The sequence below is a fragment of the Ensifer sp. Root954 genome, assembly GCF_001429005.1.
Taxonomy (GTDB): domain Bacteria; phylum Pseudomonadota; class Alphaproteobacteria; order Rhizobiales; family Rhizobiaceae; genus Ensifer; species Ensifer adhaerens.
Window position 1 is genome coordinate 81,038 of sequence record NZ_LMJM01000001.1, and the last position, 57,671, is coordinate 138,708.

Annotated in this window: 48 protein-coding genes and 1 riboswitch (1 of these 49 cut by a window edge); of the genes, 23 read left to right on the top strand and 25 right to left on the bottom strand. The window is 64.2% G+C overall.

The features are described 5' to 3' along the window. The 3 genes from urtC to urtA form a co-directional block, all read right to left on the bottom strand. Positions 1-1,009 (bottom strand): urea ABC transporter permease subunit UrtC (gene urtC, locus ASE71_RS00345; protein WP_060634936.1); only part of this gene is annotated, 1,009 nt, incomplete at its 3' end. Further along, complete coding sequence (gene urtB / locus ASE71_RS00350) at positions 1,006-2,622, bottom strand: urea ABC transporter permease subunit UrtB (RefSeq protein ID WP_060522007.1); 1,617 nt, start codon at positions 2,620-2,622, stop codon at positions 1,006-1,008. The genes urtC and urtB, both read right to left, overlap by 4 nt. 170 nt (positions 2,623-2,792) lie before the next feature. Beyond that, positions 2,793-4,085 (bottom strand): urea ABC transporter substrate-binding protein, encoded by a 1,293-nt coding sequence (gene urtA, locus ASE71_RS00355; RefSeq protein WP_060522006.1) that lies wholly within the window; start codon positions 4,083-4,085, stop codon positions 2,793-2,795. Between the two features lie 326 nt (positions 4,086-4,411). On the opposite strand from urtA, the gene ASE71_RS00360 reads away from it, so the two are divergent. After that, positions 4,412-5,722, top strand: a complete 1,311-nt coding sequence (locus ASE71_RS00360; protein ID WP_060522005.1) for an adenylate/guanylate cyclase domain-containing protein — start codon at positions 4,412-4,414, stop codon at positions 5,720-5,722. Here ASE71_RS00360 and ASE71_RS00365 read toward each other — a convergent pair. Together ASE71_RS00365 and ASE71_RS00370 are read right to left on the bottom strand one after the other, a co-directional pair. Beyond that, a complete protein-coding gene (locus tag ASE71_RS00365; RefSeq protein ID WP_060522004.1) occupies positions 5,709-7,643 on the bottom strand; it encodes a DUF5054 domain-containing protein in 1,935 nt (644 codons plus the stop codon). The genes ASE71_RS00360 and ASE71_RS00365 overlap by 14 nt on opposite strands. A gap of 11 nt (positions 7,644-7,654) precedes the next feature. After that, entirely contained in the window at positions 7,655-8,695 is a 1,041-nt protein-coding gene (locus tag ASE71_RS00370) for a LacI family DNA-binding transcriptional regulator (protein ID WP_060522003.1), read from the bottom strand. Positions 8,696-8,927: 232 nt separating this feature from the next. Between ASE71_RS00370 and ASE71_RS00375 the strand changes: the two genes are divergently transcribed. The 7 genes from ASE71_RS00375 to ASE71_RS00405 all read left to right on the top strand — a co-directional run bounded on the left by ASE71_RS00375 (position 8,928) and on the right by ASE71_RS00405 (position 19,147). After that, positions 8,928-10,289 (top strand): extracellular solute-binding protein, encoded by a 1,362-nt coding sequence (locus tag ASE71_RS00375; RefSeq protein ID WP_029742799.1) that lies wholly within the window; start codon positions 8,928-8,930, stop codon positions 10,287-10,289. A 116-nt stretch (positions 10,290-10,405) separates the two neighbouring features. Beyond that, positions 10,406-11,314, top strand: a complete 909-nt coding sequence (locus tag ASE71_RS00380; protein ID WP_057251755.1) for a carbohydrate ABC transporter permease — start codon at positions 10,406-10,408, stop codon at positions 11,312-11,314. After that, complete coding sequence (locus ASE71_RS00385; protein WP_060522002.1) at positions 11,314-12,144, top strand: carbohydrate ABC transporter permease; 831 nt, start codon at positions 11,314-11,316, stop codon at positions 12,142-12,144. The genes ASE71_RS00380 and ASE71_RS00385 overlap by 1 nt, the downstream gene beginning before the upstream one ends. Before the next feature lie 13 nt (positions 12,145-12,157). Beyond that, complete coding sequence (locus tag ASE71_RS00390) at positions 12,158-13,261, top strand: ABC transporter ATP-binding protein (protein ID WP_060522001.1); 1,104 nt, start codon at positions 12,158-12,160, stop codon at positions 13,259-13,261. 7 nt (positions 13,262-13,268) lie between these two features. Continuing rightward, positions 13,269-14,672, top strand: coding sequence for a CehA/McbA family metallohydrolase (locus tag ASE71_RS00395; protein ID WP_060522000.1), 1,404 nt, complete (start codon positions 13,269-13,271; stop codon positions 14,670-14,672). Positions 14,673-14,844: 172 nt separating this feature from the next. Next, positions 14,845-18,231, top strand: a complete 3,387-nt coding sequence (locus tag ASE71_RS00400; RefSeq protein WP_060521999.1) for an ATP-binding protein — start codon at positions 14,845-14,847, stop codon at positions 18,229-18,231. After that, positions 18,224-19,147 (top strand): response regulator transcription factor, encoded by a 924-nt coding sequence (locus ASE71_RS00405; RefSeq protein ID WP_060521998.1) that lies wholly within the window; start codon positions 18,224-18,226, stop codon positions 19,145-19,147. Before ASE71_RS00400 ends, ASE71_RS00405 begins: the two co-directional genes overlap by 8 nt. A 141-nt stretch (positions 19,148-19,288) precedes the next feature. Here ASE71_RS00405 and ASE71_RS00410 read toward each other — a convergent pair whose 3' ends face one another. Continuing rightward, on the bottom strand, positions 19,289-20,191 hold the full coding sequence (locus tag ASE71_RS00410) for a hypothetical protein (RefSeq protein ID WP_060521997.1): 903 nt from the start codon (positions 20,189-20,191) through the stop codon (positions 19,289-19,291). A gap of 264 nt (positions 20,192-20,455) precedes the next feature. Then, positions 20,456-20,626, bottom strand: a complete 171-nt coding sequence (locus ASE71_RS36330; RefSeq protein WP_156400773.1) for a hypothetical protein — start codon at positions 20,624-20,626, stop codon at positions 20,456-20,458. 68 nt (positions 20,627-20,694) lie between these two features. On the opposite strand from ASE71_RS36330, the gene ASE71_RS00415 reads away from it, so the two are divergent. Continuing rightward, the gene (locus ASE71_RS00415; protein ID WP_034805724.1) at positions 20,695-21,195 is read left to right on the top strand and encodes a hypothetical protein; all 501 of its coding nucleotides are present in this window, start codon (positions 20,695-20,697) and stop codon (positions 21,193-21,195) included. A 63-nt stretch (positions 21,196-21,258) separates the two neighbouring features. On the opposite strand, the gene ASE71_RS00420 is transcribed toward ASE71_RS00415, so the two are convergent. After that, the gene (locus ASE71_RS00420; protein ID WP_060521996.1) at positions 21,259-21,870 is read right to left on the bottom strand and encodes a glutathione S-transferase family protein; all 612 of its coding nucleotides are present in this window, start codon (positions 21,868-21,870) and stop codon (positions 21,259-21,261) included. A gap of 92 nt (positions 21,871-21,962) precedes the next feature. Between ASE71_RS00420 and ASE71_RS00425 the strand changes: the two genes are divergently transcribed. Continuing rightward, positions 21,963-22,682, top strand: coding sequence for a helix-turn-helix transcriptional regulator (locus ASE71_RS00425; protein ID WP_060521995.1), 720 nt, complete (start codon positions 21,963-21,965; stop codon positions 22,680-22,682). A gap of 79 nt (positions 22,683-22,761) precedes the next feature. Here the strand turns inward: ASE71_RS00425 and ASE71_RS00430 are convergent, their stop codons facing one another. Next, positions 22,762-24,087, bottom strand: coding sequence for a dicarboxylate/amino acid:cation symporter (locus ASE71_RS00430; protein ID WP_034805703.1), 1,326 nt, complete (start codon positions 24,085-24,087; stop codon positions 22,762-22,764). 228 nt (positions 24,088-24,315) lie between these two features. Between ASE71_RS00430 and ASE71_RS00435 the strand changes: the two genes are divergently transcribed. The 4 genes from ASE71_RS00435 (at position 24,316) to ASE71_RS36655 (ending at position 30,622) form a co-directional block, all read left to right on the top strand. Then, the gene (locus ASE71_RS00435) at positions 24,316-26,184 is read left to right on the top strand and encodes an ATP-binding protein (protein ID WP_082566586.1); all 1,869 of its coding nucleotides are present in this window, start codon (positions 24,316-24,318) and stop codon (positions 26,182-26,184) included. Between the two features lie 3 nt (positions 26,185-26,187). Next, positions 26,188-27,552 carry a sigma-54-dependent transcriptional regulator gene (locus ASE71_RS00440; protein WP_060521994.1) on the top strand — a complete coding sequence of 455 codons (1,365 nt, stop codon included), beginning with the start codon at positions 26,188-26,190 and terminating at the stop codon, positions 27,550-27,552. A gap of 97 nt (positions 27,553-27,649) precedes the next feature. Then, positions 27,650-27,778: riboswitch (TPP riboswitch) on the top strand. A 90-nt stretch (positions 27,779-27,868) separates the two neighbouring features. Further along, complete coding sequence (thiC, locus tag ASE71_RS00445) at positions 27,869-29,692, top strand: phosphomethylpyrimidine synthase ThiC (RefSeq protein WP_034805694.1); 1,824 nt, start codon at positions 27,869-27,871, stop codon at positions 29,690-29,692. A 396-nt stretch (positions 29,693-30,088) separates the two neighbouring features. Continuing rightward, a complete protein-coding gene (locus ASE71_RS36655) occupies positions 30,089-30,622 on the top strand; it encodes a hypothetical protein (RefSeq protein ID WP_060521993.1) in 534 nt (177 codons plus the stop codon). A 172-nt stretch (positions 30,623-30,794) separates the two neighbouring features. Here ASE71_RS36655 and ASE71_RS00455 read toward each other — a convergent pair whose 3' ends face one another. The 3 genes from ASE71_RS00455 to ASE71_RS00465 are packed head-to-tail and all read right to left on the bottom strand — an operon-like array spanning position 30,795 to position 34,446. After that, on the bottom strand, positions 30,795-32,033 hold the full coding sequence (locus ASE71_RS00455) for a Zn-dependent hydrolase (protein WP_060521992.1): 1,239 nt from the start codon (positions 32,031-32,033) through the stop codon (positions 30,795-30,797). Positions 32,034-32,062: 29 nt separating this feature from the next. Next, positions 32,063-33,238: a M20 aminoacylase family protein gene (locus ASE71_RS00460; RefSeq protein ID WP_060521991.1), complete on the bottom strand. Its 1,176-nt coding sequence runs from the start codon at positions 33,236-33,238 to the stop codon at positions 32,063-32,065. 2 nt (positions 33,239-33,240) lie between these two features. Then, positions 33,241-34,446: a diaminopropionate ammonia-lyase gene (locus ASE71_RS00465; RefSeq protein ID WP_060521990.1), complete on the bottom strand. Its 1,206-nt coding sequence runs from the start codon at positions 34,444-34,446 to the stop codon at positions 33,241-33,243. Between the two features lie 155 nt (positions 34,447-34,601). Between ASE71_RS00465 and ASE71_RS00470 the strand changes: the two genes are divergently transcribed. Next, positions 34,602-35,084 (top strand): Lrp/AsnC family transcriptional regulator, encoded by a 483-nt coding sequence (locus ASE71_RS00470; RefSeq protein WP_060521989.1) that lies wholly within the window; start codon positions 34,602-34,604, stop codon positions 35,082-35,084. Between the two features lie 52 nt (positions 35,085-35,136). On the opposite strand, the gene ASE71_RS00475 is transcribed toward ASE71_RS00470, so the two are convergent. Then, complete coding sequence (locus tag ASE71_RS00475; protein WP_060521988.1) at positions 35,137-35,949, bottom strand: anti-sigma factor family protein; 813 nt, start codon at positions 35,947-35,949, stop codon at positions 35,137-35,139. After that, complete coding sequence (locus ASE71_RS00480) at positions 35,946-36,488, bottom strand: RNA polymerase sigma factor (protein ID WP_034805673.1); 543 nt, start codon at positions 36,486-36,488, stop codon at positions 35,946-35,948. The genes ASE71_RS00475 and ASE71_RS00480 overlap by 4 nt, the downstream gene beginning before the upstream one ends. 157 nt (positions 36,489-36,645) lie before the next feature. On the opposite strand from ASE71_RS00480, the gene ASE71_RS00485 reads away from it, so the two are divergent. Beyond that, positions 36,646-38,028, top strand: a complete 1,383-nt coding sequence (locus tag ASE71_RS00485) for a S8 family serine peptidase (protein ID WP_244496970.1) — start codon at positions 36,646-36,648, stop codon at positions 38,026-38,028. A gap of 24 nt (positions 38,029-38,052) precedes the next feature. On the opposite strand, the gene ASE71_RS00490 is transcribed toward ASE71_RS00485, so the two are convergent. The 3 genes from ASE71_RS00490 to ASE71_RS00500 all read right to left on the bottom strand — a co-directional run bounded on the left by ASE71_RS00490 (position 38,053) and on the right by ASE71_RS00500 (position 41,723). Then, a complete protein-coding gene (locus tag ASE71_RS00490) occupies positions 38,053-38,874 on the bottom strand; it encodes a class I SAM-dependent methyltransferase (RefSeq protein ID WP_320410574.1) in 822 nt (273 codons plus the stop codon). A 25-nt stretch (positions 38,875-38,899) separates the two neighbouring features. Next, positions 38,900-40,072 carry a glycerate kinase gene (locus ASE71_RS00495; protein WP_060521986.1) on the bottom strand — a complete coding sequence of 391 codons (1,173 nt, stop codon included), beginning with the start codon at positions 40,070-40,072 and terminating at the stop codon, positions 38,900-38,902. A gap of 172 nt (positions 40,073-40,244) precedes the next feature. Beyond that, positions 40,245-41,723, bottom strand: coding sequence for an SLC13 family permease (locus ASE71_RS00500; RefSeq protein ID WP_244496969.1), 1,479 nt, complete (start codon positions 41,721-41,723; stop codon positions 40,245-40,247). A 228-nt stretch (positions 41,724-41,951) separates the two neighbouring features. On the opposite strand from ASE71_RS00500, the gene ASE71_RS00505 reads away from it, so the two are divergent. Continuing rightward, the gene (locus ASE71_RS00505; protein ID WP_060521985.1) at positions 41,952-42,401 is read left to right on the top strand and encodes a pyridoxamine 5'-phosphate oxidase family protein; all 450 of its coding nucleotides are present in this window, start codon (positions 41,952-41,954) and stop codon (positions 42,399-42,401) included. Between the two features lie 46 nt (positions 42,402-42,447). On the opposite strand, the gene ASE71_RS00510 is transcribed toward ASE71_RS00505, so the two are convergent. The 7 genes from ASE71_RS00510 to ASE71_RS00540 form a co-directional block, all read right to left on the bottom strand. Beyond that, entirely contained in the window at positions 42,448-43,284 is an 837-nt protein-coding gene (locus ASE71_RS00510) for a universal stress protein (protein WP_060521984.1), read from the bottom strand. 249 nt (positions 43,285-43,533) lie between these two features. Next, positions 43,534-44,778 carry a Gfo/Idh/MocA family protein gene (locus tag ASE71_RS00515; RefSeq protein WP_060521983.1) on the bottom strand — a complete coding sequence of 415 codons (1,245 nt, stop codon included), beginning with the start codon at positions 44,776-44,778 and terminating at the stop codon, positions 43,534-43,536. Between the two features lie 81 nt (positions 44,779-44,859). Next, positions 44,860-45,879 (bottom strand): LacI family DNA-binding transcriptional regulator, encoded by a 1,020-nt coding sequence (locus ASE71_RS00520; protein WP_060521982.1) that lies wholly within the window; start codon positions 45,877-45,879, stop codon positions 44,860-44,862. Further along, a complete protein-coding gene (locus ASE71_RS00525) occupies positions 45,876-46,832 on the bottom strand; it encodes an ABC transporter permease (RefSeq protein WP_060521981.1) in 957 nt (318 codons plus the stop codon). Before ASE71_RS00525 ends, ASE71_RS00520 begins: the two co-directional genes overlap by 4 nt. Then, the gene (locus ASE71_RS00530) at positions 46,829-47,821 is read right to left on the bottom strand and encodes an ABC transporter permease (RefSeq protein ID WP_034805955.1); all 993 of its coding nucleotides are present in this window, start codon (positions 47,819-47,821) and stop codon (positions 46,829-46,831) included. Before ASE71_RS00530 ends, ASE71_RS00525 begins: the two co-directional genes overlap by 4 nt. Next, positions 47,821-49,326 (bottom strand): sugar ABC transporter ATP-binding protein, encoded by a 1,506-nt coding sequence (locus tag ASE71_RS00535; RefSeq protein WP_060521980.1) that lies wholly within the window; start codon positions 49,324-49,326, stop codon positions 47,821-47,823. Before ASE71_RS00535 ends, ASE71_RS00530 begins: the two co-directional genes overlap by 1 nt. Positions 49,327-49,490: 164 nt before the next feature. Then, positions 49,491-50,516 carry an ABC transporter substrate-binding protein gene (locus tag ASE71_RS00540; RefSeq protein WP_060522074.1) on the bottom strand — a complete coding sequence of 342 codons (1,026 nt, stop codon included), beginning with the start codon at positions 50,514-50,516 and terminating at the stop codon, positions 49,491-49,493. Positions 50,517-50,967: 451 nt separating this feature from the next. Here ASE71_RS00540 and ASE71_RS00545 point away from each other — a divergent pair, with 451 nt between their 5' ends. The 6 genes from ASE71_RS00545 (at position 50,968) to ASE71_RS00570 (ending at position 57,143) form a co-directional block, all read left to right on the top strand. Next, the gene (locus tag ASE71_RS00545) at positions 50,968-51,786 is read left to right on the top strand and encodes a DUF3100 domain-containing protein (RefSeq protein WP_060521979.1); all 819 of its coding nucleotides are present in this window, start codon (positions 50,968-50,970) and stop codon (positions 51,784-51,786) included. A 15-nt stretch (positions 51,787-51,801) separates the two neighbouring features. Then, positions 51,802-52,314 (top strand): hypothetical protein, encoded by a 513-nt coding sequence (locus tag ASE71_RS00550; RefSeq protein ID WP_034805654.1) that lies wholly within the window; start codon positions 51,802-51,804, stop codon positions 52,312-52,314. 105 nt (positions 52,315-52,419) lie between these two features. Continuing rightward, entirely contained in the window at positions 52,420-53,577 is a 1,158-nt protein-coding gene (locus tag ASE71_RS00555; protein WP_060521978.1) for a M20 aminoacylase family protein, read from the top strand. A 24-nt stretch (positions 53,578-53,601) separates the two neighbouring features. After that, positions 53,602-54,519, top strand: a complete 918-nt coding sequence (locus ASE71_RS00560) for a LysR family transcriptional regulator (protein WP_244496968.1) — start codon at positions 53,602-53,604, stop codon at positions 54,517-54,519. A gap of 179 nt (positions 54,520-54,698) precedes the next feature. Then, positions 54,699-55,583, top strand: a complete 885-nt coding sequence (locus ASE71_RS00565; protein WP_060521977.1) for an NAD(P)-dependent oxidoreductase — start codon at positions 54,699-54,701, stop codon at positions 55,581-55,583. Between the two features lie 18 nt (positions 55,584-55,601). Further along, a complete protein-coding gene (locus ASE71_RS00570) occupies positions 55,602-57,143 on the top strand; it encodes an aldehyde dehydrogenase family protein (protein ID WP_060521976.1) in 1,542 nt (513 codons plus the stop codon). 75 nt (positions 57,144-57,218) lie between these two features. On the opposite strand, the gene ASE71_RS00575 is transcribed toward ASE71_RS00570, so the two are convergent. Further along, positions 57,219-57,671, bottom strand: the final stretch of a protein-coding gene (locus ASE71_RS00575; RefSeq protein WP_413814623.1) for a TonB-dependent receptor. The gene runs 1,830 nt beyond the window's last position; 453 of the gene's 2,283 nt are visible here — the last part of the coding sequence; its start codon lies beyond the right edge, outside the window; the stop codon is at positions 57,219-57,221.

Genomic DNA, 57,671 nt, shown 5'->3' on the forward strand with positions numbered 1-57,671 from the left:
GCGCAAAGAGCCAGAATTCCGGGAACGCTGCCGTGAAGATGCTCTTGCCGCCATTGACGAGAATGGCGCCGACGATCGGGCCGATCAGCGTGCCGCGCCCGCCGACCGCCGTCCAGATCACCACTTCGATCGAATTGCCGGGCTCGAACTCACCGGGATTGATGATGCCGACCTGGGGCACATAGAGTGCGCCGGCAATGCCGGCCATCATCGCCGATAGGGTGAAGGCAAAGAGCTTGATGTGCTCGACCCGGTAGCCGAGGAAGCGCGTCCGGCTTTCCGCGTCGCGGACTGCCACGAGCACCTTGCCGTACTTGGAACGCACGATCGCCGACGTCAGGATCAGGCAGAGCGCCAGCATCAGCGCCGAGGCAGCGAACAAGGCGGCGCGCGTGCCGTTAGCCTGGATGTTGAAGCCGAGGATGTCCTTGAAGTCGGTGAGGCCGTTGTTGCCGCCGAAGCCCATGTCGTTGCGGAAGAACGCAAGCAGCAGCGCGTAGGTCATCGCCTGAGTGATGATCGAGAGATAGACGCCGTTGACCCGCGAGCGGAAGGCGAACCAGCCGAAGACGAAGGCGAGCAGCCCCGGGACAAGTACCACCATGAGCGCGGCAAACCAGAACATGTCGAAGCCATGCCAGAACCACGGCAGCTCCTTCCAGTTGAGGAACACCATGAAATCCGGCAGCAGCGGGTTACCATAGGAGCCGCGCGCCCCGATCTGGCGCATCAGGTACATGCCCATGGCGTAACCGCCGAGCGCGAAGAAAGCCGCATGCCCGAGAGAAAGGATGCCGCAGAAACCCCAGACGAGATCGAGCGCCAGCGCCAGCAGCGCATAGGTCAGGTACTTGCCGAACAGCGACACAAGATAGGTCGGCACGTGCAGTGGATGATCGGGCGCGGTCAAAAGGTTGAGCGCCGGGACAAGCATGGCGAGGCCGACAAGGATCGCAACGGCGATCAGAATGCTGCGGTCGAACGACCGCATCAGAAATGACGTGATCATGCTTCCACCGCCCTTCCCTTGAGCGCGAAGAGGCCGCGCGGTTTCTTCTGGATGAAGAGGATGATCAGCACCAGCACGAGGATTTTGCCGAGCACCGCGCCGGCATAGGGTTCCAGGAACTTGTTGAGGATGCCGAGCGAGAAGGCGCCGACGAGCGTGCCCCAGAGATTGCCGACGCCGCCGAAGACGACGACCATGAAGCTGTCGATGATGTAGCCCTGGCCGAGATTGGGCGAGACGTTGTCGATCTGCGAGAGCGCCACGCCCGCCATGCCGGCGATGCCGGAGCCGAGCGCGAAGGTGAGCGCGTCCACCCAGGGGGTGCGGATGCCCATCGACGACGCCATGCGCCGGTTCTGGGTTACGGCCCGCATCTTAAGGCCCATCGACGTCCTCTTGAGCAGGAACAGCAGCGCCGCAAATACCGCCAGCGCGAAAACGATGATCCACAGGCGGTTCCAGGTGATGGTCAGCCCGCCAAACTCGAAGGCGCCGGACATCCACGAGGGATTGCCGACCTCTCGATTGGTCGGCCCGAAGATCGAGCGCACCGCCTGCTGCAGGATCAGCGAGATGCCCCAGGTGGCAAGCAGCGTTTCGAGCGGTCGCCCGTAGAGAAAGCGGATGACGCCGCGCTCGATTGCAAGGCCAACCGCGCCGGTCACGAGAAAGGCGAGCGGCAGCGCGATCGCCAGCGACCAGTCGAAGAGGTCAGGATAGGAATTGCGCACCACCTCCTGCACCAGGAAGGTCGTGTAGGCGCCGAGCATGACCATCTCGCCATGGGCCATGTTGATGATGCCCATGACGCCGAAGGTGATGGCAAGGCCGATCGCCGCCAGCAAGAGGACCGAGCCGAGCGACAGGCCGTACCAAATGTTCTGGCCGGCGCTCCAGAAGGCCTGGGTCTGCTCGATCCGGGCGATCGCCGCCGCGATATCGGGTTTAAGGGAAGCATCGGCTGTGGCCAGAGCGGAGGTCAGAACGGCAAGGCCGTTTCGCCCGTTACCTTCGGCAAGCAGCGCGATCGCCTGACGCTTCTGATCGTCCGGGCGATCCGAGACGAGCAGCGTCACCGCGCGGGCCTCATCGAGAACCTTGCGCACGGTCCCGTCTTTCTCGGCCGCGATCGCCGTTTCGATCGCCTCGAGCGCATCGGCATTCGGCGTCTGCAGCATGGATTGCGCCGCCTTTATGCGCGCACTGGTATCGTCGCTGAAGAGCGTGAGACCTCCGAGCGCGCTGCGAACCGCGCGACGCACCGCATTGTTGACCTTGACCTTCTGCATCGCCGCCTTCGGTGCCGCTCCGGCGTCAGCCCCGGTCACGGGATCGACGAGCAGCAGGTCTGCGCCCTGCGCCTTGACCAGAAAGACCTTGCCGTCGGACTTGCGCTGATAAAGTTCCCCCTCGCCCAGCGCCTCAAGCACCGGAATGACCTTCGCGTCGCCGGTCTTGGCCAGCGCCGTTATGTGGTCGTCCATTTCGGAAAGCTTAGCGCTGCCCAGCTGATCGATCAGCGGGCCGAGGTCTTCGGCTGCGCGAGAACCGACCACATGGGCCGATATCACCAGACACAGCGCAACGAACAGGATCTGCAGAATTCGGTACATGGCCCCCTCATCCGGGTCGGTCATGCGGCGCATGCACAAACCCGTCATAGCCCAAGCAAGCTCCCTTCGCTCGTGCGCGCCGCCGAACGAAGGGCATGCTTGCCTCAAGTTTTCGTCATGCAATCACTGTCCGGGCGGCAAGCCGCCCGGTCTATGACTAGGTGATGAAATCAGGAACCCTTGCCGCCGCACTTGCCGGTGGCGACGTTGAAGTTGCCGCAGGACATCGGCGCGCGCCAATCGGAGATCAGGTCCTTGGAGTCCGGCAGATAATCGGACCATTCGTCGCCGACGACGAGGCCGGGTGTTTCCCAGACGGTCTCGAACTGGCCGTCGCCCTGGATCTCGCCGATCAGCACCGGCTTGGTAATGTGGTGGTTCGGCATCATCGTCGAGTAGCCGCCCGAAAGATTGGGGACGGAGACGCCGATCATCGCGTCGAGAACGGCGTCCGTATCGGTCGTGCCGGCCTTTTCGACCGCCTTCAGCCACATGTTGAAGCCGATGTAATGCGCTTCCATCGGATCGTTGGTCACGCGCTTGTCGTTCTTGGTATAGGCCTTCCAGGTCTTGATGAACTCGGCATTGGCGGGTGTGTCGACCGACTGGAAATAGTTCCAGGCCGCCAGATGCCCCACGAGCGGCGTGGTATCGAGCCCGGCGAGTTCCTCTTCGCCGACCGAGAAGGCGACGACCGGAATATCCTCCGCCTTGACGCCCTGGTTCGCCAGTTCCTTGTAGAACGGCACGTTGGCGTCGCCATTGATGGTCGAGACCACGGCGGTCTTCTTGCCGGCCGAGCCGAACTTCTTGATGTCAGAAACGATGGTCTGCCAATCGGAATGACCGAAGGGCGTGTAGTTGATCATGATGTCCTCGGGCTTCACGCCCTTGGAGATCAGATAAGCTTCGAGGATCTTGTTGGTCGTGCGCGGATAGACATAGTCGGTGCCCGCGAGCACCCAACGCTCGACGCTCTCGTTTTCCATCAGATAGTCGACGGCCGGGATCGCCTGCTGGTTCGGCGCCGCCCCGGTGTAGAAGACGTTGCGCTGGCTTTCCTCGCCCTCATACTGGACGGGATAGAAAAGGATCGAGTTCAACTCCTCGAACACCGGCAGAACCGACTTGCGCGATACCGAGGTCCAGCAGCCGAAGACCGCCGAGACTTTGTCGACCGAAACCAGTTCGCGCGCCTTTTCAGCAAAGAGCGGCCAGTCGGACGCGGGATCGACGACGACGGCCTCGAGCTTCTTGCCGAGCAGGCCGCCCTTCTTGTTCTGCTCGTCGATCAGCATCAGCATGGCGTCCTTCAGCGTCGTCTCGGAGATCGCCATGGTGCCGGAAAGCGAATGCAGGATGCCGACCTTGATCGTGTCGTCAGCGGCGAAAGCGCCGCTGAAAGCCGTCGTCGACAGGATGGCGGCTAGGAATGCGCCGGTCACGCTTGTCTTGATAGTCATCTGATGGAACCCCTCTCGTTCTGGAGCAACTGGCCTTTCGGTGCTTCTGGCCGCTGCTTAAGGGGATCATCGGACAGCCACGCTGCACTGCACATACGTCATTCTACGTAGGCGCCGGGGGCAAAGAGGAACGCGATTGATGACCTGGTCGCGGGCGGCTGCAGCGCAGCGATGGTATCTTTCTTGACCTTCCCATCGTTGGAAGCCCTAGAACCTAATCTGGCCGCAGGTCAGCGGGCTTGCGGCCACGCCACATATTCGACGCGAATCGACTGGTAGCAGAGCGGCTATCGCCGGCCGTCGACGCAGGGGGAATGCCGAAAGACATGACGTCCTCACTTCATCCGCATTGGGATACGGCCCGGGAGAAGCGTTCGCTCACCCTGCGCTTCGTTGCTTTCGCAATCCTGCTGGCAAGTCTGCTGCTCGGCGGCAACGCGGGCGCGGAACGCATGCACGCGGTCGTTGTCGTCAGCTATCTCGCCATCAGCGTGGCGTCGGTGGCAACGGCGCGCTATCTGCCCGGCCGCTCCTGGCTGACGACCCTCTTCGTCGTTCTCGATGCGCTCTTGGTCGCGCTGCTGCTCTACGCCCATATTCTGGCCGGCCCGGTGACAGCGAACCACAATCTGACGACGACCAGCCTCGTCGTCGCCTTCATCCTGCTCGTCCATGTCGGACTCAAGCTGGAGCGACGCCTGGTCCTCCTCTTTTCCGCCATCGTGCTCATAGCCTGGGTGACGATGTTGGCGATGACGGCTGCAAGGCATGATGCCTCCGGACCGCTTTCGCTGCTCGGGGCATTCTTCAATCAGGATCTCGGCCTGACCGTGAGCTTCGGCTTCACCGCCTTTGCCATCTATCTTCTTGCGCGCGACCACGACCGGACGCGCAAGGAAGCCTTGAAGGCCGACCAGCGGCGACAAAATCTCTCGCGCTTCTTCTCGCCGCTAGTCGTTTCCGCCCTGCAGGAGAAAGGCGATGTGCTCGGGCTGGAGCGACGCAGCGCCGCGATCATGTTCGTGGACCTGCGTGATTTCACCCGTTTTGCCGAGGCGGCACCGGCGCCTGAGCTCGCCTTCGTGCTCGCCGAATATCGCCAACTCGTCTCGCAGACGATCTTCGAACACGGCGGCACCGTCGACAAGTTCATCGGCGATGGGGTGATGGCGGTCTTCGGCCAGCCGAGACCGAAGGAAGACGACGCCGACAGGGCACTTGCCTGCGCGCTCGATCTCGTCGACATCCTCACGGACTGGAAGAACCACAACGCGCGCAACAACCACCCGGCCCTCGATGCCGGCATCGGCCTGCACTATGGCACGGTCGTCGGCGGCGTTCTCGACAGCGGCTGCCACAGCGAGTTCACCGTCATCGGCGACGCCGTCAACGTGGCCCAGCGCCTGGAATCCATGACCAAGACGCTGCAGGTGCCGCTCGTCGTCTCCGCCTCGTTGATGTGCCGGCTTCAAGCTCCAGCACCTGAAGCCGCATGGATATCGCACGAGGCGGTCGTGCTGCCAGGTCGTCGCCTTCCGGTCGACATCTGGTGTCTTCACCGGGAGACCGGCTCAGCCCACCCGAACGAGGACGAGCCTTCCGTCGCTCCGCAGCCGCTGACGATCACCGACCGCTGAAGCTAAGCTTGAAGCGCGTGGTGAAATCACCGCCCCACCACATGGGGAAGTTGGTGCCCCATTTGTTGTTGTGGATGTTGAAGCGGACACCGGCGGAATAGTCAGGCAGGTCCTTGCAGAAGGCCATGAACGGCCAGGACTGCGGCGCCACCAGCGGCGTGTCGAGGTTTTCGACCATCAGCTCGACGCCCGGTTCCGAGCGCCCCCTCACCGCCGTGACCGCCTGCAGCTGTGCACCGCCCGCGCGGGCGAAATTGTCGGTGGCGTGCCAGTGCCCCATCTTGCACACATCCCAGGCGGAACGTCCCTCGGGCGTGAACGACAGAAAACTCGCTTCCGGCATACGGTTGGCGTTCTTGCCATAGAGGGACAGCCGGACATCGAGCCCGTCCTTGCCGGCGGAAAATTCGATGGCGATTTCGGCAGGCGCGCCCAATTGCTCCACCGCTTCTGCCGGCATGACTGCAAGGACGGATGTTGCGGTCGTGCCGTAGAGCTTGGGCGCGTAGGCCTGCGAGCGCGCTTCCGCAACCTTCGCAAGCCCGGGCTTGTCGTGGTCGAGCACCGCCCAATCCATCCAATGTGTAAGGTACGTATCCATGTGGCGGCAAACGTCGCCGGCGTCATAGCTTTCGTAGCGATAGGCGATCAGCGAACCGTTGGCGCCACGGACCGTCCGACCGTCGGGCGCAGTCAGCGCGGAAACGTCGCCGGTTACCGGATCAAGCTCGATGATCCAGCCGCCGACATCGAGCCGCGTAGCAGCCTCGGTCGCCTCGGGCCGTGATGGAACGGCAATCTCGGCAAGGGCCGCCTCGGCGCGGACCGCATCCTCGCCGTCCAGCTCTGCAACCGCCTGGTCGAGATAGGCCCGCTGCTCCGCCCAGGACGCTTCGGTATAGTGGAAGCGAGGATCAGTCTTTCGCGCCGCCTCGAAGGCGGGGCGTGCCCAGGCCTTCTCGTCGCGCAGGAAGGATTTGATGTCGACGCCGCAGGTGTGTTCGGCGACCAGCGCCAGCTTGCGGCCGAAGGCCTGGCGGCTTGTGGTCATCCGCTCGCCGGCAAATTGGTCGTAAAGCCGCTGCAGCGCCAGATAGCGGGCGATCTTTTCCGGATCGGTGCCGCTGCCGTGGATCCAGCTGTCGCCGAGTTCCTTTTCCACCACCGGGAAACGCTCGCGCGCCTCCCAAATAAGCTTGCCGTAGTCCTCCAGTGTCGCCGCGCGCACGGCGGCACCTGGCTCGTGTTTCAGGATCTCGCGATAGGCTTCGGCCGTCTGCGACACGCTCTGCGGGCCGATGTTGTCGCTGGTATGGGCGAAGCTCAAGCCGTCGGAGAGACCCTCGGGGAAATAGGTCTCGCCATAGGAGCGCTGGTACATGACGACGATTTCCTCGCCGCCCGCCGCTCGCCAGCGAAAAATATCCGGGATTTCCGGCGGCGGCGAAGCGGAGTTCACGCCGATATGCAGGAAGCGCACGCCGGCTTCGGCCAGCAGCGGCACCATGCCGAGCGTATGGCCGGGCACATCGGTCATCTTGGCGGCGATCGTCTTCAGACCGAAGCGATGGTCCAGCTCCTGCGCATAGGAAAGCCCCGCCTTGAAAAGATCCGGCGACATCAGCTCCGTATGGGTGGTGAAGGGCAGCGCGTGCCAGCGGATCAGGCCGCGCTCGATCGCCTGCTCAAGGCGGGCGACCTCTTCCTTCGAGCGAGAATTCAGGTGATCCCAGATCAGCCAGGCGCCCGTCGTCCAGACGAACAGCGGCTCGTGCGGGTTCTCGTTGTAGAAGTGCGCGCCGGTCTCGATCGCCTGCGGGATGAAGCGCTCGTGATACTGCTTTCGGATCTTCTCGGCGTGATCGGTAAAGCCGATGTCGAGATGGGTCTTGAAGACGACGTGGATGCGTTTTTCGGTCATGTTCGCTACCTTCAGCCGACGGTGCCCCGCACGATCAGGCGGGTGTTGAGTGTCTCGGTAAACGGCTCGGCATCGGGCGCACGAAGCCGCATCAGGATGAGGCGGACGAGCGCACGCACGCGCTCTTCGAGGTCGATGCGCACGGTGGTGAGGTTGTAGCTCTTCCAGTGCGCCTGCGGGATGTCGTCGAAACCGACGACCTTGACGTCCTCAGGCACGGAAAGCCCGAGATCGTGGCGCAGCGCGTCGATCGCGCCGAAGGCGCCGACGTCATTGGCCGCAAAGATTGCATCGGCACCTTCGCCGATGCGGAACAGATCGAGCGTCGCCTGGTAGGCGGTGTCGTAGGTGTAATCGCCGGCAAGCACGATCGGCGCATCCATGCCGCGCTCCGCGAGCGTCTCCTTCAGTGTGCGCTCGCGCTCGGCATTGGCGAGCGACTGCGCCTTGCCGCCGAGATAGGCGATGCGGCGCGCGCCATAGCCCTGAAGCAGGGCCACCGCCTGCTCGATGCCGTTTTTCTGCCGGACGAGCAGGCGGTCATAGAGCGTACCGGATGCGGCGCCTGCAAACTGCTTCACGTCGTCGTAGATCACGTAGATCGGCACCGCGCGGTCGAGAAAGCCGCAGAGCACATCGGGCAGGATGTTCTCGGTAAAGGCGATCACGGAATCCGGATTGAAGCCGCGCATGTAGGTGAGCAGGCGCGGATCCATGCTGAAATCAGCCTTGGCCTTGAAGAGCAGCGTCGCGAAGCCCTCCGCCTGCAGCGCCGTCGTCAACGCGTCGATCTCCTGGCTCTCCCAGGGGCTGCAAACGTCGGGCACGATCATGCCGACGAGATGCGAGCGACCGGTCACCAGCGAGCGTGCCGCCATGTCGGGCGTGTAGTTCAGCTCCCGCGCCACCTGCAGGATGCGGTCGCGCTTTTCCGGCTTCAGCGACGCATTCGGATTGAAGGCCCGCGAGACCGCCACACGGGAAACATTGGCCTCGCGCGCCACCTGGTCTGCGGTGGCTCGGGCAGCTTTCTTGTCGGCGCGCTCGTTCATCTATCCGTCACAAAATGAAAACGTGTTCATTCACAAAAGAGAGCAACGCGACGATTTCGTCAAGCGGAATAGGTATTCCGCCGATTTTTACCAACGGAACACATGATCCATGTTGACAAAGATGAAAGCGTGTTCATTCTTGACCGTCGTCGAGACGCCGGACCTGGAGGAGGGACGGACTGTCGCAGCCAGACACATAGGTCCTTGAGTGGATCGACCGGGAGGAGAAAACATGCGTACCAGGTTTCATTCCCTATTGCTCGGCGCAGCCGCGGCCATCGCCTTTGCAGCACCAGTGAGCGCCACCGAACTCAACATCACCTGCCGCTGCATCATCGGCGGCGTAAACAGCGGCATGGCCGAGTGGATCGAAAAGAAGGTCATTCCGGCCTTTACCGAGAAGATGAAGGCCGAAGGCAAGGACGTCACCGTCAAGCTCACCCAGTTCGGCGGCGAAGACGAGCAGCTGACGCAGCAGCTCGCGCTCGATTTCTCCACCGGCGCCGGCCCTGACGTCTCCGGCTTCGACGGCTTCCTGATCCCGAGCTTCGTCCAGGGCAATCTCCTGAAGTCGCTCGAGGAAGTGGCCGGCCCAGACGTTCCGAAGTGGGAGGGCTGGCAGCATATCTCCGACGGCACCAAGGCGCTGATGAGCTACCAGGGCAAGCCCTATGGCATCGCGCTCGGCACCGACGCCCGCATGATCTTCGTGCGCAAGGACCTCTTCAAATCGGCTGGGCTCGATGCCGACAGCTGGCAGCCGAAGTCCTGGGATGAGTTGCTCGACGCCGCCCGCAAGATCAAGGCGGCCGCCCCCGACAGCTTCCCGTTGCAGCTCAACGCCGGCGTCTCCATGGGCGAGGCGACCACGATGCAGGGCTACTGGATGGCGCTGCTCGGCACCGGCGAACAGGTCACCGACGACAGCGGCAAATATATCGTTTCGAGCCAGGGCATCCTCGACACGCTGAAGCTCTACAAGACCATCTATGTCGACGACAAGCTCGGCGACCAGCGCGCGCAGCTGCTTGCCGACGGCCGCAACCGCACCTTCGCCAATTTCCGCGATGGCAAGACGGCGATGCTCGTCGAGGGCGACTGGTTCTATCGCTCGGTCACAGCGCCCGGCGCCGAATTCGCCGTCGCCGATCGCGACAACACCATGACCTGGAAGAAGATGCCCGCCGCCGCACCCGGAAAGGGCTTACGCGGCCAGGATTTCGTCACGATGTCCGGCGGCACCGGCTTCGTCATCAATCCGCATACGGACGCGCCTGCCGAATCCTGGGCGCTGCTCTCTTTCATGAACAGCAAGGAGCAGCTCGACGCGTTCCAGGAAATCCAGCCCGCCATCCGCATCCGCGACGACGTGGCGATCCCGAACTCGCCGTTCCTGACGGAAACGGCGACGACCTTGCTGCCGATCACCACGGCCCGTCCGAACGACGCCAATTACAACAAGGTCTCGACCGAGATCCAGCGCATGACCGAAAGCGTCGTTTCCGGCGAGCTCTCGCCTGAGGACGCGATGGCCCAGTACAAGGCGGCCGTCATCGCCATCGTCGGCGAAGAAAACACCGTCAGCACGCTCTAAAGCCAATGCGGGATGTGGCCGCAACGGTGCCCTCATCCCGCTTCGATCCAACGACAGAGCGCCCGGCTGCCATCCGTGGCCGGGCTCCCGATCCAGGATATGGGCATGAAACGCGCATGAAGAAATTCTCCCTGCTTTCGACGCGCGCAGGCGCGCTTTTTCTGGCACCGGCCACGGCCCTCGTCGGGGTCTTCGTCATCGTTCCCTTCTTCTGGGTGATTTTCGTTTCCTTCACCAACCGCACACTGCTCGGCCGCACGGCCGTCGACCCCGATTTCGTCGGCCTGCAGAACTATTTCGCGCTCTTCAATCCGGCGACCTTCTTTACCCGCGGCCAGTTCGGCTTTTCGCTGATCCTGACGATCCAGTTCGTGCTGCTTTCGGCGCTGATCGGCCAGGCGCTGCTCGGGCTGTTGCTCGCCTGGCTCAGCCAGACGGTCACGCCGACGCTCAAATCCTTCCTGCAGACCGCGGTCATCGCCGCCTGGATCTTGCCGGAGGTGGTGATCGGCTTTGCCTGGTTCGCCTTCCTCGACTATGACAACGGCACGCTCAACATGATCCTGCGCGGCCTCGGCTTGCCTCCGGGCGACTGGCTGCTGCAGCAACCGTTCTGGGTGATCGTGTTTTTCAACACCTGGCGGGGCGCCGCCTTCTCTATGATGCTGTTCAACTCGGCCTTCCAGTCGATCCCGCCGAGTTATTTCCAGGCAGCTGATGTCGCGGGCGCCACCTCGTGGCAGAAGCTGCGCGACATTGCGCTGCCGCTGATCCGCGGACATGTCGTCACCGACCTCATCCTCATCACCATGTGGACCTTCAACGTCTTCACGCCGTTCCTGCTCACCCATGGCGGGCCGTCCTATCGCACCGAGATCCTGTCGATCTACACCTACCGCATCGCGTTCAAGGATTTCGAGTTCGGCAAGGGCGCTGCCGTCGGCGTGGTCATCATGCTGATCAATCTCGCCTTCGCGCTCGTCTATCTTCGCCTTGCCCACAAGAAGCCGGTGGAGGCGGAATGATGCAGAAGACTCAGAACATCTTCGTGCGGCGCGCGATCTTTGCCGCCGCCGCCACCTTCCTCGGCACGATCTTCGCACTGCCGCTCGTCTGGTTCATCTTTGCGCCCTTCAATGCCCGTGCCGAACTCGGCCTTGCCATCCCCTCGCCCTTCACGCTTTCGAATTTCGCCACCGTCTTCCAGAACACCTTCGCGATGCAGGCGCTGCTGAACAGCCTCATCCAGGCGGCGGGCGGCGTGGTGCTGGTCGGCGCGGCGGCGACGCTTGCGGCCTATGCCCTCTCGCGCTCACCGATCCCGGGCAAAGGCGCCGTCACCTATATCCTGCTGCTCTTCTCGTCGGTCGTTTCAGGCTCGGCGGCGATGGTGCCGATTTTCCTCATCATCTCCGCGGCAGGCCTGATCGACACCCATCTTGCCGTCATTCTCGTCTTTGCCGGCGGGCTGTTGCCGACAGCGATGTTCATTCTTCGCGATTTCATCGACGCCATCCCGCGCTCCTATGAGGAGAGCGCGATGGTCGCCGGCGCCTCTCCGCTCCAGGCCTTCTTCGATGTGGCGCTGCCGGTCATCCGGCCGGGCATCGTCGTGGTCGTCGTCTGGGCCTTCGTCAACATCTGGAGCAGCTTCCTCATCCCCTTCATCCTGTTGCGCAGCGACAAGCTGATGCCGGCATCCGTCGCCATCTACTCCTTCTATTCGGAGGCCGGCACGCCGATCGTCACGCTGCTGGCCGCCTATTCGCTGATCTATTCGCTCCCCGTCATCGCCCTCTATCTCTTCGTGAATTGGAAATTCGGTTTCCGGTTCTTCGGTGGCATAAAGTCGTAATCGGAAACCCGTCATGGCCTCTGTCGAATTCCAGAACATCTCCAAGACCTTCGGCGCCTTCGTCGCCGTGCCCGACATCAGCTTCCAGATCGCCGACGGCGAGTTCATCTGCCTGCTCGGCCCGTCGGGCTGCGGCAAGACGACGAGCCTGCGCATGATCGCAGGTCTCGAAACGCCAACCTCTGGCCGGGTGATGATCGGCGGCCGCGACGTCACCTACCTGCATCCGAAGGACCGCGGGATTTCCATGGTGTTCCAGGACTACGCACTCTATCCGCACATGAACATCGCCGACAACATCGCCTATCCCTTGAAGGTGCGCGGCGAGCAGGAGACCAAGCGCCACGCCCGCGCCAAGGAAGTGGCCGACGTCCTCAAGATCGGCGACCTGATGAAGCGGCTGCCGAGCCAGATCTCCGGCGGCCAGCAGCAGCGCACGTCGCTGGCACGTGCGCTCGTCTATCCGAGCGAGGTCTATCTTTTCGACGAGCCGCTTTCGAACCTCGATGCCAAGCTGCGGCTCGAAGCGCGGGGCTTTCTCAACCACCTGCAGCGCGACATGGGCATGACCGCCGTCTATGTCACGCACGACCAGGCCGAAGCCATGGCGCTCGCAACCCGCATCGCCGTCATGGACAAGGGCCGGATCGTGCAGTTCGCGGCGCCGATCGAGATCTACCGCCGGCCCGCAACGACCTTCGTCGCCAACTTCGTCGGCAATCCGCCGATGAACCTCGTCCCCGTCGAAGCATCCATCGGCGATGGCGCCCTGCACCTGCGCGCCGATGGCCTGAAGCTCGCACCGATCGCGCTCACCGACGCCATCGCCAAGGCGGCGAAATCAGCCAGGATGACACTCGGTGTCCGCCCCGAACATTTGCGTATCGCGGCCGCAGGCGACCTGAACGTGGTTTCCGGCGAACTCTTCGCCAACGAGAACATGGGGCCGGAGAGCCTCGTCACGTTGGAGCGCGGCGACAACGGTCGCGTCACCGCGCGCATCTTCACCGACGACGAGATCAAGGTCGGAACCTCAGTCCATCTCGCCTTCGACGCCAGGCACATCACCCTCTTCGATGACAGCAGCGCCCGCATTCCCGCGGCAGACGAACGCTGAGGCCGCCATGCAGGAATTTGCCGTGCGCATCACCCGTAAGCATCAGGCGGCCGATCCCTATTTCTATCTGCCCTTCGAGGTGCCCGAAGGTGTAACGCGCATCGACGCGACGCTCAGCTATCCGAAGTCAGAGGCATGCATCATCGATCTCGGCGCGCTTGATCCGCGGGCGACCGAGTATCCGACCGGCCAAGGTTTTCGCGGCTGGAGCGGTGGCGCGCGTGACCGTTTCTTCATCGCCACCGACGACGCCACGCCCGGCTACATTCACGGCGCGATGCCGCCCGGCCAGTGGAAGGTGATGCTCGGCCTCTACAAGATCCCCGAAGAAGGCGCCGAGATTCGCGTGACGGTCGATTTCGACAGAAGTCCGCGCTCCATCGTGCCGCAGCCGGAAAGAACGTTCCCCGTACGCAAACAGTCCGGATGGTATCGCGGCGATCTGCACTGTCACACCTTCCACTCGGATGCGGCTGGCTCGCCCGAACTGCTGCACGCCGCCGCCAAACAGGCCGGTCTCGATTTTCTTGCGGTCGCCGACCACAACACCATCACCCAGCGGCGCTACTTCCATCCGCATTCCTCCGCCGACCTCATCTTCATCCGCGCCATGGAAATCACCACCGCCGTCGGCCACGCCAATGTCTTCGGCGTCGACGATTGGGTCGATTTTCGCATGACGAAGCCGGAACATGCCCACACGCTCGCGAGCATGGTGCATGAGCGCGGCGGCCTGCTCTCGGTCAACCACGACAAGCCGACCATCCCCTGGGACTACGAATTGCCTGAGATCGACTGCATGGAGGTCTGGCAATCCCATTGGCTCGCCTGGAACTGGGTGTCGCTCGAGCGCTACCAGCAGCGCCTCGCCTCAGGCCTGAGGATCTCCGCCATCGGCGGCAGCGATTTCCACCAGCCCGCGCGGCTAATGCCGGAGGGACCGCTGGTGCTCGCCCGCCCGGCGACGGTGCTCTGGCTCGATGAACTCTCCGAAGACGCCGTGCTCGCCACGATGAGATCGGGCCACGGCTACGTGACGGAAAGCCCCACCGGCCCGCATCTCGAACTGATCGCCAACGGCCAACCGATGGGATCGACCGTGGTTGGCCCAGTGACCGCAGAGGCCTTGGTTCGCGGCGCCAAGGGCGACCGGCTGCTGTGGCTCGACGCTTCCGGCATCGTCGGTGAAGAGACCATCGAAGCTGACGACTGGACCGCCCACTATGCCGGTTCGCCCGATCGGTTCCTGCGGACCGAAATCGCCGCGGCCGCCAACCGGAGCGCGATCGTCGAGACATTCCGGGAGGCCCTCCACGGCAAAAATTTGCCCTGGGCGCTCTCGGAGGACGATCTCTCGAAACAGACGATCCGCCGGGCCATCAGCAATCCGATCTATTGCCGGCCCAACTGACGGCCGCTGCACTCCGCAACTGATCTCATTCTCAAAGTATGGGGCATCCGATTTCGGCACGCTCATATTTTCCGCTTTACCGACACATTTTACGATTGCAGCAATTTTAAGCAGAAAATTTCCGTGCTAAGAAAAAAGGCAGAGACCCCCGCGACAGCACGTTAGGACCCCCATGGCGGCACGCCAGCGCATCATTCCCGTCCGGCGGGAATACAATCGTTGGGTCGCCAACCAGACGCTTGAAGACTATGCGCTGCGCTTCACCGCCAAGAGCGCCCGGCGCTTTTCTTCCGAACGCATTTCCCAGACCGCAATCGGCGCGATCTCCTTTCTGGCGCTGGAAGCGATCGGTGGCGCCATCACCATGTCCTATGGCACCACCAATGCGATCGTTGCGATCGTCGTCGCCAGCCTGATGATCCTGACCGTGGGCCTGCCGATCAGCCGCTATGCGATCCGCCACGGTGTTGACATCGATCTGCTCACCCGCGGCGCCAGCTTCGGCTATATCGGCTCGACGGTGACCTCGCTGATTTATGCCAGCTTCACCTTCATCCTCTTTGCGATCGAGGCCTCGATCATGTCGGGCGCACTCGAACTGGCGCTCGGCATACCGCTCTGGATCGGCTACATCCTGAGCGCCGTCGTCGTGATCCCGCTCGTTACCCATGGCGTGCGGCTGATCAGCAAGTTCCAGTTGATCACGCAGCCGTTCTGGATCGTGCTCAACGTCCTGCCCTTCGTCTTCATCGCCTTTGCCGATTGGGAGAAGGTCGGCGCCTGGCTCGCCTATGCGGGCATGCATCACGCCTCCGGTCCTCCCGGTACCTTCGCGCCGTTCGATCTCATCGAATTCGGCGCGGCCTCTGCCGTCATCTTCGCGCTGATGGCGCAGATCGGCGAACAGGTCGACTTCCTGCGCTTCCTGCCGCCGGATGGCCAGCGCAAGCTGCATCACCGCATTGCCGTCTTCCTCGCCGGTTCCGGCTGGGTGATCGTCGGCGCACCGAAGCTGCTCGCCGGCTCGTTCCTGGTGGTGCTGGCGCTTTCGGCCGGCGTGCCATCGACCAAGGCCGCCGATCCGGCGCAGATGTACTACACCGCCTTCGGCTACATGATCCCCTCCGATACGGCAGCACTTCTCCTGATGGTCGCCTTCGTCGTCGTGTCGCAGTTGAAGATCAACGTCATGAACGCCTATGCCGGGTCGCTCGCCTGGTCGAACTTCTTTTCACGATTGACCCACAGCCACCCGGGCCGCGTCGTCTGGCTGGTCTTCAACGTCGCCATCGCGCTCCTTTTGATGGAGCTCGGCATCTACCGGCTGCTTGAGGAAACACTCGGCGTCTTCTCGATTATCGCCATGGCCTGGCTTTGCACGATTTCGGCCGATCTTTTCGTCAATAAGCCGCTCGGCCTGTCGCCTCCCGGCATCGAGTTCAAGCGCGCCCATCTCTACGACATCAACCCTGTGGGTCTCGGCGCGATGGCGATCTCGGCGACCGTGGCGCTGACAGCGCATTTCGGTGCCTTCGGCGAGATTGCCGCCTCGCTCGCGCCCTACATCGCGCTGGTCGTCGCCTTCATCGCCTCGCCGCTGATTGCCTGGGGCACCGACGGCAAATTCTACCTCGCGCGCAAGCCGCGCCGGAGCTGGGCCAACCGGACGGACATCACCTGCTCGATCTGCGAGCATCCGTTCGAGCCGGAGGACATGGCCTGGTGCCCCGCCTATGCAGCGCCGATCTGCTCGCTCTGCTGCTCGCTCGACAGCCGCTGCCACGACATGTGCAAGCCGAAGGCGCGGTTCAATGCCCAAGTCGCGACCGTCGCCAACACGTTGCTTCCACGCACCGTCACGGAAAAGCTCGCGACGCGGCTCGGCCGCTACGCGATCTCTGCGGTGCTGTCGATCGCCGGCATCGGCCTCATCCTCGCGATGATCGCCCACCAGACCGCCGGCACATCCCCCGAGATCGCTACGGTCGTCGAGCGCACCGTCGCCGTCGTCTTCTTCGTCTTTGCCGTGCTGGCCGGTATCGTCTCCTGGTTCTACGTGCTCGCCCATGACAGCCGCGTCGTCGCCGAAGAAGAATCCTCGCGCCAGAACACCCTGCTTCTGAAGGAAATCGCCGCCCACAAGAAGACCGACGCCGCACTCCAGCAGGCAAAGGAAACAGCGGAAGCAGCCAACCGCGCCAAGAGCCGCTATGTCGTCGGCCTCAGCCATGAGCTTCGAACGCCGCTCAACGCCGTGCTCGGCTACGCCCAGGTGCTGGAGCGCGACGAGACGATCCCCCCGGCGCGTCAGGGCGCGATCAAGGTGATCAAGCGCAGCGCCGACCATCTTTCCGGCCTGATTGACGGCCTCTTGGATATCTCGAAGATCGAGGCCGGCAAGCTGCAGGTCTATTCCAATGAGATCAACATTCACGACTTCCTCGACCAGATCATCGAAATGTTTCGGCCGCAGGCATTGGCCAAGGGCATCAGCTTCGAGCACGAGCGCGCTAGCGGCCTGCCACGCTATGTGAAGACCGACGAAAAGCGCCTGCGGCAGATCCTCGTCAATCTCCTATCCAACGCCTTGAAGTTCACCGAGCGTGGCGGCATCCGCCTGGATGTCGCCTATCGCAGCCAGGTGGCGACCTTCACGATTGCAGACAGCGGCCGCGGCATTGCCGACAAGGATCTGCCGCGCATCTTCGATCCGTTCCAGCGCGGCGAGGCCGAACATCTCGGTAGTATGCCGGGCCTCGGCCTCGGCCTGACGATCACGCGGCTCCTGACGCAGACGCTCGGCGGCGAAATCGCAGTCACCAGCACGCCTGGGCAAGGCACCACCTTCCGCGTCCGGCTGATGCTGTCGGCGGTAGATCGTCCGCTACCTCCCGCAGCCCCGCGGCGTATCACCTCCTATCTCGGCCCGCGCCGCACCATCGTCATCGTCGACGACAATGCCGACCATCGCGACCTCATGCGCGAGATCCTCGTGCCGATGGACTTCACGGTGCTGACGGCCGCGTCCGGAGCCGATTGTCTGGCGCTGCTTCAAGACCTCGGCGCCGACCTCTTCCTGATCGATATCTCGATGCCGGGCATGAGCGGCTGGGAGCTTGTCGAGCGGCTGCGCCAGGGCGGGCAGATCGCGCCGATCATCATGCTTTCGGCCAATATCGGCGATGGCTCGGCGACCGGAGCATTCCGCGGCCACAACGACACGCTCGCCAAGCCCTTCCCCGTCGGGCAACTCGCCGACAAGCTCGCCGTGCACCTTGGCCTCACCTGGGTTCACGAGGGAGAGGAGAAGCAAGCACACCCGTCGCCGGCGGCCGAACCGTTGACGCGCCCCGACGCCTATCACGTGGAAGAGCTGATCCGCCTTGGAGAGATCGGCTATGTCAGGGGCATCGAAGCCAAGCTGACGGAAATTGCCCTGCAGCCCGAACACCAGCCCTTCGCCGAGCGCGCCCGCGCCTATGTGCAGGCCTTCGACCTCTCGGGCTACGACGCTTTCCTCAAGAACAACGCAGCCAACGGAGACGACGCCCATGGCTGAGGCCAACGACCGCCGCGACATCGTGCTTCTCGTCGACGATTCCCCGGAGGCGCTCGGTTTTTTGACGGAAGCGCTGGAGCAATCCGGCTTTTCCGTGCTGATCGCGACCTCCGGCAGCGCCGCCCTTTCGATCGCCGAGCGCATCACGCCCGACGTCATTCTGCTCGATGCCGTCATGCCCGGGATCGACGGCTTCGAGACCTGCCGACGCCTCAAGGGCAACGCCGCCGTCGGCCAGACGCCGGTGCTGTTCATGACCGGCCTGACCGAGACCGAACATGTGGTGCGTGCGCTCGAGGCCGGCGGCGTCGACTATCTGACCAAGCCGATCAACATCGATGAGCTGAGGGCGCGCATTCGCGTCCATCTCTCGAACGCCCGTTCGGCCCAGAGCGCACGGGTCGCACTCGACGCAGCCGGCCGCCATCTGCTCGCGGTGCGCAGCGACGGAAGCGTCTGCTGGTCGACGCCCCAGGCGACGCGTCTCGTCAACGCCGCAACCGGCCGCGACGATGGCATGGCGATCGTCACCCGGCGCATCGCGGGCTGGATGGCAAACCGCCTGCGCACCGGAGCGCCCGACGACAGCACCTTCACGCTCGACCAGCCCGAGCAGTCGTCCCTGCAGATATCCTTCCTCGGCTCGATCGGTCCGAATGAACATCTCTTCCGCCTCACCGCCGAAAATCGCCGCTCCGACGATGCGGTGTTACGCCAGCACTTCGCATTGACCCCAAGGGAATCGGAGGTGCTGCTGTGGATCGCCAAGGGCAAGGCGAACCGCGACATCGGCGAGATCCTCGGCTTGAGCGCACGGACCGTCACCAAGCATCTGGAGCAGATCTATGTGAAGCTCGGCGTCGAGAACCGGGCGTCTGCCGCGGTGAAGGCGACGCAGGTTCTGCACAGTCTATAGGCAGGCTGCGGTCCGATTTCCGTCCCGCTTCTTGCTGCCGCACGTCCAGCATCATGGGCGGGTCAGCACCTGCTGCAAGCGACAGCCGACCGGCACGCATCGCAAGCAGCAATCTGCACGCGCTCAGGCCGCGTCCGCCGTTCACCTTGCCTGCAACGCTGCCCAGGCGAAGGCCTCATCGAGTGCGGCAAACTTGACCGCTTGCCAATGGCGGTAATCGTCGACCAGGTCACGCGAAATCCAGAGCGGACCGCGGCTGCCGGAACTCTCCCAGCCGAGAACGCCGAGATCACCGGCACGCGCGAAAACCCTCTGCGCATGGGTGCGCGAGATGATGTAGCGGCTGGAGATCTCACCTGGCTTCAGGGGCCCGATCCAAATCCGCTGATCGGGCAGGACGCCCGTCGGCAGCCGCGCCACCAGGTCGTGCAGGATGTTGCTGCCTGACTCCGTCGAGACGAAAGCGGCGATGCTTTCGGGTGGCTCGCACCAGGCGCGATCCGCGATGAGCCGCCGCATCGCACGCGGGAGCGCATGATGCATCAAGGTCGGCTCGGTTTGCGACTGCGCCAGCCTTGTCCCCTCGTCGAGCCTGTCGAGCGACGAAAGGTGCCCCTCGAACCACTGCCGGATCAGGCCCTCGGCGACATCGGAAAGGATCAGGGGCCTGATCCGCTTGTCACCGCCCTGTTCCGCATCGAGAAGCAGTCGATAGTTGCGCATCTCGGCCAGGTGCGCCGCTGCCGTGTTCTTGCTGGCTACGTTGTTGCCGGCGATAAAGTCGATCAGCCTTGCCGCCGTCAGTTCGGGGCGGGATGGGTCGGTCAGACGCTCGAAATGCAGCGTCAGGATGGCCTGGGTGAGCAGCCATTTTCTCAGGCTGGCGGTGTAGCGCACGATGCGCGGAGCGGCGTCATGGATCGCAACCATATGAAGGGCCGCCTGACGCAACGCCTCCCCAAAGAGCGGATCGCCGACGAGCCGCGCAGGCGTGAACGGCGTTTCGCCGTCGGGTGATCGGACACATTCGGATCGCGCCGTCACGGGCAGTCTCCAGACAGCGTAACCGCTGTTCGTTGCTTGCGACCGCGTGAAATGAACCGGTGGCTGGCGGGTGCCTTTAGGCGGACCCGGGCACCCGGATCGGTTGAAAAAGGCAAAAAGCGCGTAACACCGAACATAAACCAGTCCCCCTCCCGCCCCGGTGGCCAATAGCTAAATCGGACAGACAGCGCAGATCGAGGTCTATACTTACAAGGTAACGAAGTCTTTACCCGTTTTTACGGATGGGGACGACGAGACGCTTTTTCAGAGGTCAACGTTAATACGGGAAATTGAAAACAGCAGCGCACGTGCAGGCAAATCTGATAAAACAGCGCCAGCGATCACATTTTGATGGCTGCCCGGATGTGTGCCCGATTGTTGATCGATCGTAAGATCCGGCCAGATAAAGAAGCCAATGAGGAACTTCGCCGCCACATGTTGCGTTGACGCTCATGTGCGGCAACGGGGTGTTGCAGCATCCACGCAAATGGGAGGTGCAAGGCATGTGGCGATGGCTCCTGATGGCCGCACTCATCTTGCCGTCCACGAGTGCCTCACGGGCAGACGAGGGCGCGTTCTTGAAGACCCTCGGCGGCAACTGGGCAGGCACCGGAACGGTGCGCATCCGTGCCCACATGTCTCCGATGAACATTTCCTGCAACTTCAGTTCCAAGGCGAGCGACGCCGCTCTATCGATGGAGGGCGTCTGCCGCGGCATGCTGCTGATCTCGCGATCCATCGACGCGAAGCTGCGCTTTACCGGGTCCACCTATAGCGGCTCCTATCTCGGGCCCCGCGGCGGCCGCGCCGGGCTCAACGGCACACGACGCGGCGATGCGATCAACCTCACCATTCGATGGGCGAAGGAAGTCAATGGCGACCGCAGTGCCGACCTGACCTTACGCAAGGTCGGCACCAACGGGATGCAGTTGAAGACGATCGACGTCGATCCCGCTTCCGGCAAGCGGATCGTCACGAGCGAGATCAATCTCAAGCGAAAATAGCCTTGGGCCACCATGCCCCCTTCGGACCGGAACCGGGGCGGAGTTGGCGCGTTGCCGGCGCCGTCAGGCTACCGCTGCCACCCGGGCATCGAAATCCACGGTCCATTGTAGCGACGGCCGCGCGCCACAGCGCTCGACCCAGTCCTTGATGACGGCGCTATCCGGTGTTGCCGCGGGATACCAGGCGAAGGGCGAATGCAAGAGCAGGTCGGCCGCCGAGTAGTGCTCGCCCATCAGATACGGACTGTCCTTCAACGCGTTTTCCAGGCGTGCCGCCATCTCTGTCGGGCCGCGGAAGGTGGCGTCGAAATAGGGATGCGAAACCCCCGCGGCTTGCGCGATCAGCACCGGCTCGACCACACCGGCATACCAGGCAAGCCAGCTGAGATAACGGCCACGCTGCGGATCGCCAGCATGCGGCGCCATCCTCTTTTCCGGGAAGAGGTCGGTCAGGTATTGGATGATCGCAATGGTTTCCCAGAGCACCACACCGTCATGAACGAGCAGCGGCACCTTACCCTCCGGGTGCGGGTTCGCCGGATCCTTTCGACCGCTGCCGTCACCGCGAGTGATGTCGACGATCTCGACTTCCACCTTGTCGAGAGCATCGAGTTCGCGAAGCAGGGTGATGATGCGCGACGAGCGCGAACGCGGGGCGTGAAAGAGTGTCAGCATAGTCTGGATCCTCGGTTGCGTTTGGCGATGCGGATCTTATACAGTCGGCCAACTGCCAGTTTTCGTCAGTAGGGTTCGTCTATCTTTCAGCCATGGCCCGTAGTGATCGTCTGTTCCGCCTGCTCCAGGCGCTGCGCACACTCCCCTCCCCGGTAACGGCGGCCCGCCTTGCCGAGGAAACCGGCGTGTCGTTGCGCTCGCTCTATCGGGACATCGACAGCCTGCGCGCCGCCGGCGCCGTCATCGATGGCGAGCGCGGCTTCGGCTACCGGCTGACGGAGGATATCGCCTTGCCGCCGCAAACCTTTACCCGCTTGGAGATCGAGGCGCTGGTGCTCGGCCTTGCCGAGGTGCAGCACATGGGCGAGCCGGATCTCGCGGCCGCAGCGGGCGCCGTGCTTTCGAAGATAACGGCGACACTGCCCGACAGGCTGCAGCGTCAGGCATTGCATGCCGCTTCACAGGTCTATCGCTTCGAGCGCCGGAACCCGCCTGTCACCGATGTCAGCCTTCTGCGCGAAGCCTGCTGGCAGGAACGCGCAGTGGTGATCGCCTATGTCGACGCGGACCAGCAGCGGACAGACCGGAAGATCCTGCCGCTGGCGATCGTCTATCTCGAGCGGATGCTGGTGTTGCTCGCCTGGTGCTGCCTGCGCCAGGACTACCGCAAGTTCCGCGTCGATCGCATCGTCGATGTCACGATGACGGAGGAAAGCTTCCGCCCGCGCCGGGTTCCGATGCTCCGGGACTTCGTGGCCTACCTGAACGCCGGTGCGCCTGAAACGTCGAAGATGACGTTGAGCGGCCAATAGCTAAAACGACGACGCGGCCCGTGTTGCCACGGACCGCGTTCGGACTGCTTTTTTTGCAGTCATGCCTTGGGAGGCAAACTTATTCCGCCGGCTGCAAGGCCGGCTGCGGCAGCGCCTCCGGCGCACGGCCGCCAAGGACCGCGGCCATCTGCGCTTCATCCAGTTCGCCTTCCCACTTCGCAACGACGATCGTGGCGACCGCATTGCCGACGAAGTTGGTGAGCGCGCGGCATTCCGACATGAAGCGGTCGATGCCGAGGATCAGCGCCATGCCGGCGACCGGCACCGCCGGGACGACCGAAAGCGTCGCAGCCAGCGTGATGAAACCGGCGCCGGTGATGCCGGCAGCACCCTTGGAGCTCAACATCGCGACGAGAAGCAGCAGCACCTGATCGCCGAGCGACAGCGGGATATCCATCGCCTGGGCGATGAAGAGCGCGGCCAGCGTCATGTAGATGTTGGTGCCGTCGAGGTTGAAGGAATAGCCGGTCGGGATGACCAGACCAACGACCGAGCGCTTGCAGCCGGCCTTTTCCATCTTGCTCATCAGGCCCGGAAGAGCGGCTTCCGACGAGGACGTGCCGAGCACCAGGAGCAGTTCTTCCTTGATGTAACGGATCAGCGCGACGATCGAGAAGCCATTGTAGCGGGCGACCGCGCCAAGAACGACGAACACGAAGAGGAAGGACGTGATGTAGAAGGTGCCGATCAGCATCGCCAGGTTGGCGATCGAGCCGACGCCGTATTTACCGATGGTAAACGCCATCGCGCCGAAGGCGCCGATCGGGGCGGCCTTCATCAGGATGCCGACGAGCTTGAAGACCGGCAGCGTCAGCGCGTGCAGGAAGTCGACGACGGGCTCAGCCTTCTTGCCGACCATGGCAAGCGACAGACCGAAGAGCACGGAGATGAACAACACCTGCAGGATGTCGCCATCGGCAAAGGCGCCGACGAGCGTCGTCGGGATGATGCCCATCAGGAAGCCGGTGATCGTCTGCTCATGCGCCTTTTCGGCATAGGTGGTCACCGCCTTGACGTCGAGCGAGGCCGGATCGATGTGCATGCCGGCGCCCGGCTGGACGACATTGGCGACGATCAGGCCGATGATCAGCGCGAGCGTCGAGAAGGTCAGGAAATAGATCATCGCCTTGCCGGCGACGCGGCCGACCTTGGCAAGATCGGTCATGCCGGCGATGCCGGTCGCGACCGTCAGGAAGATGACCGGCGCGATGATCATCTTGACGAGGCGGATGAAGGCGTCGCCGAGTGGCTTCAGCTCGGTGCCGAGCGACGGATAGAAATGGCCGAGCAGGATGCCGGCGGCGATCGCCACCAGAACCTGGACATAGAGATGGCGATAGAAAGGTGTCTTGCCGCGCGGTTCCGCGGATTGTTCGATAATCATGAGATCCTCCACTGGACCCAGTCCGGCGTCATGCCGGGCCTCCCGGGTCAATTTCCGATGCGCGACAGCGCGGGCTGTCATGAGGATGTCATTTGCAACGGTCGTGCCAGTTGGCCGCGGCAGGAACCAAGCCTTTGAATTGATGAGGATGTTTTGTGCAGGCGGCTCGGTGCGCACAAAGAGTTGAGCGGATTTCCGCACAAGCCATCTGGAAAGCTGAGCGAAAAAATGCACAATTGGGCCATGTTCAACGCCCTGTCCGCCCCCCTCAATCTGGCAGATCTCGACCAGTCGATGCGCCGCACCTGGCTGGTCTTTGCCGGCCTTGCCGTCGCGCTGCTTGTCGCCGCGCTCCTGCTTGCGGGCGAGTACGGCCGAAGCCAGGCGCTCGAAACTGTCGATGCCCAAAGCCGGATCGATGCCAATCTGAAGGCCTCGCTGCTGCGCGCCGTACTCGAACGCCAACGCTCGACGCCGCTGGTGCTGGCCGACGATGTCGAGGTGAAGGCAGCCCTTTCGACCCGCGGCACAGAGGCGCTGCAACGGCTGAACGAGAAGCTGCAGGCGCTGGCGACCAACACGGACGCCGCTGTCATCTACGTGATCGGCCCTGATGGCGTCGCGGTCGCCGCCAGCAACTGGCGCGAGCCGACGAGTTTCGTCGGCAACGACTATGCCTTCCGCGAATATTTCCGCATGGCGATGCGCGACGGCAAGGCCGAGCATTTCGCCATGGGCAACGTCAGCAAGCGGCCGGGCCTCTACATTTCGCGTCGGGTCCAGGGTCCTGACGGCCCGATCGGCGTCGTCGTCGCCAAGCTCGAATTCGACGATGTGGAAGCCGAATGGCTCGCCTCCGGCAAGCCGGTCTACGTCACCGACCGGCGCGGCATCGTGCTGATCACCAGCTTCCCCTCCTGGCGCTTCATGACGACCAGAACAATTCCACGCGACCGCGTCGCCGCCATCCGCGACAGCCTGCAATTTGGCGATGCCTCGCTGCTGCCGCTGCCCTTCCGCGACATCGAGCCGACCAGCGATGGCTCCAGCGAGTTGCGCGCACTGTTGCCGGGCGAAAGCGAACGTCGGTTCCTCCGGGTCGAAACCATGGTTCCGACCACCAGCTGGCGGCTGGAGCAGCTGGCGCCGCTCGATGGCGCGATCTCGGCGGCAACCCGCGAGGCCCGGCTGATTGCCCTGGCCCTCCTCGCACCGCTGCTCGCTTTTACCGCGGTCCTCCTGCGCCGCCGCCAGACGCTGGCACTGGTGTCTGCGCGCGATCGCGCCGCGCGCGACGAGCTGGAGACCCGCGTGGCGGAGCGCACACATGACCTCAGCCTTGCCCGCGATCATCTCGAAACGGAGATCGCCGACCACCGGCGTACCGGCGAGAAGCTGCAGGCGGTGCAGCAGGAACTGGTTCAGGCGAACCGGCTGGCGATCCTTGGCCAGGTGGCGGCCGGCGTCGCCCACGAGATCAACCAGCCGGTCGCGACCATCCGCGCCTATGCCGACAACGCCCGCACCTTCCTCGAACGCGGACAGCAGCAGACCGCGGTCGAGAACCTTGTCAGCATCGCCGAACTGACCGATCGGGTCGGCACCATCACCGACGAACTCAGAAGCTTCGCTCGCAAGGGCCGCTTCGTCGCCGAGCCGACGCCCATGCGCGACGTGATCGAGGGGGCGATGATGCTGCTGCGCAGCCGCTTTGCCGGCCGCATGGATGCGATCGTCATCGACCTGCCGGAAAATGGCCTCAGCGTCCTCGGCAGCCGCATCCGGCTCGAGCAGGTGCTGATCAACCTTTTGCAAAATGCCTTGGAAGCGCTCGGCACGCGCAGCGACGCCGAGATCCGCGTGCGCTGCGAGGACGGTCCCTCCGGGACGGTTTTCCTCGTCGTTGCCGATAACGGCCCAGGCATTCCCCAGCATATCCGCGAGGATCTGTTCACGCCGTTCAACACCTCGAAGGATGAAGGGCTCGGCCTCGGCCTTGCCATCTCCAAGGAGATCGTCGCCGACTATGGCGGCGATATCACCGTCGAAACCAGCGACAGGGGCACCGTCTTCACGGTTCGCCTGAAGAGGGCCTGAGCGATGCAGCCGACCGTCTATCTCGTCGACGACGACAACCATCTGCGCAAGGCGATGACGCAGACGCTGGAACTCGCCGGCCTCGCCGTTACCCCTTTTGCCAGCGCTGCCGAAGCGTTGAAGACGCTGGATGCGAATTTCGACGGCGTCGTCGTCAGCGATATCCGCATGCCGGGCATCGACGGCCTCGCCTTCTTCCGCCGCATCGAAGCTTTCGACGCGGATCTGCCGGTGATCCTGGTGACCGGCCATGGCGATATCCCGATGGCAGTGCAGGCGCTGCAGGATGGCGTCTACGACTTCATCCCCAAACCCTTTGCCGCCGACCGGCTGGTGCAGAGCGTGCATCGCGCGCTGGAAAAACGCCGGCTCGTGATGGAAAACCGCGCGCTGAAACGGGCCGCCGAGACGGCCGGCGACAACCTGCCGCTGATCGGCCAGACGCCGGTCATGGAACGCTTGCGCCAGACGATCCGGCACATTGCCGATACCGATGTCGACGTGCTCGTCGCCGGCGAGACGGGCAGCGGCAAGGAGGTGGTGGCGACGCTGCTCCACAATTGGAGCCGACGCCGCAACGGCAACTTCGTGGCGCTGAATTGCGGGGCGCTGCCCGAAACGGTGATCGAAAGCGAACTCTTCGGCCACGAACAGGGCGCCTTCACCGGCGCCTTGAAGAAGCGCATCGGCCGGATCGAGCATGCGAGCGGCGGCACGCTGTTCCTCGACGAGATCGAGGCGATGCCACCGGCGACTCAAGTGAAGATGCTGCGCGTTCTGGAAGCGCGCGAAATCACGCCGCTTGGCACCAACCAGGTTCGTCCGGTCGATATCCGCGTCATCGCGGCTGCCAAAATCGATCTTGGCGACCCGGCGCAGCGCGGCGATTTCCGGGAAGACCTCTACTTTAGATTGAATGTCGTAACGCTGTCGATCCCACCGCTGCGCGAACGCCGAGACGATATCCCGCTGCTCTTCTCGCACTTCCTGACCCGGGCGGCCGAGCGCTTCAAGCGCGACGCGCCTGTGGTCACATCGGCCGTGCAGAGACATCTGATGACGCATGCCTGGCCGGGCAATGTGCGCGAGCTCTCGCACTTTGCCGAACGCGTGGCGCTTGGTGTCGAAGGTCCGCTGGGACAGCCGATTGCGCCCGCCGAACAGCCTGGATTTGCGCTCCCGGAACGGCTCGAACGCTACGAGGCGGAGATCCTGAAAGAGGTGTTGCGGGCTCAGCGCGGCGACGTCAAGGCGACGATCGAGGCGCTCGGCATTCCGCGCAAGACATTCTACGACAAGCTCCAGCGCCACGGCATCAACCGTGCCGATTACGCCGAGCGGGCCGCACCGGAAAAGGCCGGCCGCTAGCGTCAAACCCGAATCCGTCACCACACGCAATAGGTGCATATTTGTCGGCAGGCGAATTCACGCTTGACGACCCGGGCCGATCGATGGCTATGATCTAGGCATTCACCAGGGGGGTCCCGCAAGGGGCTGAGATTCTGCTGGATGGCCGGCTTGCCGGCTGTGGCGCAGTGACCCGTTGAACCTGATCCAGTTCATACTGGCGTAGGGACGGTGCAGATATCGAAGCCAGGATTCCGTGCGTCCAGCATCTGGCGGAGCGTCTTTCATCTTTCCGGCATCAGAACTGGGTCTCCAATTGCAAACTTGGAGCCTCGTCATGAATATTGCCACCAAACCCGCAGCCCTCACGGTCACGCAAGGACCGCTTCCCGCCTCCCGCAAGATCCACAAGCCGGGCGTGCTTCATCCGGATATCCGCGTGCCGATGCGCGAGATTGCGCTCCACCCGACGTCGGGCGAGCAACCGGTTACGGTCTATGATTCCTCCGGCGCCTACACCGCCGACGACGCCGAGATCCGCATCGAGGACGGCCTGCCGCGGCTGCGCCGCAACTGGATCGTCGACCGCGGCGATGTGGAAACCTATGAGGGACGCGTGGTCCGCCCCGAGGACAACGGCTTTGTGAGCGGCGACAGGCTGACACCGACCTTCCCGTTCCAGCATGCGCCGCTGAAGGCCACGGGCGGCCGCGCAGTGACCCAGCTTGCCTATGCCCGCGCCGGCATCATCACGCCGGAAATGGAGTTCGTGGCGATCCGCGAAAATCTCGGCCGCGACGCGGCGCGTGCGAAGGTCCGGGACGGCGAAAGCTTCGGCGCCCACATCCCCGATCACGTGACACCCGAATTCGTGCGCCAGGAAATCGCCAGCGGCCGGGCGATCCTGCCTGCCAACATCAACCACCCGGAATCCGAGCCGATGATCATCGGCCGGAACTTTCTGGTGAAGATCAACGCCAATATCGGCAACTCCGCCGTCACCTCGTCGATGGCGGAAGAGGTCGAAAAGATGGTCTGGGCGACGCGCTGGGGCGCCGACACCGTCATGGACCTTTCGACCGGCCGCAACATCCACAACATCCGCGAATGGATCATCCGCAACTCACCGGTTCCGATCGGCACCGTGCCGCTTTACCAGGCGCTGGAAAAGGTCAACGGCATTGCCGAGGACCTCACCTGGGAAGTCTATCGCGACACGCTGATCGAGCAGGCTGAACAGGGCGTCGACTATTTCACCATCCATGCCGGCGTCCGGCTGCACTACATCCCGCTCACCGTCGATCGCGTCACCGGCATCGTTTCGCGCGGCGGCTCGATCATGGCCAAGTGGTGTCTGCATCACCATCGCGAGAGCTTCCTTTACGAGCATTTCGAGGAAATCTGCGACATCTGCCGCGCCTATGACGTCTCCTTCTCGCTCGGCGACGGCCTGCGCCCCGGCTCGATCGCCGATGCCAACGACGCGGCACAATTCGCCGAACTCGAAACGCTCGGCGAACTCACCAAGATCGCCTGGGCCAAGGATTGTCAGGTGATGATCGAAGGCCCCGGCCACGTGCCGATGCACAAGATCAAGGAGAACATGGACAAGCAACTCGCCGTCTGCGGCGAGGCGCCGTTCTACACGCTCGGACCGCTGACGACGGACATTGCGCCCGGCTACGACCACATCACGTCGGGCATCGGCGCGGCGATGATCGGCTGGTTCGGCACCGCCATGCTCTGCTACGTCACGCCGAAGGAGCATCTGGGTCTTCCCGACCGCAACGACGTCAAGGTCGGCGTCATCACCTACAAGATCGCCGCCCATGCCGCCGATCTCGCCAAGGGCCATCCGGCCGCCCAGGTGCGCGACGACGCGCTATCGCGCGCGCGCTTCGAATTCCGCTGGGAGGACCAGTTCAACCTCTCGCTCGACCCGGAGACGGCCCGTAACTTCCACGACGAGACACTGCCGAAGGAAGCGCACAAGGTCGCGCATTTCTGCTCCATGTGCGGCCCGAAATTCTGCTCGATGCGGATCTCGCACGACATCCGCGCAGAAGCGCAGAAGGAAGGCCTGGAGGCAATGGCCGCGAAATACCGCGAGGGCGGCGACCTCTATATGCCGGTGGAAGGGGCGGCTGGCGCGGCCGAGTAGACGACAGAGACTCGTTGAAGGGGCCAGTCACGGCCCCTTCAGTTCACTCAGGACTCCGCCTCCCGCCTCGGAAGCGGAAGCTGCGATCGCCAACGCTCCCACCCCGTTCAATCGACAAACATGCAACGTCCTCTGTCCCTCTCGCGATCCCTCAGCGATGCGGGCGATCATCTGCGTGTCGCGGCCGCCGCCAGAGGCCCGCACCTTGCGCTCCGTGTCGCCTGTCCCCCCAATAGCTTGTCCCCACATCGATTGAACGATATGCAAGGCGCACGCAAAAGTCGCTGTCGGCGAAATTCATTCGCAGCGGGCAGCCGAACTGTACCCGCGCAAAAGTCCTGCAGGACGACGCAAGAACGCCGTTTGCACAAGGAGAATGACTTGAGGACATGCCTGTTGAGACTGACGGCCTTGTCCATAGGAGCCCTTGCAGCATTCGGCGGAGATCTGCCGCGCCTCAACGGTGACTGGGGTTCTGCCGCGGGCCTTTCCTGGATTTCCGCTGCCCATGCGGACGACGCCGATGCCGGCGGCACGAATGGTGAAGGTGCCGCGGGCGGCAGCGACCAAGGTGGCGAAAACGTCGGGAGCGGCGGAAGCAACGGCACAGAGGGTGGCGGCGATTGGGGCTCCGGCGATGGTAGCGGCGTGGGCGGCGAGCCCGGCGGGACCGGGGCTGGCGGCGGAGGCGGCGCCATCGACGGAAGCGGCCTGAGCGGCGGAGACAGCGAGCGCCACTCATCCTCTTCGCGCGACGGGCGGGATTACGGACCAACCGGCAGCGTATGGCACGGCGGCAGCAGTTTCCTCAATCTTTTCCGCCGGACACCGGAAGAGCCTCCCGAGGGAAGCGGGCCAGAGTCTTCCACCCGGCAGAAGAGCGATGCGGGATCCCGCAAAAGCGCGGGTCACACCAGAACAGAGCCTTGAATAGATGTCTGCTTCGTCGCGCCGAAGGATGCCGTGTGCTGTTTATCGCGGACATAGAAGCGTCTGCGCCTGGGTGCTCGGGCTAAGCCCTGGCATGACGGAGCAGCGGGAGGCGCGCTATCGATCCCGTTCGATCAACGAACGCGCAACGTCCCTATAGCCCTATAGCCCTCTAGCGACCACTCACCATCCGCTCGACCACATCGAGCAGCACGTTGGCGCCGGCGACCAGATCATCCGGCTCCGTGTGTTCGCGCGGATTATGGCTGATGCCGTCGCGGCTCGGAACGAAGATCATCGCCGTCGGCGCGATGCGGGCGATCATCTGGGCATCATGACCGGCGCCCGAGGTCATGCGCCGGCTCTTAAGGCCTCGCGCCTTCGCCGAAGCCTCGACCGCTGCGACGATGCCCTGATCGAAGGCGACCGGCTGGAAGCGTGCCAGCCGCTCGACCGAGATCGTTACCCCCTCTTCCGCGCCGATGCGCACCAGAAAGTCCGCAAGCGCCGCTTCGAGCGCCTGCAGCCGATCCTCGTCCGGATCGCGCAGATCGACGGTGAAGGCCGCACGCGATGGGATGACGTTGATCGCGTCGGGCTCGAAACGCATGGTGCCAATGGTCGCGACACTCGGCGCGTTCGACCGGGCTATATGCTCGCGCAGGAAGAGGCCGACACGCGCGGCCGCGAGACCGGCGTCGGAACGCATTGCCATCGGCGTGGTGCCGGCATGGTTGGCGACGCCATCGATCGTCACGCGCTGCCAGGAAATGCCCTGCAGGTTCTCGACGGCACCGATCGAAAAGCCCTCGCGCTGCAGCACCGGCCCCTGCTCGATATGGAGCTCGACATAGGCGTGGGGCTTGAGGAACCCCGGCTCGATGTTGCCGGCATAGCCAATCCGCTCGAGTTCCTCGCCCAGCGACGAGCCATCCGTGCCGATGGTCGCGAGCGCTGCGTCCAGCGGCAGGCCGCCGGCATAGACGAGCGAGCCGAGCATGTCGGGCGCAAAACGCACGCCCTCCTCATTGGTAAAGGCGGCAACGACGATCGGTCGGACCGGCGTCACGCCACGGTCCTTCAGCGTCTCGATTACTTCGAGCGCGGCGAGTACGCCGTAACATCCGTCATAGATGCCGGCATTGATGACCGTATCGATGTGCGAGCCGAGCATGATCGGCGCTTCGCCGCTGTTCTCCTCGCTGCGCCAGATGCCGAAGATGTTACCAATCTGATCCACGGCCACATCGAGGCCCGCCGCCTCGATCCAGGCGACGAGGCGGTTGCGGCCGGCCTTGTCGTTGTCGGAGCCGGCCAGCCGGGTCAGTCGCCCTTCTGCATCGCGACCGATTTCGCCAAGCTCGCGGATGCGCCCGATGAGGCGCGCGGCGTCGATGGAAGGAAATGACATGTTATTCCTGCTTTCATGCGGATTTTGGTTCATGGCCGGCTATCAGCCAACGCCAGTCTCTGCCGGATAATCTCGGCGTGATAACGCGCGCCGAAGATCAGGGCGTCGTCGTTGAAGTCGTAACGCGGATTGTGCAGCGGCGCCGATGTCTCGCCATTGCCGATGAAGACGAAGCAGCCCGGAACGTGCTCAAGGAAGCGTGCGAAATCCTCCGAGCCGGTCATCGGCTCGGCGGCCGTTGCGACATTCCCGGTCCCGAACACCGTTTCTGCTGCGGCAAAGGCGTGGCCGGTCAGGGCCGGGTCATTGATCAGTGGGACGAACTCGCGCGTGTAGTTGACCTCGACCTCGCAGCCATAGGCATCCGCCGTACCCTTGGCGATCACCCGCATCTCCGCTTCGATCCTGGTGCTGACCTCCGGGCGGAAGCTGCGGGCATCGCCGAGGATGCGGGCGAGACCGGGCAGCGCGTTGCGCGTGCCGTCGGTCAAAAGCTCGGTGACCGAAACGACACCGATATCCGTCGGCGGGAGGCGGCGCGACACGATCGTCTGCAGATTGACGACGGTGGCGCAGGCGGCGACCAGCGTCTCGTTACCCCAGTGCGGCCGCGCCGCGTGCCCGCCGACGCCTTTGAGCACGATCTCGAAATTGTCCTCCGCCGACATGATGGCGCCGACGCGGGTTTCGAAACGGCCGACCGGCAGCCCCGGCATGTTGTGCAGGCCGTAGATTTCGTCGAAGGGAAAACGTTCCATCAGTCCGTCGTCGAGCATCGCCAGCGCGCCCTTGCCCCACTCCTCGGCCGGCTGGAAGATAAAGCATGCGGTACCATCGAAGCCGCCGTCTTCGGTGAGCATCTTGGCGGCGCCAAGCAGCATGGCCGTGTGACCGTCATGGCCGCAGGCATGCATGGTGCCGGGCTTCGTCGAGCGATAGGGAAGCTCTCCCTGTTCCGGTATCCGCAGCGCATCCATGTCGGCCCGAAGCGCTATGGCGCGGTTGCCGCTGCCGCGTTTCAGCCGACCGACGACGCCGGTACCACCGACACCTTCCACCACCTCGTCGAGCCCGAATTCCCTGAGCTTTGCCGCAACGAAGGATGAGGTGCGTTGTTCCTCGAAACCGAATTCCGGGTGCGCGTGCAGGTCGCGGCGCCAGGCGGTCATGTCCTTCACAAGCCGGTCAAAATCCATTCCCGCCATGGTCATCCTCTTTCGTTCGATGTGTTGGCGACGGTCTCGGGCGACAGGCCGACCAAGGCAGCATAACGCTCTGGGTCCGTCGCACCCTCGGTATTGATGACGAAGACGCGCGACTGCGCGGTCAGTCCGAGCGTTTCCCGCAGCGCTGGATCGCGGGCAACCGAAAGCAGCCCGGCCAGGCCGACGCCGCCGCTTTCGCCGGACACGATCGCCGGGTCAGAGCCTGTCGGCCGCGCAAGCCGGTTCATCACCGAAACGGCATCCTCCTCGTCGACGGTCATGAAGGCATCGGCGACGCGCGACAGGATACGCCAGGCGACAAGCGACGGCTCGTAGCATTCGAGCATCGCCATGATCGTCGGCTCGCCATGCGCCACCTTGACCGGATGTCCGGCTCTGGCGCTTTCGTAGAGGCAGGCGGCGCGCGCCGGATCGACGACGACGAAACGTGGACGCTCCGCGCCATAACGTAGCGCCAGATGCCCCGCGGTCGCCGCCGCAATGCCGCCAACGCCCGCCTGCACGAACACATGCGTCGGAGGCTCTTCCATCTGCCGCAGCGCCTCGCTCAGCAGCGACGTGTAGCCCTGCATCACCAGGCCGGGAATGTATTCGTAGCCCGGCCAGGTGGTGTCCGAGACGACGGTCCAGCCATTTTCGTCACAGACCCGCGCGGCCTCCCGGACGGAATCGTCGTAGGTCCCGGCAACGCGGACGATCTCCGCGCCATAGGCCGCGATCGCCTCGATGCGCGTTTCGCTGACGCCTCCGTGCACGAAGATCACCGCTTTCGCGCCGACAAGCCGGGCGCCCATGGCAACCGAGCGGCCGTGATTGCCATCGGTGGCGCAGCCGAAGGTCTGGGCGGCGGCAATTGCCCGAACCTCTGGCCGGTCGAGATCGTCGAGATCGATGCTGCGACCGAGACGCCGTTCCGCCTCCTCGACCACCAGCCGGATCACCGCATAGGAACCGCCAAGCGCCTTGAAACTGCCGAGACCCAGGCGATGGCCTTCGTCCTTGACGAAGACGCCCGCAATACCGAGTTCGTCCGCCAATGCGGGCAAGGCATGAAGCGGCGTCGGCCGATGGTCGGGGCGGCGCGCAAGCTGCTGCTCGACACGGGCGGCGGCGGCAAGCGACAGCATGTCGGCATCCGCGGGCAGTAGCGAGTGGCCGAAATCGGCATGGGAATTGGCGAGAAACATGGTGCAATCTCCGTAGACCACGAAAATCTATTTCATCGTTGCCGAGAAATGCGCTCTAAATGGCCGTCGAGAATGCAAGTTTGTAAAGTTAATGGGGTGCCGTGGCGTGGGGTTCCACCTTCAGGGCCCGGAGAGCAGGAACCGAAAGGCACTGGATGGCACCGTCGAAAAAGCCACAGGTCGAACTGGATCGCTTCGATCTTGCGATTCTCGCCATCCTGCAGAAGGACAATACGACGCCGCAGCGCCAGATCGGCGAGGCGGTCAATCTGTCGGCGCCCGCCGTCCAGCGGCGGATCAAGCGCATGGAAGAACCCGGCGTCATCCGCGCCAATGTCGCGCTGATCGATCCGGTCAGCGTCAATCAGGCGCTGACGATCCTGGTGGAGGTGGAGGTCGAAAGCGAGCAGATCGCCCTGCTCGATGCGGCCAAGGCGGCATTCACGGCGGCACCCGAGGTGCAGCAATGCTACTATGTCACCGGCGACGTCGACTTCATGCTCGTCGTCATCGTGCCGACCATGGCCGACTACGAGGCCTTCACCCGGCGCATGTTCTTCGGCAATGCGAACATCAAGCGCTTCCGCACCTTCGTGACGATGGACCCGGTGAAGGTCGGGCTTTCGGTTCCGCTCTAGGATAAAGCCGGAAGCGCGCAGCGATTGCCCGACGGACGTTGGAATTCACGGTCTATTTCCTGCCGGAGAGCGCCTTCTTCTCGGCGTCCGCATCGAGCGGCTGCCCGGCGCCGATCGAGGTCAGGAAGGCATCGACGGTCTCAAGTGACGAGGCCGGCGCGTAGCCGTCTCCGCCTTCCGGCTTGGCGACGGCGAGCCGCGTCTGCCAGGTCGACGCCTTGCGGCAGGCGACCGACACCAGACCGGGCTCACCGGGCTGGGCGAGTTCGTATTCGCGGCAGAGCTGCCCCGAACCGAGCTCGAATGCCGATACCAGCCGGACCGTCCCCTGCCCTTCACCAACGGCGACTTCGTCTCCCGAAGCCGCCTTGTCGAGGATGGCGGAGAGCGCCGGGCCGACAGTGCCGGCCACCTGCATCGCGCCCGGCACCCCGCCTGGATCCGCCAGCCCACCGCCGCGAAGCAGGTAGCCGCCAGCGCCGCCGACGACCACCAGCAGCGACGCTGCCATCGCCATCAGAAACCGCGAGGGGCTACCATTCGGCGACGCCGGCTGATCCGCAGGGCGCCGGAAGGCCACGACATTATCGCCGGCTGCAGCCGGTGCGTCCGCCGCGCGCGCTGCGTCGCCTGCGGCCGCCGCCATGGCCCGCACCTTAGCGACCAGTTCGTCCGGCACCGGCTCGTCGAGCACCGGCTTCAGCGCCTCGCTTGCGGCAGCGCGTGTTTCCATGAACATCGCTACGCGCGCCATCAATTCGTCGTCCGTTTCCAGCGCCGCCTCGACACGGCGCATCGTCTCCTCGTCGAGTTCGCCGTCGGCGAACGCCATCAAGATTTCATCGCTGAATTCCGTGTCGCTCATCTTGTCCCGCCTCTCATGTCCTGTGAACGCGCGACCGGCGGTTCTATTCCCGTTGCCTCCGCAAGATTTTTACGCGCCCGGGCGAGCCTGCTCATGACGGTTCCGATCGGAATGCCGAGAACCTCGGCTGCCTCCTTGTAGGAAAGCTCCTCGACGCAGGTGAGGATCAGTACCTCGCGCTGTTCGAGCACCAGGCCGTCGATCGCAGCCGCCACGCTCTTCAGCGCCATGCGCGCCTCGCTCCCGGCCTCGCCCGAAGGAACGGCGAGTTCGGCCTGCGCCTCGATCTCCTCCGTCGGGCCGGCGGTCTTCTGCCGGCGCAGCTGGTCGATCCAGAGGTTGCGCAGGATGCGGAACATCCAGGCGTCAAAGCGCGTGCCTTCCTCGAAGCGGTCCGAACCAGCAAGCGCCTTTTCGCAGGCCGCCTGCACCAGATCGTCGGCCACGTCGCGCGACCGGCAAAGCGAAATGGCAAAGCGGCGCAGGTTCGGCAGAAACGCGACCAGGCGCTCGCCGAAGACGATGGTCGGATCCGTCATCGGGCGTTCCTTTTGGCGCTACCCTTCGTCACCGGTGGAATAATTTGTCCATTCATGCGTTGAGCGTTATGGGAACTACACCCGAAAGTCACCACTTATGGTCCGTCCGTTCACGGTAAGCTTTCGTTTTCGGATGCCGCTACACAAGGAGAAAACCTTGAAAAAACGCCTGTTTCGACTGACCGTCCTGTCGTTGTGCGGCCTGGCAACCGGTGCTGGGGATCTCTCCTTTGGCGGTAGTAACGATGGCAATTCAACCGTTCGCTTTGCCTCAATCAGTCAGGCCCAGGCGGACGACGACGATGACGATGGTGGCGGTGGCGGTTCGTCCCGCGGCTCAGGCGATCGCGACTCAAGCAACACCTGGCGGGGAGGCGGCAATCTGCTCGATCTCTTCCGCGGAACGTCGGAGCGCCGCGTCGTGCGCCAGCGTCCGGCAGCGCGCCGGGCAACCCATGTTCCCGGTGAAATCATCGCGCTCGGTCTCAACGATGCCGCTATCCAGCGCCTTGCGGAAAGCGGCTTCACAGTGCGTGCACGAGAGCCGCTCGGGCTTTCGACGACAGAGATCGTCAAGTTCGGCGCCCCCCGCGGCATGACGCTCGAGGATGCCCGCCGGCAGGTCGCGGATGCGACGCCCGGAGCAATCGCCGATCTCAACCACTATTTCGAGCCGAACGAAGGCACCGCCTCACCGGCTCCCTGTGCCGACGGCGGTTGCGCGCTCGTTCGCACCGCCATCGGCTGGCCCGACGCCGGCGCCGCGTGCCCGGCTGCCGGCCCGATCGGGCTGATCGACACGGCGATCAACCCCGCCCATCCCTCACTGAAAGGCGTCAGGCTCGACATCGTCAGGCTGGCGGAGGAAGAGGCACCGGAATCCGGCCGCCAGCACGGGACTGCGGTCGCAGCTCTCATTGCCGGGCGGAAGGACAGTCGCGCGCCGGGCCTGCTCGGCAATGCCCACCTGATCGCCGTCGACGCCTTCCAGCGTAAGGGCGGCGAGACGGATATCGCCGAGACCTACGATCTGGTACGCGCCATCGATCTGCTGGCCTCGCGCAAGGTCACGGTCATCAATATGAGCCTCTCCGGGCCACACAATCTGCTGCTCGAAAAGACCGTCGCGCTCGTAGCCGAGCGAAACATCATCCAGGTGGCGGCGGCAGGTAATGACGGCCCGCGGGCTAAACCCGTCTATCCTGCCGCCTATCCGGCGATGATCGCGGTCACCGCCGTCGACCGCAACTTCAAGCCCTATCGCCGCGCCGGGCGCGGCGACCATATCGATGTCGCAGCACTCGGCACGAGTGTCTGGACGGCTGCGTCGATCGAGGGAGCAGCGCCCAAGACCGGCACATCCTTTGCCGCCCCTTTCGTCACGACTGCCTCCGCCATTCTCAGGGCATCGCATCCAAACCTGCCGGCGGAAGAAATCGCAAAGCTCGTCACGGAGACGGCGCAGGACCTCGGCGCGCCGGGCAAGGATCCCGTGTTCGGCTGGGGCGTTCTCAATGCCCGCGAGCTCTGCCGCTCGTAGCAGCGTCGAGCGGGCAGCACTGAACTACGGCTTTTGCCAATCCATGACCAGGAACGAGGGGACCCTTCTAAAGAGGTCCCTTTGTTCCGGTTCGCCGCCACGCGGCAATGGTTCGTCGAAATAGCGCAACTGCAGGCCCGCTCCCAGCAACAGCGACATGTAGGTGCTGAGCGGCCGGTGCCAGTTCATGACCCGAAGATCGCCCCAGCCGATCCAATCGGACCGTTCATCCATGTAGTGGTCGATCATGAAACTGCGCTTGCCATCGCCGCCATCGCGCCAGCCGGTCGGGTTGCTGGCGCTGTAAAAGCTGGTCAGGTTCGCGATCAGCAGATGACCGCCCGGGCGGAGAACCCGGTTCATCTCGCCAACCGCCGCATCCAGATCGGCGATGTCGATGAGGCTGAGATAGGCAACGACCAGATCGAAAGTCTTCTCCGCGAAAGGCAGTCCTTCGGCCTGTGCGATGCGATAGTCACCATCGGGATGCAGACGCCTCGCCTGACTAACGAGCGACCCGGCGGGATCGATGCCGACGGTGCTCAGCCCCTCCGCCGAAAGCAGCCGGCAGAACCGCCCCTCGCCGCACCCGACATCGAGGACAGCCCTTGCCCCGCTTTGCCGCGCCATTTCGAGCATGGGCGCATCGAGGACGAAGCGCCGCGCAAAATCCCCCTCGGCGCCCAGCCCGGAAATCCAGGCAGCCGCCGACTCCTCCCATCCATTTGACATTTTACGTTTGGTCCTCGTGATCCGTCCTGCGTTTACGAAGACTGAGAGGACAACCTTGGCGATCGCATGACGGTAGCGCCGCGCGGCTCCGGCGGGAGGCGGTAACGCCACCATCCCGCCAGACCGGTAGATGCGTCAATCAGGCAGCCAGTCCGCGTTCGTTGAGCAGCATGCCGACGCGCACCATGCGCACGGCGTCTTCCGCGGCGCGCACGAGCAGTTTCGGCGCGGCGTTGATGGCATCGTCGAGGGTGCAGGGCGCCTTCAGGATCGAGGCGAAAGCGTCGATGCCGTGCTCGAAATTGAGGGTCACGCCCTTGCCGATCGTACCGGCGAGAGCGATCACGGGACGGCCCGCCTCCTTGGCCCTGTGCCCGACCTCGGCCGGCACCTTGCCGAACGGCGTCTGCCCGTCGAGGCTGCCTTCGGCGGTGATCACCAGATCGGCCCTGGCGATCATGCTGTCGAGATCGAGATAGCGCATCACGATGTCGTAGCGCGGATGCAGCGCGCCGCCGAGCAGCCCCATGACCGCCGCCCCGAGACCACCGGACGCGCCCGCGCCCGGTGCGTCGCCGACCGCGATGCCGGTTGCCGTCTCGATGGCTGCGGCATAGGTCTCCATCGCGGCCGCGAGCAGTTCCACCTGCTCCGGCGTCGCGCCCTTCTGCGGTCCGAAGACGCGGGCGACGCCGCGCTCGCCGAGCAGCACATTGTGCCAGTTGACGGCCGCATCGATGCGAACCTCGGCAAGACGCGGATCGCGGCCCGAAATGTCGATGCGCGCCAGCGACGCGAGCGCCGCCCCGCCGGGCGCAAGTGGATTGCCCTCCCGGTCGACCAGCTGCACGCCCAAGGCTGCCGCCATGCCGGCGCCGCCATCGTTGATGCCGCTGTCGCCGCAGCCAAGCAGGATACGGCGGGCACCGGCGTCGAGGGCCGCCCGGATCAACTCACCGACGCCGTAGCTGGTGGTGAGGCAGGGGTTGCGGCGATCGCGCGGGACCAGTCGCAAACCGGCGGCCGCGGCCATTTCGATGACGGCCGTGCGTTCGGACTGCCCGCCGAGGAAACCGAAATGCGAGGCGACGGGTTCGCCGAGCGGGCCGGTCACGGTCAGTTCGTGCAGGCTGCCGCCGGTGATAGCGACGAGCGCCTTGGTGAAACCTTCGCCGCCGTCGACCATGGGCACCTTGAGGACTTCGGCGCTCGGGCAGGCGCGCAGCACGCCCTTCTCGATGCAGTCGGCAGCTTCTTCCGCCGACAGGCTTTCCTTGAAACCGGACGGTGCAACCAGAATGGTAAGTGACATGTGACAATCTCCTTGCACTTTTGTGACAATGCGGATGCAAGGGAGAAACGGCGGCTCGCCACGTTTATTCCGGCCGAAATGCAGAATTCTTTCTTTTGCGGGAAGAAAAAGAAAAGAGCCGAAGCGACAGACGCTTCGGCTCTTAAAATTATATTATATCAGATGCTTATCGTCATGTTTCCAACCCCACTGCAGGCCAGATCACAAGCGCGAACAAGGCAAGCAACGCGATGAACGGGAGCGCCAGCATCAAGGCCAGGCGCAGGAGATCGGAAGGGCTGAAAGCGGGTGGTTCCATACCTCCGAACAGCGCTACGGGCTTCGCCGAAACCATCAGCGTCTGGCAGAAGCCACTACCTATGGCTGTGACCATGATGAGGCTGGCGGGGCTGACCCCGAAGCCCGCCAGCGGCAGCGCAACGGCCGGAATGAGCACCGTCGCGCGAGCCGTTCGCGAGGCAAGGACGATATGGGCAAAGGTCGCGACCGCGATTGCGAGAAGCACGACCAGCCACGCCGGCGGCTTGCCGATCTGGCCGAAGGCACCGATCAGGCGATCGGCAAGTTCCGTCGCCGTGCCGGTCGACAGCAGCGCTTCGCCGATTACGAGCGTGCCGGCGAGGAACAGAAGCAGGTTCCACTCAACACCTTTCAGCGCCTTGCGGAACGGCATGCCGGAGATCTTTTCCGACGCGAGGACAAGAGCCCCGACGAGTGCCACCACCGGCAGCGCGATGCCGTGCAGGTCCGAGGTCGCGAGTGCTGCGACGATCGCAGCGGTCACGGCAAGGATTGCCTTGTCGCGCGCCGAAAACGGACGTTTCTCCGTAGGCGCGGCCGGCAGGTCGAGGCGCCAGTTCCGGTCGGCATCGTCGAGGAAGAAGCGCAGGATCAGGCCGCAGGCAAAGAGGCTCGTCAGCAGCGCGAAGGGCGCTGCAAGCAAGGCCCAGCCGAGGAAGCCCGGCGCTTCGCCGCCGCTGCGGCGAATGAAATCGACGGCGACGAGATGGGCGCCAGCGCCGGTCAGCGAGGCGGCCGCCGAAAGCAGGATCACCGACGGGAACAGGAGCGCCAGCGCACGGGTGATGCCCGGACGGCCGATGGTCGAGGCGAGCCCCAGAAAGACGGGCATGAAGATCGCCGCCCGTGCCGAGGTCGAGGGGATGACGAAGGCAGTCACGAAGATCGTCAGCGTCACCACCCAGAACAGCCGGCTGACGTCGCGGAAACGGGCAAGCAGCCGGAAGGCGAGCCGCTCAACGAGACCGGATGCCTGCAGCACCGCCGCAATCACCGATGCCGCCATCATCAGCCAGACAATGTCGTTGCCAAGCGCGGCATAAACCGCCTTTTCGCCGACGGCGCCGGTCACGGCCAAAGCCGCCGCCCCGGCAAGCGCCACCGGCGTTTCCGGCAGGTCGAAGATCGTCCAGCAGATCAGCGTCGTCGCAAACACCATCAGCGAAAGGCGCATCGGCAGCGCCAGGCCGTCAGCCGCGAGAAAGATCAGGACGGCGGCAAAGGCGACGAGCATTGCGCCGACGAGCAGGCGCACCTGGCTCACCGGCATATGGCCGTCAATGCGTTCGGCTACCGCCGCGTTCAGGGTGACGAGGTCTTTTTCCGAAGCGATCACCGGGCTGATGGTCATAGCTACGCTCCCTTTTTGCTGGCCCAGGCTCGCGCGGCAACCGCGCCGCACGAAAGCCACCGGGCTGATTTCGTGGGAGGGCAAACGGGGTGTCGGGCGGTTTATTCCGCTCGTGCCCGACAATTTTCGGCGCTGGAGGCCCGAAAGCCCGAATTGCGCGAGATCAATGCCTGTTCTCCTGACAGGCAGAGACTGGTGCCAGATGACCTCTTTCAAAAGGAGAGTTTCATGTTGATCAGGGAAATGTCGCGGCAGGAATGCATCGACCTCGTCGCCGAGAACCACATCGCCCGCCTCGGGTGCGTCCGGGATGGCCAGCCCTATGTCGTGCCCATCCAATATGCTTTTGCCGCCAACAGGCTCTACGGCTTTTCGATGCCCGGGCAGAAGATCGACTGGATGCGGGCCACTCCCCGCGTCTGCATTCAAATGGACACGGCAACGGACCGGAAGGACTGGCGAAGCGTCGTCATCTACGGCCGCTATCAGGAACTGCCGGATACGAATCAATGGCATCGCGAGCGCATGAACGCCTGGTCGCTTCTCGAACAGCGCGTGAACTGGTGGGAACCGGGCGGTCTGAAGCCCGGCGATCAGGCAATTACCGGCGCCTCGCCGCATCTCTTCTTCGAAATCGAGATCGATGAGGTGACCGGGCGGGCAGCCACTGTGGGTTGATGACCGTCGGCGCGCAGTCAGATGGCTGCGCGCTCGGCCGTGCCTGTCAATGGGCCATCAGCACGGGTACCACTGCGTTTTCGAGCATCGAGCGGGTGACGCCGCCGAAGACGCGTTCACGCATTCTGGAGTGGCCATAGGCGCCCATGACGATCAGATCGGCGGCCACGTCGGAAGCGAAGCGATTGATCACTTCATCGACCCGATGCCCGCCGCTCGGCAGCCGCTCGACGGAAACCGAAACGCCATGCCGGGCAAGGTAGCCGGCGATATCGGCACCGGGTTCCTCGCCGTTCTTGCCGTAGGCGGAACGCGGGTCGACCATCGTCACGTGGACGATCTTGGCGCCCTTCAGCAGGTCGAGCGCTTCGCGCACCGCACGGGCCGCTTCCAGCCGGGAGTTCCAGGCAAGCACCACCGTCTTCGGATCAAGCCGCGCGGGCTTGCCCTTGGGCAGGACGAGGACCGGTCGCGCGGAGTTGAACAGCGTCCCGTCGATGGTGCGCGACCGTAGCTCCGGGTCCAGCATCAGGCCGTCGCCCACGAGCGTCAGGTCGGCATAGCGTGCGCGCTCGCCGATCTCGTCATCGGCCCAGGCAGCCTCGGTGTATTTCGTTTCGACGCTGAACGAGATGCCTTCCCGGGTGAGAACGTCGGTTGCGCTTGCCACGCAGGATTCGAGCTTGTCGACCTCGCGCTGACGTTCGTTCAGCCAGTCAATCGAGATGGCGGCGGCAAAATCGCCGATCGGCGGAGAAGCGGCGAGCTTGACGATCAACAGGGAGAGGTGAGCGTTTGCCGAAGCGCAGACCTGTGCCGCGGCACGCAGATCGTCTGCAGAATGATCGACGCCGACCACGGCGAGAATTGTCTTGTATGTCATCGCGTTTCCTCCTCGCGACCGGACTTAAGAACTGAGTCAGCCTAGGCAAATGCGCACCCGGCGACATTGATCCCCGTCAACCGGGATCATGGAGGAAAGCGTATAATTATGGGGGCCTCTACCCGCAGGCGTCTACGCCGACCGCCCTCGTTGCGGGCGGGGCGGCGAAGACGGTCATTACCTCCGCCGCCCAATTGCTCCGCAAACTCGGCGTCACGGCCTCGACCACGCGGGCCTGAACTTCAGTCGTCAGGCACCCCGGCGCGCGACGACCGGCACGTAATGTTCGAGCTCCGGCGCCGGGAAGTTGAGCGTCGCGTTGATTTCTGCCGACCGGTAAAGCCCCATCAGCATCTCGACGACAGCAAGGCCGTCCTCGAAGGTTTCGAGCGGCTTTTCGCCCTTGCGGAAGCACTCGACCATGTGGCGGTTTTCGTCGGTATAGCCGTAGACGCCGGCCTCGTCCTCGAGCACCGGCATCAGGCCCTGCTCGGCATTCTGCTTTTCGACGAGGTCCTCGCCCTCCGAGCCCTTGACCTCGCGCGACATGAAGATCTTCAGGCCGGTGGAGAGCGAATTGTATTCGAGCGCATATTCCGGTCCGAGCAATTCGAGCTGGATGCGCAAGCCGGCGCCGACATAGGCCCAGGAGGTGGTCGCCTCGATCATCAGCTCGTTGCCGTCCTGGTCTTCGAGCGTCACCGTGGCGCGGGCAAAATCCTCGGACGGCCGGTTGCGATAATCGACCTCGTTGCCGAAGCGATTGCGCAGTTGTTCGGCATAGTGGGGACGCGTCCATTTGAGGTTGGCGACGGTGCCGTTTACCGCCTTGATCTTCAGCGAATTGCGCGGCGCACCGGGCGCCGTCAGCAGGTAGCGCGCGACCTCGACGCTGTGGCACATCATGTCCGAAAGCACGCCGCCGCCCTGCTTGTCGCCCTGCCAGAACCAGGGTTCGTGCGGGCCGGAATGTTCCTCGGCCGCGCGCGCCAGATAGGGGCGCCCGGTGGTCGACGCCGCGCGCCGCCAGATGATTTCCTTGCCACGCAGCACCGGCGTGCAGAAAACCTGGTTTTCCAGATAACCGTGGTTGAGGCCGGCATCCTCGGCCAGCGACAGCATCTCGCGGGCTTCGGCAACCGTGCGGGCAAGCGGCTTTTCGCAGGCAACGGCGAAGACCTTGCTGCGGCCGTCCTTGACGGCCTTGTGCAGCGAACGCATGACGTCGATGCGGGTGTAGTTGGGCGAAAGGATCCAGACCGCGTCGACGTCATCGGCGGTCAGCAGCGCTTCCAGGCTTTCATGCGTGCGGCAGCTGCCGAGACCAAGCGCCTCGACCTCATTTGCAAATTTCTCGCGGTTCTCGGCCTTGCGGCTGAAGACGCCGGTGACCTCGACATTACGCACGCCGATCATCGATTTCAGATGGAAATGGGCGATGAAGCCCGATCCGACGAAACCCACGCGCAGCGTCTGCTTCGGTAGCTGTGTCATTCTCTTCTCCCATTGATCGATTTTGGTAACGGCGGGGTGCGGGCGGAAAACCGCACGCGGCTTTCCTCGTCCCACCTCCGGCTATTTACGTGGCGGCGCGGTGCTGCCACGGATGTTGAGCGTGGTCGGCAGGACGATGGCCGGCTCTGCGGCGACGTCACCATCCGAGAGGACGTTGAGAAGCTGCGACATCGCCGTGCGACCGATGTCGGCGCGCGGCTGGCTGACGGTCGTCAGCGGCGGATAGAAGGCCTTGCTGAGATAGAGATCGTCGAAGCCGACGACCGAGACGTCTCCGGGCACGTCGCGGCCAAGCCGCCGTAGCGCATGGATTGCGCCGTAGGCCATCTCGTCGTTGGCGGCGAAAATCGCGGTCGGCGGCTCCGGCAGGGCGAAAAGGTCCGAGGCGCAGGCCTCGCCGCTTTCGAGCAGGTAGTCGCCGCGCACCTCGTACCCCTCGGGGACCGCAAGGCCGGCCGCTTTCATGGCGGCCCTATAGCCGTCGCGGCGGCGGAGCGCCATGACCTCCGGCAGGGGACCAGCGATATGGGCGATGCGGCGATGGCCGAGCGCGATCAGATGGTCGACCGCAGCCTCAGCGGCGGCGACGTTGTCGATCTGCACATGCGGGAAGCCGGACCCCTCGATCATTTCGAGCGCGATAACGACAGGCAGATGCGAGAGATCGGCGCTTTCGCCCGGCTCAGGCGGCGGCAGCTTGCCGGTCATCAGGATCATGCCGTCGGCATGGCCGTCGCGCAGCATGTTGAAATACTCGACCTCGCGGTCCGGGTCGTTCTCGGTGTTGCCCATGAGGACGGCGTAACCGGCCTCGCGCGCCGTCGCCTCCACGCCCTTCAGGATCTCGAGGTAGAAGGGGTTGCCGACGTCGCGCACGACAAGCAGTACCGACATCGACCGGCGCGTTCGCAAGTTGCGGGCGCTGACATTCGGGCGGTAGTTGAGCTCGCGCGCCAGCGCGTTGATGCGCTGGCGTGTCTCGTCCGTCACCAGCGACGAGCCGCTCAGTGCCCGCGAGACGGTCGCGACCGAGACTCCGGCGCGTTCTGCGATATCCTTGATCTTCGGCCGCTCGCTCATGCGCGCATCGCCCTCCCGCGGCCGTAGAACAGCATCAGCAGCAGCAGCGTCGCGCCGAACACCATCTGACGGCCGGACTCGTCGATGTTCACCGTCGTCAGGATGCCCTGGAGGATGACAAGCAGCAGCGCGCCAGCCATGGTCCCGGTGTAACCGCCCTTGCCGCCGGCAAGCGACGTGCCGCCGAAGACGACGGCGATGATCGACGACAGCATGTATTGCTCGCCGACATTGGCGAAGGACGAGCCGGAATAACCGAGCAGGCAGAGCCCGGCGATCGCGGCGAACATGCCCGAGATCATGAAAAGGCCGATGCGCATGAGCCGAACCGGCACGCCGGCCATATAGGCCGCGTGTTCATTGGAGCCGATCGCGTAGATCCGATGACCGAAGACGGTGCGGTTCAGCATGAAGGCCATGAACAGGCCGATCGCGATCCAGAGCCAGATGATGCCGGGAATGCCGAGCGCCAGCGGCTGGGTCACGAAGGCGGAGAGGCCGGGCGCGGCGCGGCCCGAAGGGATGCCCTGGCGGATGACCACCAGCAGGCCCTGCAGCACGCCCAGCATGCCGAGTGTCATCACCAGCGGCGGGATGCGCAGAAGCGTGACGCCGAGGCCGTTCAAAAGGCCGAAGAAGGCGCCGGCCGCAAGACAAGCAAGCACCGCCGGCAGGATGCCGCCATCGGCACCGTTCATGACATTGCCGGCGATGATCGCCGAGAGCGACACGACGCCGCCGACGGAGAGGTCGATGCCCTCGCGGCCGCCGAGAATGACGACGTTTTGCCCGGCGGCGACGATGCCGAGCAGCGAGGCGACGATCAAGAGCCGCAGGATCTGATCGGCCGAGGCAAAACCCGGCGACAGGCTTTGGCCAAGATAGAGCAGCGCGACGATGAGGATGAGCGCCACGACCAACGGCTGTTTGAAGAACGACGTAACCCAGCTCATGCGCGTGCCCTCCGACCGGCGAGCACGCCGGCCATCAAGACGATCAGAATGGCGAGGCCCTGGACGAAGTTCTGCCATTCCGACGGCGTGCCCATGAAGAAGACCAGCGAATTGACGAGGCCGATCGTCAGGGCGCCGAGCAGAGAGCCGACCACCGTCGTCCAGCCGCCGGCAAGCGCACTGCCGCCAAGCACGACGGCGGCGACGCTGTAGAGCGTCATCTTGCCGCCGACCAGCGGATCGCCGCTCGCCGTATCGCCCGTCAGGCAAAAAGCGGCAAGCGCCGAGAACAGCCCGCACAGAAGGTAGCCCTTGATGCGGACGGCGACGACCGGAAGCCCGGTCTGATAGGCGGCCTGCTGGTCGTCACCGACGGCCAGCAGTTCGGTGACGATGCGCGTGCGCGACAGGAAGTAAAGCAGGACAGCCAGCGCCGCGAGCACGTAGAAGACGAAGGGCAGGCCCAAGAGCCGGCCGCCATAGGTGCGCCAGAACAGTGCCGGCGCCGGCGTACCGGCAACGGGCATGACATAAAGCGCCAGCCCGGTGAAGAAGATGCTGGTCGCAAACGTGGCGACGATCGCCTGCAGCCGAAGTGCTGCGACGACCAGTCCGTTGACCAGCCCGCAGGCAAGTCCGATGAGGACGCCGAGCGCAAGTGCGAGCAGCACGGCACCGGCGCCGCCGCCCCAGCGCTCCATCAGGACGACGATCGCGACATTGACCAGCGACAGCGTCGCGCCGGCGGAAAGATCGATATCGCCGGCGGAGACGACATATGTCTGCGCGATCGCCAGCATGATCAGCGCCATATAGGTGCTGAGCAGACCCGTCAGCGAGCGGTAGCTCAGGCTGTTGGGTGAAAAGAGGCCGTTCAGCGCCAGCAGCACGATGAGGATGACCAGTGCCGGCAGGAAGGGGTAGCGCTCGAGCCAGGAGCGCAGCCCACCGCTCCTTGGAGAGGAAATGTCTGTCGCGGTCGATGTCATCATGCGGCCTCGTATGCAGCCTGGTAGAGATTGTAGCGGGTGCGATCGTCGCCGATCAGCTCGCGTGTCACCGAGCCGCCGTTGAAGACGAGGATACGGTTGGCGTTGCCGAGCAGCTCGGCGTCCTCGGACGAATAGAGCAGGATGCCGAGGCCTTCGGCCGCAAGCTGGCGAATGAGCGCAAAGAGATCGGCCTTGGCCTGGAGGTCGATGCCCTTGGTCGGGTCGTCGAGCAGCAGCACGTCGGGCCGATCGATCAGCCATCGGGCGATGATCACCTTCTGCTGGTTGCCGCCGGAAAGCGAATTGATCGGATGGAAGAGGCTCGCAAACTTGGTGTGCATCGCTTCGAGCGCCGGCATCACCTTGTTCTTGAGGCTCGAGGGCCGCGCGAGCATCAGCCGGTCGCGAAGATAATGGATCGGCGTGACGTTCTCGATGATCGGACGGCCGCTGATGACGCCGTCGCGACCGCGGTCGCCGGAGACATAGGCGCAGCCGCGGCGGATGGCGTCGCGCGGGCTTTTGGCACCATAGCGTTCGCCGCCGATCGTCACCTCACCCGATAAGACGGTGCCTGCGCCGAAGATCGCCCGCAGCAGCGTAGACTGCCCCTGGCCGTGCAACCCGCCGAGGCCGAGGATCTCACCCTTCGCCACTTCGAAACTGACATCGCGAAAGCCTTTGCCCGAGAGGCTGCGAACGGAGATCGCCGTCTGCGCGCCAGTTTCCACCACCGCCGGCGCCGATGACCTTGCAGCCGGCATGTCGCTGGCGCCGCCGACCATCAGCCGGATGACCGTTGCCGGGTCGGTCTCGGAGAGTTTCAACGTCTCGATGGTCTCGCCGTCGCGGATGATCGTCACGCGATCGCCGATCGCGGTGATTTCGTCCATGCGGTGCGAGATGAATATGATGCCGCGACCCTGGCCTTTGAGATCGCGCAGGATCTCGAAGAAGCGATCGACCTGGGCGCGGTCAAGTGCGGAGGTCGGCTCGTCGAAGATCAGGATCGGCGCTTCGCTGGCGAGCGCCTTCATGATCTCCACCAGTTGCCGCTGGTCCGCCCGGAGATTGCCGACCAGGGCCTCCGCGTGGAAACCTTCGCCGGAGACCTCCGAGAACAAGGCGATGTAGCGCGCCGCGCGCGCCTTCATTGCCGCCCGGTCGATGAAGAGGCCGGCCTTCACCGGCAGGGCGGAAAGGCAGATGTTTTCCTCGACCGACCGGTGGCTGGCGAGGCTGAGTTCCTGGTAGAAAATGCCGATGCCGGCGGCGCGTGCGGCTTGCGGCCCGGAGATCGTCACGCGCTTGTCGTTGATCAGGATCTGGCCGCCATCCGGCCGGACGCTGCCGGCGATGATCTTGCACAGCGTGCTCTTGCCGGAGCCGTTCGAGCCCATCAGCACATGCACTTCGCCGGCAGCGATCTCAAGGTCGCCGCGGCGTAGCGCCAGCGTTGCGCCGTAAGCCTTGCTCACGCCGTTCAGTCTCAGTTTCGACATCGGCTGTCGTCCATTTGGTTGCTTGCCGCATCTTCAGGGATGCTCGCGCTCGGCACCGGCTCCACTGCAGCGATCTTTCACGCCCGATCGGCCTTGGTCGGCGGCCATCTGCGGCATCGGTCGCCGGGCGGCTCAAGACAAGAGCCGCCCGGCGAAACCCGAACTTACTTGAACAACGCCGTGGCGTCGTCGATCGAAAGCGCGTTGGTGTAGGAGTAGTAGCCCGGCTTGCCGTCGAGTTGCTTGGCGGCGTCGCCAAGGTTCTTGCTGTCGATGAACGGGATCGGCAGATACATGGCGTTCTTGTACTGGCCAGCCGTTGCCGGCTCCTTCAGTTCCTTGCCCTGCAGCATCAGCACCGCAACGTTGAGCGCGCTTCCCATGACGCCCGGCGGGTTGACGGTCGCGCCGGAATTCAGCTTGTCCTTGACCCAGAGGTCGATGAAGTCCTTGCGGATTTCGCCGGTTGCGGCGATCTGGCTGGTCTTGCCCGCATCCATGATCGACTTCCAGGCGCCGGCCGCCATGCCGTCCTGAACAACGACGCCGTTGATATCAGGATAGGTTGCAAGGATGTTCTGCATCGCCTGCTGGCCCTGGGCCTGATCCCAGTTGGCGTTGACCTCGTTGACCACCTGCAGATCCGGATAATCCTTGAAGACACTCTTGTAGCCGGCGACGCGCATTTCATTGGCCGGATGACCGGCGACGCCGTTGATGGCGACCACCTTGCCCTTGCCGCCGAGCGTGTCAGCCAGCCACTTGGCGCCGGCAGCGCCCCAGGCCGTCTGGTCGATGCCGACATAGGTCGCATCCGGCGAGGAAACCTCAGCGTCCGTCGCGATCACCAGGATGCCGGCTTCCTTCGCCTGTGCGAAGATCGGATCGAAGGCCGTCGGGCTGTTGGGGTTGATGATGATGGCGTTAACGCCTTCGGCGATGAAGTTGCGCACATGCGCGATCTGCCCGGGTACATCGACATTGGCGCTCTGGACGGAGACTTCGACGTCGACGCCCTTCTCCTTCCACTTCGCCGCGGCCTCCTTGGCCTCGTCGATCATCTGCGTGCGCCATTCGCTGCCGACCCAGCCGTTGGACAGGCCGATCTTGAAAGTCTCGGCATTGGCGAAAGAAGCGGAAATGGCAATGGTTGCGACAGCGCCAAGCGCTGCGGCGATAAATTTCTTCATCAGATCCTCCCAAATCTTGCGAAAACCATGAAGCCAGAAAATGTAATCGATTTCAATGGGCATTTTCAGGGAATTTTGTGCGGTTTCGTTTTCCGCCGCCGGGAGGATCAAGGAGATAATGGAAAGCGTCGGGCGCGGGCAGAATAGACTTCGGCAATTGTCTCACCGAGAGAAGCCAATAGCGCTTGGCTCCCCCTCCCCGCTGTGCGACAGCAAAGCCAGAGGCGGCGACGATTCGTCGTTGCGCCAACTGGAATGAACTGCAGGAATGACGCCATGACATGAAGGCGCTGCGGGATTGATCCCGATGGCCGCCCGAACAGCGGCCCGCCCGTTGCTCAAATCGCAACACTTCGTTGCTTGCCGGCCGGCTAGCCGCAATTTGCCCTCACCGCCTACTCTGAACGCTGGGCAAAGAACAACAACTGGCTCCCAACCAGAGGAGAACATCATGACCGGGAAAACCGGAGCCGCCTCGGGCGCGCTCTATTTGCATATCTTTGTGCTGGCGATCGTCATCGTCTCCGAGCTGATCGGCATTCAGCGTCTGCCGATCGGTATCGGCACCGTCATCTTCCTGCCGATCCTTTACGCCTTCGCGCTCGGCATCGCCTTCAATCCGGCCATTTTCAAGGCGACCGGCAAGTTCCTGTCGCGCGATGCGGTCAAGCTTTCCGGCGCGATGATCACCGTTGCCATCATGCCGTTCATCGCCAAGTTCGGAACGACGGTCGGCCCGCAGATTTCGCAGATCATCGAGGCCGGCCCGGCGCTGGTTCTGCAGGAGCTCGGCAATCTCGGCACGATCATCGTCGCCTTCCCGGTCGCAGTGTTCCTTCTCAAGATGGGCCGTGAAGCCGTCGGCGCCACCTATTCGATCGACCGCGAGCCGAACATCGCACTGATCGCCGACAAATACGGCCTCAACTCGCCGGAAGGTGCCGGCGCCATGGGCGTTTATGCCACCGGCACGCTGATCGGCACCTTCGTCTTCGCCATCATGCCGCCGATCGTCCACGGCCTCGGCATCTTCGACGTGCGTGCGCTCGCCATGTCCTGCGGCGTCGGCTCCGGCTCGATGCTGGCGGCCTGCACCGGCGGTCTTGTCGCGGCGGTGCCGGACCAGAAGGACATCATTCTCGCGCTCGCCGCCGCCAGCAACATCCTGACCTATGCCACCGGCCTCTATGTCGGCATGTTCGTGGCGCTGCCGTTGACGGAGTGGCTCTACAACAAGGCGCGCCCGTCCGAGCGTCGCACCGCAGCCTGATCGGGAGAGAGAACCATGACCAACCAGAACACCTCCGCCAACTACGCCGACGATCTCCCGCTGAACCCCGAGGACGAACGCAAGCTCGACGTGATCGGCCATGCCGGCCTGCTGATTATCGCCTGTGCGATCGGCCTTGTCGCCAACTGGGTCGGCACCGGAACGTCGCCGCTCACCGCGCTGCCGGGCATGGCGACGCTATATGCCGCCTGCATCGTCGGCCTGGCGCTCGCCCGCTTCGTGCCCTTCTACCTGCCAAGCGTCGCCTGGGTTTCGCTGATCGCGATCCTCATCACCATCCCGGGCGTACCGGGCGCTGCCTGGGTCAGCGAACAGGTCGAGCACCTCAACTTCCTCGCATTGGCGACCCCGGCGCTTGCGTATGGCGGCCTTGCCTTGACGGCGAACGAGTTCGCGATCGCCCGCCGCTCGGGTTGGAAGATCGTCATCGTCGCGATCTGCGTGATGGTCGGCACCTATATGGGCTCGGTCGTCGTCGCCGATCTCTTCCTGCGCCTCGGCCAGTAACGCGGCACGCAATTCCAGGAAGCGGTTTTCCGTCCGGAATTGTGTAAGAGAAACAGGTCGGCCGCTCTGCGGCCGGCCATCCCCTCAAACGACAGGACGCACGCCATGACACGCCACGACATCAGCCCCGAGCGCATCGAGGAAACGATGCGCTGGCGTCATCACCTGCATGCCCATCCCGAGCTTGCCTTCGAGGAACGCCAGACCGCGGCCTTCATCGCCGGCCGGCTTGCCGAATGGGGCATTGCCGTGAAGGACGGTTATGGCGGCACCGGGCTTGTCGGCACGCTCAGGCGTGGCACATCGAACCGATCGATCGCCATTCGCGCCGACATGGACGCGCTGCCGATCATCGAGACGAGCGGTGCTGCCTACGCCTCGAAGACGACGGGCAAGATGCACGCCTGCGGCCACGACGGCCACGTCGCCATGCTGCTGGCCGCCGCCCGGCAGGCGAGCGAGATGGACTTCGACGGCACCGTGCATTTCATCTTCCAGCCGGCCGAAGAGGCCGAGGGCGGCGCCCGTGTCATGGTCGCCGATGGCCTCTTCCGTGATTTCCCGGCCGATGCCGTCTATGCGCTGCACAACTGGCCGGCGCTCGACGTCGGCTCGGTGGTTGCCCGCGACGACGCGATGATGGCCGCCTTCGGGGTCTTCGAAATCACCATCACCGGTCGCGGCGCCCATGGGGCGATGCCGCATGAGGGTGCTGACCCGCTCGTCGCTAGCGCCCAGATCGTCACGGCCTTGCAGACGATTGCCAGCCGTAACGTCTCGCCACTCGAAGCGGCCGTCGTCTCGGTCACGCAGATCCACGGCGGCGACGCTTGGAACGTGATCCCGGAAAAAGCCGTGATCCGCGGCACCACGCGCTGGTTCGACAAGGCGGTCGGTGACACGCTCGAAAACCGGATGCGCACGCTCGTTTCGGCCCTTGCCGAAGGGCTCGGCTGCACGGCCGAGCTCGATTATCAGCGCCGCTATCCGGCGACGATCAACGATCCCGCAGCCGCCGCGCTCGCACGCTCGGTCGCCGCGGCAGACCCGGCCTTGACGGTCATCGACGCGCCACCAAGCATGGCGGCCGAGGACTTCGCCTTCATGCTCGACGAACGTCCCGGCTGCTATCTCTGGCTGGGCGCAAGACGCGACGGCGCCAATCCCGGCCTGCACTCGCCGCACTACGATTTTAACGATGCGATCATCGGCCAGGGCGTAAACCTCTGGACACGGCTGATCGCGACCTCGCTTGGTCGTTGACCCCGAAGGGATTCCGTCGCATCCATGACCGCCATGGACGTACTCGACGCGAAGGCGCTCAGGATCTTTATGGCGGTTGCGCGCATCGGTTCGATCCGGGGCGCTGCGGAGCATATGGGGCTGGCGCCATCGGTCGTCAGCCGCCAGATCGCCGACACTGAACGCGACATCGGCCTGTCCCTCTTCGAGCGCACCGCCCGCGGCACGGTCCTGACCGACGCCGGTGAACTGGTGCTCGAACACGGCAAACGCGTGCTCGAGGACAACGGGCTGCTTGCCGAGCAGCTCGACCAGATCCGCGGCGTGCAGCAGACCCGCATCCGCATTCGCTGCGGCGAAGGTTTCATGGCCGACCTGGTGGAGCACGGGCTCTCGTCGTTCTCAAAGGCACATTCCTATGTGCGCTACATCGTCGAACTCGGCAGCACCGAAGACGTCGTCGACGCCATCGCCAACAGCGACGCCGACATCGGCATCGCCTACAATCCCCTGACCGAACCGCGCATCCGGGCGCTGGCGATTGCGCGCCAGCCGCTCTGCGTCATCGTGCCGGCAGGCCATCCCCTGTCCGAGCGCAGCGACCTGAAACTTGCCGATTGCCTCGCCTTCCCGTGCGCGCTGCTCGGCAAGGGCAATGGCGTGACACAACTGGTGGCGCGGGTGGCGGCGGATGCGGGGCTGGCGCTGGCGCCGTTGCTCGAAACCCATTCGATCGAGGTGCTCCGCCGCTTCGTTGCAGCAAGCCTTGGCGTCACCTTCCTGCCGCGCACGTCCGTAACCGTGGAAATTACGCGCGGATCCATGCAGGCGATCGACCTCGCCGATCCGCTGCTGAGCGAGGCGAGCGCGCATCTGATGGTGCGGGCGCACCGCCGCCTGCCGCTGTCGGTCGAAAAACTCGGCCAGCATCTCGCGCGCGAAATGCAGTCCTTCCAGACTTAGAAGACCGTCCTCGGCTCCATGAAAACCGCGCGCCGCTAACGCTCGCCTGTCCCATCACCGGCGGTCGAGCAGACGTTGCCACGCCAGCAACGCATTGTACCAGGCGCGCCGTCTACCCGCTCGCCAGCCCGCATGCCACCTTCGCCGGATCATTCTGATCATACGAGGGTAAGCGGATCATGACGGCGGAACGAACGACAGTGGGCGTGGTGGGTTTGGGCGCCATGGGGCTCGGCATGGCGACGACGCTCGCCGGCAAAGGTTTTGCCGTCAAGGGCTTCGACCTCTCCGAGGCCCGGCGCACGCTTGCCGCCGAAGGCGGGGTGACCCCGGTAGAGGCTCTGACTGACGTCTTCTTCGACACCAACTTCATCGTCTTCTCGCTGCCGACCGCCAAGGACGTGGCAGCCGTCGTCGAGGCCAATCTCGAAGCGCTGAAGGCGGTCGGCCGCCGCGTCGTCATCATCGACACCTCGACGTCCGAGCCGGATGTCTCGCGTGATCTCGCCGCAGCCCTTGCCGGCCTCGGCCACGGCTTCATCGACGCGCCGGTCTCCGGCGGTCCGGCAGGTGCTGCAAGCGGCAAGCTGACGATGATGATCGGCGGCAGCGATCAGGACGTCGCCCTTGCCGACCCGGTCATCGACGCGACGTCGGCCAAGGCCCTCCATGTCGGCCCGAGCGGCGCCGGCAACGTCGCCAAGCTCGTCAACAACCTGCTCGCCGCCGCCCATATGGTAACGACAGGCGAAGGGCTGAAGCTGGCGCTTGCCGCCGGGCTCGATGCGGACGAGGCGCTGAAGGTGCTCAACGCCGCCTCCGGCAAGTCGATGATCAGCGAGGTGCATTTCCCGACCTGGGTGATGAACGGCCGCTTCGACAGCGGCTTCACCATGGGCCTGATGCGCAAGGACGTGCGGCTTGCCAGCGAGCTTGCGGCCCGCACCGGCGCCGATCTGCCGCTCTCGGGCGCGGTCGCCAAGCTCTGGGCCGAGAGCCCGCTCGACAACGCCGAGGACTTCACCCGCATGGGCGCCTTCCGCCCGGTGGCCAACGACAACTGAGACTTGAAGGGAACGACGATGAACGACATGACCATGCCCGCCAAGGCCGAGCGCATCCGGGCGCTGTTCCACGGTATCATTCCCGGCACCGAGATCGGCAGCTATGTCGACGGCACGCTGGTGCCCGGTTCCGGCGACGAGCAGGCGCTCACCGATCCGGCGACCGGCGAAATCTTCGCCACCTTCAAGGACGCCGGCGCTGATGTCGTCGACGCCGCCATGCAGGCGGCAGCGCGCGCCCAGCGCGAATGGATCTCGATGACCGCTTCGGCGCGCGGCCGGGTGATGAACGAGATCGCCCGCAAGATCCGCGAGCGCGCCGGCGAGATTGCCGAGCTCGAAAGCCGCTCGGCCGGCCGGCCGATCCGCGACATCCGTGGCGAGGCGGTCCGGGTCGCCGAGATGTTCGAATATTATGCCGGCTGGTGCGACAAGCTGCACGGCGAGGTCATCCCGGTCCCGACCTCGCATCTGAACTATACCCGCAATGAGCCGGTTGGCGTCGTCGCCCAGATCACCCCTTGGAACGCGCCGCTCTTTACCGGCGGATGGCAGATTGCGCCTGCGATCTGCGCCGGTAACGGCGTCGTCATCAAGCCGTCGGAACTGACGCCGCTCAGCACGCTCGTGCTCGGTGCGCTCTGCGAGGCGGGCGGCGCGCCCCGCGGCCTCGTCAACGTCATCGCCGGCCAGGGCGTAACGGCGGGCCAGGCGATGGTCGCCCACCCGAAAACGGCACTCGTCGTCTTCGTCGGCTCGGCGCTTGCCGGTTCGGCCATTGCGGCAGCGGCTGCGAAGAACGTCGTGCCCTGTATCCTCGAACTCGGCGGCAAGTCCGGCAACATCGTCTTTGCCGATGCCGATATCGACCGCGCCATCGTCGGCGCCCAATCGGCGATCTTCTCTGGCGCCGGCCAGAGCTGCGTTGCCGGCTCGCGCCTGCTCGTGCATCGCTCAGTGCACCAGCAGTTCGTCGAGCGTTATGCCGAGGCTGCCGCGCGCATCCCCGTCGGCGATCCCTATCTCGACAGCACGCAGATCGGCCCGATCAACAATGCACGGCAATGGGCGAAGATCGAGGAAATGGTGCGCCAGGGCGTTGCCGAAGGTGCAACGCTTGCAACCGGCGGCGCCAAGCCGGCTTCTCTTCAAGCTTCCGGCGGCTTCTATTTCGCGCCGACCATCCTCGACAACGTCAAACCGGACATGACGATCGCCCGCGAAGAGGTCTTCGGCCCGGTGGTCGGCGTCACCGTCTTCGACGACGAGGACGAGGCGGTCACCCTCGCCAACGACAACCCGTACGGTCTGGCAGGCGCCGTCTGGACCCGTGATGTCGGCCGCGCACACCGGGTCGCGTCAAGGGTGCGGGCCGGCACCTTCTGGATCAACGGCTACAAGACGATCAGCGTCATGTCGCCCTTCGGCGGCTTCGGCCGCTCCGGCTATGGCCGCTCCTCCGGCCGTGACGCGCTGATGGCCTATACCCAGACGAAGAGCGTCTGGGTCGAGACCGCGGAAAACCCGGCCGTCGTCTTCGGTTATTCACCGGAAGCCTGATCGGCACGCCTCCCGAAACGAGAAACGGCCGGCGAAATGCCGGCCGTTTCTTTTTGTGACTGAAGCTCCTCTGGCTCAGAATTCAAATGCGGTCGACACCAAGAAGGTGCGCGGCGCGCCGGCGGCAAGGAAGCCACGGGCGGACGAGGCCCAGTAGTTCTCGTCGAACACGTTCTGGACGGTCGCCCGGATTTCCACGGGCTTACCGTTTTCACGCTCGAAGGAGTAACGCGCACCGAGATCGACCCGCGTCCAGTCCGAGACCTTCTGCGTGTTACTCTGGTCGTAGTAGGTGCTGCCGGTGTAGACGAGGCGGCCCGTCAGCGTCAGGTCCTCGACCCACGGCGTGTCGTATTCACCATAGAGGCTGATCGCGGTCGTCGGGACGCCGGGCACACGGTTGCCATCGAACCGCTCTCCTGTTCTCGAGTTCTCTGCCTTATCGAGCTTGGCGTCCATGAAGGTAATGCCACCAAGCAAGCGAACGCCGTCAACCGGTTCGCCATAGGCTGACAGCTCGATGCCACG

What these genes read in the sequence shown, in the direction of transcription:
- ASE71_RS00545 (WP_060521979.1), top strand. Translation starts at nt 50,968, where the DNA reads ATGACCGGGAAAACCGGAGCCGCCTCGGGCGCGCTCTATTTGCATATC.
- ASE71_RS00370 (WP_060522003.1), bottom strand. Translation starts at nt 8,695, where the DNA reads ATGAACGAGCGCGCCGACAAGAAAGCTGCCCGAGCCACCGCAGACCAG.
- urtB (WP_060522007.1), bottom strand. Translation starts at nt 2,622, where the DNA reads ATGTACCGAATTCTGCAGATCCTGTTCGTTGCGCTGTGTCTGGTGATA.
- ASE71_RS00470 (WP_060521989.1), top strand. Translation starts at nt 34,602, where the DNA reads ATGGCACCGTCGAAAAAGCCACAGGTCGAACTGGATCGCTTCGATCTT.
- ASE71_RS00495 (WP_060521986.1), bottom strand. Translation starts at nt 40,072, where the DNA reads ATGTCACTTACCATTCTGGTTGCACCGTCCGGTTTCAAGGAAAGCCTG.
- ASE71_RS00475 (WP_060521988.1), bottom strand. Translation starts at nt 35,949, where the DNA reads ATGAGCGACACGGAATTCAGCGATGAAATCTTGATGGCGTTCGCCGAC.
- ASE71_RS00380 (WP_057251755.1), top strand. Translation starts at nt 10,406, where the DNA reads ATGAAGAAATTCTCCCTGCTTTCGACGCGCGCAGGCGCGCTTTTTCTG.
- ASE71_RS00415 (WP_034805724.1), top strand. Translation starts at nt 20,695, where the DNA reads ATGTGGCGATGGCTCCTGATGGCCGCACTCATCTTGCCGTCCACGAGT.
- thiC (WP_034805694.1), top strand. Translation starts at nt 27,869, where the DNA reads ATGAATATTGCCACCAAACCCGCAGCCCTCACGGTCACGCAAGGACCG.
- ASE71_RS00365 (WP_060522004.1), bottom strand. Translation starts at nt 7,643, where the DNA reads ATGACCGAAAAACGCATCCACGTCGTCTTCAAGACCCATCTCGACATC.
- ASE71_RS00535 (WP_060521980.1), bottom strand. Translation starts at nt 49,326, where the DNA reads ATGTCGAAACTGAGACTGAACGGCGTGAGCAAGGCTTACGGCGCAACG.
- ASE71_RS00420 (WP_060521996.1), bottom strand. Translation starts at nt 21,870, where the DNA reads ATGCTGACACTCTTTCACGCCCCGCGTTCGCGCTCGTCGCGCATCATC.
- ASE71_RS00455 (WP_060521992.1), bottom strand. Translation starts at nt 32,033, where the DNA reads ATGTCATTTCCTTCCATCGACGCCGCGCGCCTCATCGGGCGCATCCGC.
- ASE71_RS00565 (WP_060521977.1), top strand. Translation starts at nt 54,699, where the DNA reads ATGACGGCGGAACGAACGACAGTGGGCGTGGTGGGTTTGGGCGCCATG.
- ASE71_RS00555 (WP_060521978.1), top strand. Translation starts at nt 52,420, where the DNA reads ATGACACGCCACGACATCAGCCCCGAGCGCATCGAGGAAACGATGCGC.
- ASE71_RS00425 (WP_060521995.1), top strand. Translation starts at nt 21,963, where the DNA reads ATGGCCCGTAGTGATCGTCTGTTCCGCCTGCTCCAGGCGCTGCGCACA.
- ASE71_RS00570 (WP_060521976.1), top strand. Translation starts at nt 55,602, where the DNA reads ATGAACGACATGACCATGCCCGCCAAGGCCGAGCGCATCCGGGCGCTG.
- urtA (WP_060522006.1), bottom strand. Translation starts at nt 4,085, where the DNA reads ATGACTATCAAGACAAGCGTGACCGGCGCATTCCTAGCCGCCATCCTG.
- ASE71_RS00440 (WP_060521994.1), top strand. Translation starts at nt 26,188, where the DNA reads ATGCAGCCGACCGTCTATCTCGTCGACGACGACAACCATCTGCGCAAG.
- ASE71_RS00510 (WP_060521984.1), bottom strand. Translation starts at nt 43,284, where the DNA reads ATGACATACAAGACAATTCTCGCCGTGGTCGGCGTCGATCATTCTGCA.
- ASE71_RS00500 (WP_244496969.1), bottom strand. Translation starts at nt 41,723, where the DNA reads ATGACCATCAGCCCGGTGATCGCTTCGGAAAAAGACCTCGTCACCCTG.
- ASE71_RS00375 (WP_029742799.1), top strand. Translation starts at nt 8,928, where the DNA reads ATGCGTACCAGGTTTCATTCCCTATTGCTCGGCGCAGCCGCGGCCATC.
- ASE71_RS00385 (WP_060522002.1), top strand. Translation starts at nt 11,314, where the DNA reads ATGCAGAAGACTCAGAACATCTTCGTGCGGCGCGCGATCTTTGCCGCC.
- ASE71_RS00405 (WP_060521998.1), top strand. Translation starts at nt 18,224, where the DNA reads ATGGCTGAGGCCAACGACCGCCGCGACATCGTGCTTCTCGTCGACGAT.
- ASE71_RS00550 (WP_034805654.1), top strand. Translation starts at nt 51,802, where the DNA reads ATGACCAACCAGAACACCTCCGCCAACTACGCCGACGATCTCCCGCTG.
- ASE71_RS00360 (WP_060522005.1), top strand. Translation starts at nt 4,412, where the DNA reads ATGACGTCCTCACTTCATCCGCATTGGGATACGGCCCGGGAGAAGCGT.
- ASE71_RS00505 (WP_060521985.1), top strand. Translation starts at nt 41,952, where the DNA reads ATGTTGATCAGGGAAATGTCGCGGCAGGAATGCATCGACCTCGTCGCC.
- ASE71_RS00490 (WP_320410574.1), bottom strand. Translation starts at nt 38,874, where the DNA reads ATGGTGGCGTTACCGCCTCCCGCCGGAGCCGCGCGGCGCTACCGTCAT.
- ASE71_RS00465 (WP_060521990.1), bottom strand. Translation starts at nt 34,446, where the DNA reads ATGTTTCTCGCCAATTCCCATGCCGATTTCGGCCACTCGCTACTGCCC.
- ASE71_RS00515 (WP_060521983.1), bottom strand. Translation starts at nt 44,778, where the DNA reads ATGACACAGCTACCGAAGCAGACGCTGCGCGTGGGTTTCGTCGGATCG.
- ASE71_RS00540 (WP_060522074.1), bottom strand. Translation starts at nt 50,516, where the DNA reads ATGAAGAAATTTATCGCCGCAGCGCTTGGCGCTGTCGCAACCATTGCC.
- ASE71_RS00395 (WP_060522000.1), top strand. Translation starts at nt 13,269, where the DNA reads ATGCAGGAATTTGCCGTGCGCATCACCCGTAAGCATCAGGCGGCCGAT.
- ASE71_RS00435 (WP_082566586.1), top strand. Translation starts at nt 24,316, where the DNA reads ATGCACAATTGGGCCATGTTCAACGCCCTGTCCGCCCCCCTCAATCTG.
- ASE71_RS00400 (WP_060521999.1), top strand. Translation starts at nt 14,845, where the DNA reads ATGGCGGCACGCCAGCGCATCATTCCCGTCCGGCGGGAATACAATCGT.
- ASE71_RS00560 (WP_244496968.1), top strand. Translation starts at nt 53,602, where the DNA reads ATGACCGCCATGGACGTACTCGACGCGAAGGCGCTCAGGATCTTTATG.
- ASE71_RS00390 (WP_060522001.1), top strand. Translation starts at nt 12,158, where the DNA reads ATGGCCTCTGTCGAATTCCAGAACATCTCCAAGACCTTCGGCGCCTTC.
- ASE71_RS00430 (WP_034805703.1), bottom strand. Translation starts at nt 24,087, where the DNA reads ATGATTATCGAACAATCCGCGGAACCGCGCGGCAAGACACCTTTCTAT.
- ASE71_RS00480 (WP_034805673.1), bottom strand. Translation starts at nt 36,488, where the DNA reads ATGACGGATCCGACCATCGTCTTCGGCGAGCGCCTGGTCGCGTTTCTG.
- ASE71_RS00460 (WP_060521991.1), bottom strand. Translation starts at nt 33,238, where the DNA reads ATGGCGGGAATGGATTTTGACCGGCTTGTGAAGGACATGACCGCCTGG.
- ASE71_RS00520 (WP_060521982.1), bottom strand. Translation starts at nt 45,879, where the DNA reads ATGAGCGAGCGGCCGAAGATCAAGGATATCGCAGAACGCGCCGGAGTC.
- ASE71_RS00525 (WP_060521981.1), bottom strand. Translation starts at nt 46,832, where the DNA reads ATGAGCTGGGTTACGTCGTTCTTCAAACAGCCGTTGGTCGTGGCGCTC.
- ASE71_RS00530 (WP_034805955.1), bottom strand. Translation starts at nt 47,821, where the DNA reads ATGACATCGACCGCGACAGACATTTCCTCTCCAAGGAGCGGTGGGCTG.